This window comes from Novosphingobium sp. B1, assembly GCF_900176395.1.
In the GTDB taxonomy this organism is placed as follows: Bacteria; Pseudomonadota; Alphaproteobacteria; order Sphingomonadales; family Sphingomonadaceae; genus Novosphingobium.
Window position 1 is genome coordinate 336,334 of the sequence record NZ_FWXL01000003.1, and the last position, 54,139, is coordinate 390,472.

General features: G+C 62.7%; 62 protein-coding genes (2 of these 62 running past the window's edge). 32 read left to right on the forward strand and 30 right to left on the reverse strand.

What is annotated here, in order from left to right:
* From pal to hisB, 14 genes are all read right to left on the reverse strand, one after another.
* On the reverse strand, window positions 1-432 hold the 5' portion of the coding sequence (gene pal, locus B9A23_RS07460) for a peptidoglycan-associated lipoprotein Pal (protein ID WP_084278220.1). Its footprint begins 87 nt before the window's first position; the window shows 432 of its 519 coding nt (coding positions 1-432); its start codon is at window positions 430-432; its stop codon lies off the left edge, out of view.
* Window positions 433-514: 82 nt separating this feature from the next.
* Window positions 515-1,894, reverse strand: a complete 1,380-nt coding sequence (gene tolB, locus B9A23_RS07465; protein ID WP_084278221.1) for a Tol-Pal system beta propeller repeat protein TolB — start codon at window positions 1,892-1,894, stop codon at window positions 515-517.
* Entirely contained in the window at window positions 1,891-2,880 is a 990-nt protein-coding gene (locus B9A23_RS07470; RefSeq protein WP_084278222.1) for a hypothetical protein, read from the reverse strand. The genes tolB and B9A23_RS07470 overlap by 4 nt, the downstream gene beginning before the upstream one ends.
* 10 nt (window positions 2,881-2,890) lie before the next feature.
* On the reverse strand, window positions 2,891-3,343 hold the full coding sequence (locus B9A23_RS07475; RefSeq protein WP_176217915.1) for an ExbD/TolR family protein: 453 nt from the start codon (window positions 3,341-3,343) through the stop codon (window positions 2,891-2,893).
* Between the two features lie 3 nt (window positions 3,344-3,346).
* Window positions 3,347-4,048, reverse strand: coding sequence for a protein TolQ (gene tolQ, locus B9A23_RS07480; protein WP_084278223.1), 702 nt, complete (start codon window positions 4,046-4,048; stop codon window positions 3,347-3,349).
* Entirely contained in the window at window positions 4,045-4,521 is a 477-nt protein-coding gene (locus tag B9A23_RS07485; protein ID WP_084278224.1) for a YbgC/FadM family acyl-CoA thioesterase, read from the reverse strand. Before B9A23_RS07485 ends, tolQ begins: the two co-directional genes overlap by 4 nt.
* Window positions 4,522-4,596: 75 nt before the next feature.
* Complete coding sequence (locus B9A23_RS07490; protein ID WP_084278225.1) at window positions 4,597-4,974, reverse strand: histidine triad nucleotide-binding protein; 378 nt, start codon at window positions 4,972-4,974, stop codon at window positions 4,597-4,599.
* Between the two features lies 1 nt (window position 4,975).
* Window positions 4,976-5,299: a phosphoribosyl-ATP diphosphatase gene (locus B9A23_RS07495; protein ID WP_084278226.1), complete on the reverse strand. Its 324-nt coding sequence runs from the start codon at window positions 5,297-5,299 to the stop codon at window positions 4,976-4,978.
* Window positions 5,300-5,364: 65 nt separating this feature from the next.
* The gene (locus B9A23_RS22195) at window positions 5,365-5,529 is read right to left on the reverse strand and encodes a PEP-CTERM sorting domain-containing protein (RefSeq protein ID WP_139797375.1); all 165 of its coding nucleotides are present in this window, start codon (window positions 5,527-5,529) and stop codon (window positions 5,365-5,367) included.
* A 98-nt stretch (window positions 5,530-5,627) separates the two neighbouring features.
* Window positions 5,628-6,389 carry an imidazole glycerol phosphate synthase subunit HisF gene (gene hisF, locus B9A23_RS07500; RefSeq protein WP_084278227.1) on the reverse strand — a complete coding sequence of 254 codons (762 nt, stop codon included), beginning with the start codon at window positions 6,387-6,389 and terminating at the stop codon, window positions 5,628-5,630.
* A gap of 1 nt (window position 6,390) precedes the next feature.
* Window positions 6,391-7,116, reverse strand: a complete 726-nt coding sequence (hisA, locus tag B9A23_RS07505; RefSeq protein WP_084278228.1) for a 1-(5-phosphoribosyl)-5-[(5-phosphoribosylamino)methylideneamino]imidazole-4-carboxamide isomerase — start codon at window positions 7,114-7,116, stop codon at window positions 6,391-6,393.
* A 22-nt stretch (window positions 7,117-7,138) separates the two neighbouring features.
* A complete protein-coding gene (locus B9A23_RS07510; protein ID WP_084278229.1) occupies window positions 7,139-8,278 on the reverse strand; it encodes a glycoside hydrolase family 130 protein in 1,140 nt (379 codons plus the stop codon).
* 67 nt (window positions 8,279-8,345) lie between these two features.
* On the reverse strand, window positions 8,346-8,975 hold the full coding sequence (gene hisH, locus B9A23_RS07515; RefSeq protein ID WP_084278230.1) for an imidazole glycerol phosphate synthase subunit HisH: 630 nt from the start codon (window positions 8,973-8,975) through the stop codon (window positions 8,346-8,348).
* Window positions 8,968-9,561, reverse strand: a complete 594-nt coding sequence (gene hisB, locus B9A23_RS07520; protein WP_084278231.1) for an imidazoleglycerol-phosphate dehydratase HisB — start codon at window positions 9,559-9,561, stop codon at window positions 8,968-8,970. Before hisB ends, hisH begins: the two co-directional genes overlap by 8 nt.
* Window positions 9,562-9,647: 86 nt before the next feature.
* Here hisB and B9A23_RS07525 point away from each other — a divergent pair, with 86 nt between their 5' ends.
* The 3 genes from B9A23_RS07525 to gmk all read left to right on the forward strand — a co-directional run bounded on the left by B9A23_RS07525 (window position 9,648) and on the right by gmk (window position 11,293).
* On the forward strand, window positions 9,648-10,145 hold the full coding sequence (locus B9A23_RS07525) for an SspB family protein (protein WP_084278232.1): 498 nt from the start codon (window positions 9,648-9,650) through the stop codon (window positions 10,143-10,145).
* A 37-nt stretch (window positions 10,146-10,182) separates the two neighbouring features.
* Window positions 10,183-10,575, forward strand: coding sequence for a hypothetical protein (locus tag B9A23_RS07530; RefSeq protein ID WP_084278233.1), 393 nt, complete (start codon window positions 10,183-10,185; stop codon window positions 10,573-10,575).
* Window positions 10,576-10,642: 67 nt separating this feature from the next.
* On the forward strand, window positions 10,643-11,293 hold the full coding sequence (gene gmk / locus B9A23_RS07535) for a guanylate kinase (protein WP_084278234.1): 651 nt from the start codon (window positions 10,643-10,645) through the stop codon (window positions 11,291-11,293).
* A gap of 51 nt (window positions 11,294-11,344) precedes the next feature.
* Here the strand turns inward: gmk and B9A23_RS07540 are convergent, their stop codons facing one another.
* The 3 genes from B9A23_RS07540 to B9A23_RS07550 all read right to left on the reverse strand — a co-directional run bounded on the left by B9A23_RS07540 (window position 11,345) and on the right by B9A23_RS07550 (window position 14,523).
* The gene (locus B9A23_RS07540) at window positions 11,345-12,148 is read right to left on the reverse strand and encodes an SDR family oxidoreductase (RefSeq protein WP_084278351.1); all 804 of its coding nucleotides are present in this window, start codon (window positions 12,146-12,148) and stop codon (window positions 11,345-11,347) included.
* Between the two features lie 71 nt (window positions 12,149-12,219).
* Window positions 12,220-13,359, reverse strand: a complete 1,140-nt coding sequence (locus B9A23_RS07545) for an acyl-CoA dehydrogenase family protein (protein WP_084278235.1) — start codon at window positions 13,357-13,359, stop codon at window positions 12,220-12,222.
* A gap of 3 nt (window positions 13,360-13,362) precedes the next feature.
* Window positions 13,363-14,523 (reverse strand): acyl-CoA dehydrogenase family protein, encoded by a 1,161-nt coding sequence (locus B9A23_RS07550; RefSeq protein WP_084278236.1) that lies wholly within the window; start codon window positions 14,521-14,523, stop codon window positions 13,363-13,365.
* 193 nt (window positions 14,524-14,716) lie between these two features.
* Between B9A23_RS07550 and B9A23_RS07555 the strand changes: the two genes are divergently transcribed.
* The 6 genes from B9A23_RS07555 to B9A23_RS07580 all read left to right on the forward strand — a co-directional run bounded on the left by B9A23_RS07555 (window position 14,717) and on the right by B9A23_RS07580 (window position 20,978).
* Entirely contained in the window at window positions 14,717-15,565 is an 849-nt protein-coding gene (locus tag B9A23_RS07555) for an SDR family NAD(P)-dependent oxidoreductase (protein ID WP_084278237.1), read from the forward strand.
* Window positions 15,562-16,989 carry an MFS transporter gene (locus B9A23_RS07560; RefSeq protein ID WP_084278238.1) on the forward strand — a complete coding sequence of 476 codons (1,428 nt, stop codon included), beginning with the start codon at window positions 15,562-15,564 and terminating at the stop codon, window positions 16,987-16,989. Before B9A23_RS07555 ends, B9A23_RS07560 begins: the two co-directional genes overlap by 4 nt.
* Before the next feature lie 105 nt (window positions 16,990-17,094).
* Complete coding sequence (locus B9A23_RS07565) at window positions 17,095-18,387, forward strand: acyl-CoA dehydrogenase family protein (protein ID WP_084278239.1); 1,293 nt, start codon at window positions 17,095-17,097, stop codon at window positions 18,385-18,387.
* 11 nt (window positions 18,388-18,398) lie between these two features.
* Window positions 18,399-19,487: a Zn-dependent alcohol dehydrogenase gene (locus B9A23_RS07570; RefSeq protein WP_084278240.1), complete on the forward strand. Its 1,089-nt coding sequence runs from the start codon at window positions 18,399-18,401 to the stop codon at window positions 19,485-19,487.
* An 11-nt stretch (window positions 19,488-19,498) separates the two neighbouring features.
* Window positions 19,499-20,575: a phosphotransferase family protein gene (locus tag B9A23_RS07575; RefSeq protein ID WP_176217916.1), complete on the forward strand. Its 1,077-nt coding sequence runs from the start codon at window positions 19,499-19,501 to the stop codon at window positions 20,573-20,575.
* 13 nt (window positions 20,576-20,588) lie between these two features.
* Window positions 20,589-20,978, forward strand: coding sequence for a ribonuclease HI (locus B9A23_RS07580; RefSeq protein WP_084278241.1), 390 nt, complete (start codon window positions 20,589-20,591; stop codon window positions 20,976-20,978).
* Window positions 20,979-21,039: 61 nt separating this feature from the next.
* Here the strand turns inward: B9A23_RS07580 and B9A23_RS07585 are convergent, their stop codons facing one another.
* Window positions 21,040-22,413, reverse strand: coding sequence for a class II 3-deoxy-7-phosphoheptulonate synthase (locus tag B9A23_RS07585; RefSeq protein ID WP_084278242.1), 1,374 nt, complete (start codon window positions 22,411-22,413; stop codon window positions 21,040-21,042).
* Window positions 22,414-22,644: 231 nt separating this feature from the next.
* Here B9A23_RS07585 and B9A23_RS07590 point away from each other — a divergent pair, with 231 nt between their 5' ends.
* The 3 genes from B9A23_RS07590 to B9A23_RS07600 are packed head-to-tail and all read left to right on the forward strand — an operon-like array spanning window position 22,645 to window position 25,813.
* Complete coding sequence (locus B9A23_RS07590; protein ID WP_084278243.1) at window positions 22,645-24,588, forward strand: TadE/TadG family type IV pilus assembly protein; 1,944 nt, start codon at window positions 22,645-22,647, stop codon at window positions 24,586-24,588.
* Entirely contained in the window at window positions 24,588-25,166 is a 579-nt protein-coding gene (locus B9A23_RS07595; protein ID WP_368655930.1) for a TadE family protein, read from the forward strand. Before B9A23_RS07590 ends, B9A23_RS07595 begins: the two co-directional genes overlap by 1 nt.
* Window positions 25,163-25,813, forward strand: a complete 651-nt coding sequence (locus tag B9A23_RS07600) for a TadE/TadG family type IV pilus assembly protein (protein ID WP_084278245.1) — start codon at window positions 25,163-25,165, stop codon at window positions 25,811-25,813. Before B9A23_RS07595 ends, B9A23_RS07600 begins: the two co-directional genes overlap by 4 nt.
* Before the next feature lies 1 nt (window position 25,814).
* Here B9A23_RS07600 and B9A23_RS07605 read toward each other — a convergent pair whose 3' ends face one another.
* Both B9A23_RS07605 and B9A23_RS07610 read right to left on the reverse strand, forming a co-directional pair.
* Window positions 25,815-28,718 (reverse strand): M16 family metallopeptidase, encoded by a 2,904-nt coding sequence (locus tag B9A23_RS07605; RefSeq protein ID WP_084278246.1) that lies wholly within the window; start codon window positions 28,716-28,718, stop codon window positions 25,815-25,817.
* Between the two features lie 48 nt (window positions 28,719-28,766).
* Complete coding sequence (locus B9A23_RS07610) at window positions 28,767-29,357, reverse strand: FKBP-type peptidyl-prolyl cis-trans isomerase (protein ID WP_084278247.1); 591 nt, start codon at window positions 29,355-29,357, stop codon at window positions 28,767-28,769.
* 143 nt (window positions 29,358-29,500) lie between these two features.
* Between B9A23_RS07610 and B9A23_RS07615 the strand changes: the two genes are divergently transcribed.
* The 12 genes from B9A23_RS07615 to B9A23_RS07670 all read left to right on the forward strand — a co-directional run bounded on the left by B9A23_RS07615 (window position 29,501) and on the right by B9A23_RS07670 (window position 38,381).
* Window positions 29,501-30,079 (forward strand): NifU family protein, encoded by a 579-nt coding sequence (locus tag B9A23_RS07615; protein WP_084278353.1) that lies wholly within the window; start codon window positions 29,501-29,503, stop codon window positions 30,077-30,079.
* 23 nt (window positions 30,080-30,102) lie between these two features.
* Window positions 30,103-30,732, forward strand: coding sequence for a tRNA (adenosine(37)-N6)-threonylcarbamoyltransferase complex dimerization subunit type 1 TsaB (tsaB, locus tag B9A23_RS07620; RefSeq protein ID WP_084278248.1), 630 nt, complete (start codon window positions 30,103-30,105; stop codon window positions 30,730-30,732).
* A gap of 11 nt (window positions 30,733-30,743) precedes the next feature.
* Entirely contained in the window at window positions 30,744-31,217 is a 474-nt protein-coding gene (locus tag B9A23_RS07625) for a GNAT family N-acetyltransferase (protein WP_084278249.1), read from the forward strand.
* A 167-nt stretch (window positions 31,218-31,384) separates the two neighbouring features.
* The gene (locus B9A23_RS07630) at window positions 31,385-31,825 is read left to right on the forward strand and encodes a Ros/MucR family transcriptional regulator (RefSeq protein WP_084278250.1); all 441 of its coding nucleotides are present in this window, start codon (window positions 31,385-31,387) and stop codon (window positions 31,823-31,825) included.
* Window positions 31,826-31,929: 104 nt separating this feature from the next.
* Window positions 31,930-32,352 carry a Fur family transcriptional regulator gene (locus tag B9A23_RS07635; protein ID WP_084278251.1) on the forward strand — a complete coding sequence of 141 codons (423 nt, stop codon included), beginning with the start codon at window positions 31,930-31,932 and terminating at the stop codon, window positions 32,350-32,352.
* On the forward strand, window positions 32,336-33,124 hold the full coding sequence (locus B9A23_RS07640) for a lysophospholipid acyltransferase family protein (protein ID WP_254895040.1): 789 nt from the start codon (window positions 32,336-32,338) through the stop codon (window positions 33,122-33,124). Before B9A23_RS07635 ends, B9A23_RS07640 begins: the two co-directional genes overlap by 17 nt.
* A 32-nt stretch (window positions 33,125-33,156) precedes the next feature.
* The gene (gene miaB / locus B9A23_RS07645; RefSeq protein WP_084278252.1) at window positions 33,157-34,509 is read left to right on the forward strand and encodes a tRNA (N6-isopentenyl adenosine(37)-C2)-methylthiotransferase MiaB; all 1,353 of its coding nucleotides are present in this window, start codon (window positions 33,157-33,159) and stop codon (window positions 34,507-34,509) included.
* Window positions 34,510-34,612: 103 nt separating this feature from the next.
* The gene (locus B9A23_RS07650; RefSeq protein ID WP_084278253.1) at window positions 34,613-35,635 is read left to right on the forward strand and encodes a PhoH family protein; all 1,023 of its coding nucleotides are present in this window, start codon (window positions 34,613-34,615) and stop codon (window positions 35,633-35,635) included.
* Window positions 35,632-36,135, forward strand: a complete 504-nt coding sequence (ybeY, locus tag B9A23_RS07655) for an rRNA maturation RNase YbeY (RefSeq protein ID WP_084278254.1) — start codon at window positions 35,632-35,634, stop codon at window positions 36,133-36,135. Before B9A23_RS07650 ends, ybeY begins: the two co-directional genes overlap by 4 nt.
* Before the next feature lie 21 nt (window positions 36,136-36,156).
* The gene (locus B9A23_RS07660) at window positions 36,157-37,092 is read left to right on the forward strand and encodes a CBS domain-containing protein (RefSeq protein ID WP_084278255.1); all 936 of its coding nucleotides are present in this window, start codon (window positions 36,157-36,159) and stop codon (window positions 37,090-37,092) included.
* A 9-nt stretch (window positions 37,093-37,101) separates the two neighbouring features.
* Window positions 37,102-37,983 (forward strand): LysR substrate-binding domain-containing protein, encoded by an 882-nt coding sequence (locus B9A23_RS07665; protein ID WP_084278256.1) that lies wholly within the window; start codon window positions 37,102-37,104, stop codon window positions 37,981-37,983.
* The gene (locus B9A23_RS07670; protein ID WP_084278257.1) at window positions 37,983-38,381 is read left to right on the forward strand and encodes a hypothetical protein; all 399 of its coding nucleotides are present in this window, start codon (window positions 37,983-37,985) and stop codon (window positions 38,379-38,381) included. Before B9A23_RS07665 ends, B9A23_RS07670 begins: the two co-directional genes overlap by 1 nt.
* Here B9A23_RS07670 and B9A23_RS07675 read toward each other — a convergent pair.
* Both B9A23_RS07675 and B9A23_RS07680 read right to left on the reverse strand, forming a co-directional pair.
* A complete protein-coding gene (locus B9A23_RS07675) occupies window positions 38,374-38,814 on the reverse strand; it encodes a gamma-glutamylcyclotransferase family protein (protein ID WP_084278258.1) in 441 nt (146 codons plus the stop codon). The genes B9A23_RS07670 and B9A23_RS07675 overlap by 8 nt on opposite strands.
* Before the next feature lie 8 nt (window positions 38,815-38,822).
* Window positions 38,823-39,602 carry an inositol monophosphatase family protein gene (locus tag B9A23_RS07680; RefSeq protein WP_084278259.1) on the reverse strand — a complete coding sequence of 260 codons (780 nt, stop codon included), beginning with the start codon at window positions 39,600-39,602 and terminating at the stop codon, window positions 38,823-38,825.
* Window positions 39,603-39,768: 166 nt separating this feature from the next.
* Between B9A23_RS07680 and B9A23_RS07685 the strand changes: the two genes are divergently transcribed.
* Window positions 39,769-40,710 (forward strand): AraC family transcriptional regulator, encoded by a 942-nt coding sequence (locus tag B9A23_RS07685; protein WP_084278260.1) that lies wholly within the window; start codon window positions 39,769-39,771, stop codon window positions 40,708-40,710.
* A gap of 40 nt (window positions 40,711-40,750) precedes the next feature.
* Window positions 40,751-41,092, forward strand: a complete 342-nt coding sequence (locus B9A23_RS07690) for a hypothetical protein (protein WP_084278261.1) — start codon at window positions 40,751-40,753, stop codon at window positions 41,090-41,092.
* Here the strand turns inward: B9A23_RS07690 and B9A23_RS07695 are convergent.
* Complete coding sequence (locus B9A23_RS07695) at window positions 41,089-42,024, reverse strand: ribose-phosphate pyrophosphokinase (protein ID WP_084278262.1); 936 nt, start codon at window positions 42,022-42,024, stop codon at window positions 41,089-41,091. The two genes, B9A23_RS07690 and B9A23_RS07695, sit on opposite strands and share 4 nt — an antisense overlap.
* 103 nt (window positions 42,025-42,127) lie before the next feature.
* On the opposite strand from B9A23_RS07695, the gene B9A23_RS07700 reads away from it, so the two are divergent.
* From B9A23_RS07700 to gltX, 4 genes are all read left to right on the forward strand, one after another.
* Window positions 42,128-43,798, forward strand: a complete 1,671-nt coding sequence (locus tag B9A23_RS07700; protein WP_084278263.1) for an NAD+ synthase — start codon at window positions 42,128-42,130, stop codon at window positions 43,796-43,798.
* A gap of 54 nt (window positions 43,799-43,852) precedes the next feature.
* Window positions 43,853-44,050 (forward strand): hypothetical protein, encoded by a 198-nt coding sequence (locus B9A23_RS07705; RefSeq protein ID WP_084278264.1) that lies wholly within the window; start codon window positions 43,853-43,855, stop codon window positions 44,048-44,050.
* Window positions 44,051-44,125: 75 nt separating this feature from the next.
* A complete protein-coding gene (locus B9A23_RS07710; RefSeq protein WP_084278265.1) occupies window positions 44,126-44,554 on the forward strand; it encodes a hypothetical protein in 429 nt (142 codons plus the stop codon).
* Between the two features lie 57 nt (window positions 44,555-44,611).
* On the forward strand, window positions 44,612-45,940 hold the full coding sequence (gene gltX / locus B9A23_RS07715; protein WP_084278266.1) for a glutamate--tRNA ligase: 1,329 nt from the start codon (window positions 44,612-44,614) through the stop codon (window positions 45,938-45,940).
* On the opposite strand, the gene B9A23_RS07720 is transcribed toward gltX, so the two are convergent.
* A complete protein-coding gene (locus B9A23_RS07720) occupies window positions 45,930-46,235 on the reverse strand; it encodes a hypothetical protein (protein ID WP_084278267.1) in 306 nt (101 codons plus the stop codon). The genes gltX and B9A23_RS07720 overlap by 11 nt on opposite strands.
* Window positions 46,236-46,325: 90 nt before the next feature.
* On the reverse strand, window positions 46,326-46,781 hold the full coding sequence (locus B9A23_RS07725; protein WP_084278268.1) for a peptidylprolyl isomerase: 456 nt from the start codon (window positions 46,779-46,781) through the stop codon (window positions 46,326-46,328).
* 110 nt (window positions 46,782-46,891) lie between these two features.
* Between B9A23_RS07725 and mgtE the strand changes: the two genes are divergently transcribed.
* Window positions 46,892-48,337: a magnesium transporter gene (gene mgtE, locus B9A23_RS07730; protein ID WP_139797377.1), complete on the forward strand. Its 1,446-nt coding sequence runs from the start codon at window positions 46,892-46,894 to the stop codon at window positions 48,335-48,337.
* A gap of 14 nt (window positions 48,338-48,351) precedes the next feature.
* Window positions 48,352-48,759, forward strand: coding sequence for a DUF1489 domain-containing protein (locus tag B9A23_RS07735; RefSeq protein WP_084278269.1), 408 nt, complete (start codon window positions 48,352-48,354; stop codon window positions 48,757-48,759).
* Here the strand turns inward: B9A23_RS07735 and B9A23_RS07740 are convergent.
* From B9A23_RS07740 to B9A23_RS07760, 5 genes are all read right to left on the reverse strand, one after another.
* Window positions 48,756-49,334 (reverse strand): twin-arginine translocation pathway signal protein, encoded by a 579-nt coding sequence (locus B9A23_RS07740; RefSeq protein ID WP_084278270.1) that lies wholly within the window; start codon window positions 49,332-49,334, stop codon window positions 48,756-48,758. The two genes, B9A23_RS07735 and B9A23_RS07740, sit on opposite strands and share 4 nt — an antisense overlap.
* A 5-nt stretch (window positions 49,335-49,339) precedes the next feature.
* Window positions 49,340-49,993 (reverse strand): hypothetical protein, encoded by a 654-nt coding sequence (locus B9A23_RS07745; RefSeq protein ID WP_084278356.1) that lies wholly within the window; start codon window positions 49,991-49,993, stop codon window positions 49,340-49,342.
* A 29-nt stretch (window positions 49,994-50,022) separates the two neighbouring features.
* A complete protein-coding gene (locus B9A23_RS07750; protein ID WP_084278271.1) occupies window positions 50,023-51,033 on the reverse strand; it encodes a sterol desaturase family protein in 1,011 nt (336 codons plus the stop codon).
* A gap of 149 nt (window positions 51,034-51,182) precedes the next feature.
* Window positions 51,183-52,094 carry an MBL fold metallo-hydrolase gene (locus B9A23_RS07755; RefSeq protein WP_084278272.1) on the reverse strand — a complete coding sequence of 304 codons (912 nt, stop codon included), beginning with the start codon at window positions 52,092-52,094 and terminating at the stop codon, window positions 51,183-51,185.
* A 77-nt stretch (window positions 52,095-52,171) separates the two neighbouring features.
* Window positions 52,172-54,139, reverse strand: partial view of a TonB-dependent receptor gene (locus B9A23_RS07760; protein WP_084278273.1) — the 3' portion only. The gene runs 459 nt beyond the window's last position; only the last 1,968 of its 2,427 coding nucleotides appear in the window; the start codon falls outside the window, past its right edge; its stop codon occupies window positions 52,172-52,174.

Sequence of the window (54,139 nt, forward strand, 5' to 3'; positions counted from 1 at the left end):
GCTGACGACCGTGATGCGCGAGGGATTGACGCCAAGGCTGACCAGGTAATTCTTGGCCGAGTTGGCGCGGCGTTCGCCCAGCGCAATGTTGTAGTCACGCGTGCCACGCTCGTCGCAGTGGCCTTCGATTGTCACCGACTTGTTGGGATAGCGCGCGAGCCACGAAGCCTGGCTCTGGAGAATGCCTTGGTCGGACGCGTCGATGTTGTAGCGGTCGGTATCGAAGTTGACCGTGTCGGACATTACGGACGCGATGAAATCGGCCTGGCTGCCCGGGACCGGCCCCGCTGGCTGCGTGTTCTGCGCCGTGGTCTGCGTCGTCGTGGTCGTGCCGGGTTCGGGTGGCAGCGTTTTCGGCTTCGACGCGCAGGCGCCGAGGCTGAGCGTTGCGGCGGCAAGGCCGGCAATCAGGATCGGACGATTCATGGGCATTCTCCTGTGGGAGGGGTGGGAGATGGCGGCCTATGGTGATTGTGATGCGGCCAAATGACAAGGGCGGCTTCCGCCCTCGCCGTCAGGGCAGGACAGGCCCCCATGCAGGGTCTGAACCATCGACCGGGGTGTTGAGTTTCCGCTCGTTGCGGCCGGTCAGGTCAACCTGCCAGATACCGGTCTTGCCACTGCCGCGCTCGGTGCGGAAGAATTGCACGATGCGGCCATTGGGCGACCATGTCGGGGCTTCATCCTGCCAGGAATCGGTCAGGAAGCGCATGCCCTTGCCGTAGGGGTCGGTCACGGCGATGCGGAAGTTGCCGCCGATGTGGGTAAAGGCGATCTGATCGCCGCGCGGCGACCATTCCGGGGTGGCAGCGCGACCGCCGAAGAAGCTGATGCGCTTCTGGTTCGAGCCATCGGCGTCCATCACATAGAGCTGCTGGCTGCCCGAACGATCACTTTCGAAGACGATCTTGCTGCCATCGGGCGAATAGGACCCACCGACATCGATGCCGGGGCTGTCGGTCAGCCGCGTGGATTGGCCGCCAGTTGCCGGCACGCGATAGATGTCGGTATTGCCGGCAATCGCCATCGAATAGAGGATCCACCGGCCATCAGGTGACCAGCGCGGGGCAAAGGTGGGATTGGCGCTCTGCGTAACCAGCGTCTGCTGCCCGGTGCCGATGTTGTAAACATAGATACGCGGCGCACCGTTCAGGTAGCTGAGATAGACGATGCGGCTGTAGTCAGGAGAATAGCGCGGGGTGAGCGCGGTTGCCTGGCCATTGGTGATGAAGCGATGGTTGGCGCCGTCAGAGTCCATGATCGCCAACTGCTTGCGGCGGCGATCCTTGGGGCCGGTTTCTGCGATATAGGCGATCTTGCTGTCGAAAAACGGGCTTTCGCCGGAGAGGCGCGAATAGACCATGTCTGCGCACTTGTGCGCGGCGCGGCGCCATTCCTCCGGCTTTACGACATAGCCCTGCCGGGCAAGCTCGCTGCCGAGCGCCACGTCATAAAGGTAGCAGCCCACGGTCAGCTTGCCATCGTCGTTGGCCTTGACGAAACCCTGCACCAGCATCTCGGCCGAGCGCCCACGCCAGGTGTCGAAGGTCGGCGCGGCGACTTGCGGAAAGGCGACTGCGGGAAGCTGGTCGGGGCCGACCGGCTTGAACAGGCCATTGTTGCGCAAGTCATTGAACACCACGCGCGCCACGTTGCGGCCAAGCGCTTCGGTGTTGCCGCCTTCCGCAGCAGTCGCCACCGAGGCGTTGGTTGGAAATGCCGGGATGGCAATGCCAAGATCCTGCCACTCGTTCTCGTCCGAGACCGAGCCGGTTAGCCCCTCATCAGCCGGTGCCTGCGCCGCGGTCGACGAAGGCAGCGTGGTCTGCTGCGCAGCGACCAGCGCGGGCGCCGAGACAAGCCCTGCGGCAAGAACGAGGAAACGCATCTTCATTGGGACAACTTCCTGTCAAAGCGGAAGGCAGTGACGCGCTTCCAGCCGGAATAGTAGGTATCAGGCAGATCGAAGGGGGCGGCAAGCTGAACGGCGCGGATGGCCTGTTCGGCATGGCGCTTGGCCTGCGCTTCGTTGGCGGGCGTGATGCCCTGCTGATCAACCACGCGAGGGCGCCCGGCGAGACTTCCGTCCGGGTTGAGATCCCACGCAAGGATCGTCACAAGCTTGTCGGCATCCACGCCTTGCGGCGCGGCCCAGTGCGGTTTGATCTGCCGCGAGATCGCGCTGGCCAGCGATGACCGGACCTCGGGCCCGATCGTGGCGGCAGGCGCCGATTGCGCCGTGCCGGGCTTGGTCGAGCCGGGAATACCCTTGAGGAAGTCAGAGCCAATGCGCGACCCGCCCGTGGGGGTGTCAGGCCGGCGGCGCGGGCTAGTATCGCCCGAACCGGATTTGGGCGGGGTCGTCACGGGCTTGCTCGGCGCGGGCTTGGCTGCCGGTTGGGCTGGCGCAGGTTTGGCCGGTGCGGGCTTTGCGGGTGCGGGTTTCGGCGGGACCGGCTTTGGCGGGGTCGGCCTTGGTGGTGCGGGCCTGGGTGGAACTGGCTTGGGCTGCGGTTGCGGCCGTAGCGCAGGCTTTGGCGGTGCAGGCTTGGGTTGCGGCTGCGGTTGAGGCTGTGGCTTGGGCTGAGGCTGCGGCGGTGCCGGGACTGGCTGGGGTTGCGGCTCCGCAATTGGCTCGGGCGCCGGCTCGCCAAGTTCGGGCGCAACGTCGGGCGCGGCCTCGGCCATGGGGTCGGGCGAGGTCGATTGCTCGGCAATCTCGTCCGAGAACGTCACTTCCATCCGCTGCGGCGGCGGCTTGACCGTCTTGCCGGGTGGGGAGAGCGAGAGAGCAACGAGCAGGCCGACGTGGGCCGCAGCCGCAATGGCCAGCCCTGCCCCTTCCTGCCTCGAAAGTCCTCCTGCGGTGGGATCGCGCATCGCCACAGGCCTATTGCGGCGCCGATGAACTGTTGGTGACCAGCGAGATCGACTTGAACCCGGCGGCGTTCAGCTCACCCATCACCGCAGCCACCCGGCCCCAATCGAGTACGCGATCGGCACGCAAGGTTACGAGCGGTGGCTTGGTGCCGCGCTGCAGCCCGGCAAGGCGATCAGCAAGTTCGCCGGGGGCAAGCTGCTGATCGTCGAGGAACACGTTGCCCTGCGCATCGATGCTGACGGTGATCTGGTCCTGCTGCTGATCGAGCGGATCCGCCTTGCTGTCCGGCAGGTCGACCGGGACGCCCGCAGCCAGCATCGGCGCGGTGACCATGAAGATGATCAGCAGCACGAGCATGACGTCAACCAGCGGGGTGACGTTGATCTCGCTCATCGCCGCGCGACCGCCACGCCCCCTGCGACCGCGGCCGCCTCCGCCGCCCGAGCCCATCGACATCGCCATGGCTCAGGCCTCCAGTTCGCGGCTGAGCGTGGCGTGGAAACGATCGGCAAAGCGATAGAGGCGTGTCTCGAAGCGGTTCACGCGGTGCGAGAAGCGGTTGTAGGCGATCACCGCCGGGATGGCAGCGAACAGACCGATGGCAGTGGCGAACAGGGCCTCGGAAATGCCTGGCGCGACAACGGCAAGCGATGAATTCTGCTGTGCGCCGATGTTGAAGAAGCTGTCCATGATGCCCCACACCGTGCCGAACAGACCCACGAAGGGCGCGACCGAACCGACCGTGGCGAGGAAGTTCAGACGGCTGGCAAGCGTGTCGGCTTCGGCGACGACTGCGCCATCGAGCGCAGTATTGAGGCGCTGGCGCGTGCCTTCGCGATCAATCGCCTTGCCCGACGTGGACCTGCGCCATTCCATCAGCGCCGCGTTGACCACACGTGCCGAGGGCAGATCGCGCCCCTTGTTGTCCTTCTGGAACTGGTCGATGTCTCGCGCTTCCCAGAACTCCCTCTCGTACTTGTCGCACCCGCGCTGGATGCCGCCCATCTTCAGCGAAAAGCCGATGATGATGGTCCACGTCCATATGCTGGCAAGCACCAGGCCGATCATGACCGCCTGCACGACATAGTCGGCATCAAGGAAAAGCTGGACGGGGTTGAGCGAGGTCGGCGCGAAGGAAACGCCATTGGCAAGCATCGGGAGAATCATTCGGTTTCCTGTCCTTCGGGGCGATGATCGTGGTTGGGGGTTATTGTCTGGAAAGCGGCCATCCAGTCACGCGGCTGGCGACGGGGGCGACCGTTGGGCGCGACGAAGGCGACGCGCACCCTCGCCTCGCACAGAAGCGTCTCGTTCCTGAACGCACGCTGCACGATCCGGCATGTGGCGGGCGAAAGTTCTGCGACGTGGCTGTACACCAGCACTTCGTCATCCAGCCTGGCGGGGCGAAGGTATCGCAAGTCCATCTCGCTGACGGCATAGGCGCCCTCGCCCGCTTCATGGGCGGCGCGCTGGTCTATGCCGAGCAGGCGCAGCATGTCGGACCGGGCGCGTTCGAACCAGCGCAGGTAATTGGCGTGATAGACGACGCCCGAAAGATCCGTGTCCTCGAAATAGACGCGGACAGGATAGAGGTGGTTTGGGCCATCGAACAGGCCGGAGGGTGCAGGCGGAAAAGACATTCGGCGGCGACCCTACCCTTGCGACGAGTCGAAGGGCAAGGGGTGGTTAACGGCTTGCCCCCGTGTTGAACCCTTTCAGCGCACCAGCATCGGGCCGAGCGGCTGCCCGGCGAAGAGGTGAACGTGCAGATGCGGCACTTCCTGATGGCTGTCGGTTCCGGTGTTGGCGAGCAGGCGATAGCCCGGAGCAACCAGACCGAGATCGCGAGCGACCTTGCCGACCGCTCGAACGAAACCGGCGATCTCCGCTTCAGTTGCCTTTGCCGAAAAGTCGTCCCAGCACACATAGGCACCCTTCGGGATCACGAGCACGTGTGTGGGCGCCTGCGGATTTATGTCATGGAAGGCGAGTGCGAAGTCATCTTCATAGACGGTGCGATTGGGTATCTCGCCGCGCAGGATCTTCGCGAATATGTTCTGCTCGTCATAAGGCAGCGTTGCGTCAACGGCCATGTCAGTTGCTCCTGCTGGCTTTTTCAACAATGCCCGAGGTGCCTTCGCGCCGTTCGAGCTCATCCAGGACTTCGGCCAGCGGCACATCCTTGGCCGACAGCAGCACCATCAGGTGAAAGATAAGGTCGGCCGCTTCGCCGACCAGTTCCGTGCGGTCGCCAGCCAGTGCTGCGATGACGGTCTCGGTGCCCTCTTCCCCGACCTTCTGCGCGATCTTGGCAATGCCCTTGGCGTTGAGCCTGGCCACATAGCTGGCAGATGGATCGCCCTGACGGCGCTGGGTTATCGTGGCTTCGAGCCGGGCAAGGATTTCACCGTGTTCCATGGCATGCGCAATGGCGCGGATGGAGGGCGCTGGTCAAGCGCAACCGGAAATGTCCGGCGATGCGGCTACTTGCGGCGCTTGGCGATGTGGCGGCCAACGATCAGGCCGACGAGACCGATGCCGAAAAGGGCGCCATCGGTCGGCTCGGGGATCGAGATGCCGCTCGACTGCGCCATGGCTGGCGCTACCGTCAGCAGGGCTACGAAGAGGGAAGTTCCGATACGAAGCACAGCGCAAGCGACCTTGGACAATTAACACCAAGCCAATGCCAGACCTCGCGATTCGGTAAAATCCCTTATAACAGATGGTTAATGCCCCATCTTGGGACTCATCCTCTTGCCGGGAGCCCCGCGGCCCGAAGCGCGGCATGCGCTTCTGCAATCGAGTGCGTGCCAAAGTGGAAGATCGAGGCGGCGAGCACGGCGCTGGCGTGGCCCCGGGTCACGCCTTCGACAAGGTGATCGAGACTGCCGACGCCGCCGCTGGCGATGACCGGCACCGGCACGGCATCTGCGATGGCGCGGGTCAGTTCGAGATCGTAGCCCTTTTGCGTTCCGTCGCCATCCATCGAGGTGACCAGCAGTTCGCCTGCACCGAGCGTGGCGAGGTTGACGGCGTGTGCCAGCGCATCGATGCCGGTGGCCTTGCGTCCGCCGTGGGTGAAGATTTCCCACTTGCCCGGTTCGGTGCGGCGGGCGTCGACCGAACCGACCACGCACTGCGCACCGAACTTCTCGGCAATGTCGCGCACCAGTTCGGGCCGGGCGACGGCGGCGGAATTGACCGCAACCTTGTCGGCACCGGCGAGGAGGAGTGCGCGCGCGTCCTCGACCGCCCTCACCCCGCCGCCCACGGTCAATGGCATGAAGCAGACCTCGGCGGTGCGCGCGACGACATCCAGCAGGGTGCCGCGGCCTTCATGGCTGGCGGAAATGTCGAGGAAGCACAGTTCGTCCGCCCCGGCCTTGTCATAGGCGCGGGCCTGCTCGACCGGATCACCGGCATCGCGCAAGTCGACGAAGTTGACGCCCTTCACCACGCGGCCATCGCGAACGTCGAGGCAGGGAATGACGCGGACGCGGACGGTCATGTCAGGCCTCGGCCATCTGGATCGCGGCCTTAAGGTCAAGGCGGCCTTCGAAAAGCGCGCGCCCCGTTATGACGCCCTCGATCCCGTCCGCCTCGTGGATCTTGAGCATGCGGATGTCGTCAATGCCCTTCACACCGCCACTGGCGATCACGGGAATATCCACCCGGCGGGCGAGTTCGACTGTGGCGTCAAGGTTCACGCCCTTGAGCAGGCCATCGCGGCCGATGTCGGTGAACAGCAGGCTGGCGACGCCCGCGTCCTCGAAGCGACGGGCGAGATCCACGACAGAGACGTCGGACACATCGGCCCAGCCTTCGGTGGCAACCATGCCATCGCGCGCATCAACCGCGACCACGATGCCACCGGGAAACTCCTTCGCCATGTCCTTCACGAACTGCGGGTCCTTGAGTGCAGCGGTGCCCATGACGACGCGGCTGACGCCAAGATCGAACCAACCCGAAACCGCCTCGCGCGTGCGGATGCCGCCGCCGAGTTGCACATGGCCGGGGAAGGACTTGAGGATGCCTTCAACCGCCTCGCGATTCTCGGCGCGGCCCGCGAAGGAACCGTCGAGATCGACGACGTGGAGGTACTGCGATCCGGCTGCGGCAAACAGGCTCGCCTGATGGGCGGGGTTGTCGCCGTAGACCGTGGCGCGGTCCATGTCTCCTTCGGCGAGGCGAACGACCTGGCCAGCTTTCAGGTCAATGGCGGGAAAGACGATCATGGACCGCGCGCCTAGCAGGCGTTCACGCGGAACGGAAGGCTTCCTTGGGCACATGCGTGATGCGGCAGGCCAGATCGGCCTCGCCCGAGGCGATGATGTAGCGATCCTCCAACTCTGCGATGCCGGTGGTGAATACGACATCGCGCAAATAAAGCAGGTCCTCGAGAGGGCGCGTCAGGTCTGCATTGGGCTCGAGCAGCGGGGTGTGGCTGCCGCCGATTGTCTTCCAAGGTTGGTCCGGATCGAGCAGCGACCAGTAGGTACGATAGATGCCGACAATCTCCTTCGGCTCCACTCCGTGCCACAGGGTCAACCAGCCGCGCTGGCCATCAATCTCGGTCAGAATGGGCGGCGTGCCTCCACCCATGCGTGCGGTTGCAGCCGTGCCGGCATGGGGCCGGATGCCGGGTTCGATGTGCGGTTTCCAGTGAAGCGCGTCCGGTGAGGTTGCCAGGTTGATGGAAGGTCCGGCACGCCATTCGCTACCCGGCGGGTAGGCGAAGTACAGGTCGCCGAGGGGGCGGGTCTGTGCCCAGTATTCGCCGTGGACCAGCCCTTCGAAGATCAGCATGTCCTTGTTCTGGTGATCGAGGACGATGCCCTCGAAAGTCCAGTCGAGGCCATTGTCGGAGGAATACATTGTTGTCGAATGGCGCTCCGGGCTGACCGAGCAGGTGGTCATCAGGTAAGCGCCCTCGCCCATGCGCGAAATGCGGGCATCCTCGATGCCATAGCACTGGAACGATCCTTGCGGCGTGATCGCCTTGTCGCAATGAACGGCGACGACGTTAAGGCCATCGGGCGACATTTCCACCGGCAGCAGCCAGGAGAGCGAGGTCAGCGCCATGATCTTCCAGCCGCCCCCATGCAGCATGAACTTGCGCGGGTCCGATGTGTCGGCCAGTTCGAGCGGCCAGCCATCGAGGACGTAGCCGCCTTCATGCCAGCGGATCGCGTGGACCTTGCCGTCGCGAATGGGCTGGCGCAGCGCTTCGGCGACACGGACGATGAACAGCAGGTTGCCATTTGGCAGCACGGTCATGCCGGGGTTGAAGGCCCCCAGCACGTAAGTCTCGGCATCGAAGTGACCACGCAACGGGGACTGCGCAAGGTCCACCATGAACGGTGTGAACACCAGGCGGTCGAACGGATATGTGGTCATGCAGGGAGGCCTCCTTCAAAGGAAGGAAAGGCCTCCGGCTGCGATACAGTTCCCTCGGGCTAACCCGTCAGGGCTTCCATTCGAGGAAGCGGGCAAGCAGCGAGAGGCCGTACGACTGGCTCTTTTCCGGGTGGAACTGCACACCGAGGATGTTGTCCCGCGCGACCGCTGCGACGATCCCGCCACCATGGTCGCTCATCGCCGCAACATGCGCGCCCTCTTCGGGTACGAAGTGATACGAGTGCAGGAAATAGGCCTCACCCGGCTCCAGCAGTTCGGCCCCGCCCTTGTGCGGCATCGGCGCGACATCGTTCCAGCCCATGTGCGGGACCTTGATCGACGGGTCGGCAGGTTCGATCACCCGCACCTCGCCACCGATCCAGCCAAGACCGTCGGTCGTACCGAACTCGATGCCGCGATCTGCCAGCAATTGCATGCCGACGCAGATGCCAAGGAACGGCGCGCCACCGACAATGACACGCTCTTCCATCGCTTCGACCAGACCGGGCACGGCTTCAAGCGCCTCGACACAAGCCTTGAACGCACCGACGCCGGGCAGAACAATACGGTCAGCGGCGCGGACCACGTTTGGGTCGGCTGTAACCACAACGCCTTCTGCCCCCGCCGCCTTCAGCGCATTGGCGACCGAGCGGAGGTTGCCCGCACCGTAATCAACCAGCGCGAGGGTATCAGCCACCGAGAATGCCCTTGGTGGACGGGACCGCATCAGCCTTGCGCGGATCGATGGTGATCGCCTGACGCATGGCGCGGGCAAAGCCCTTGTAGATGCCCTCGATGATGTGGTGGTTGTTCGAGCCGTAGAGGCTTTCGATGTGGAGCGTGATGCCCGCAGCCTGACTGATCGACTGGAACCAGTGTTCAAACAGTTCGGTATCCATCTCGCCAAGGCGAGGCTGCGTGAAGGCAGCCTTCCAGATCAGCACCGGGCGGCCCGAGATGTCGAGCGCGACGCGGCTCAGCGCCTCGTCCATCGGAGAATAGGTGTGGCCGTAGCGGGTGATGCCCTTCTTGTCGCCCAGTGCCTGCGCGATCGCCTGGCCCAGCGCGATGGCGCTGTCCTCGGTGGTGTGGTGCTGGTCGACGTGGAGATCACCCTTCACCCGGCATTCGATGTCGATCAGCGAATGCCGGCTGAACTGCTCGATCATGTGATCGAGGAAGCCGATGCCCGTCTCCACCTTGTAGGTGCCGGTGCCATCGAGGTTCACCGACACGGCAATGTCGGTTTCCTCGGTCTTTCGCGTGATAGATCCGGTGCGCATGGGAAAGCGCCTATACCCCGCTGTGGTTTAGAATCAATGTCCGTGCCCACTTGACCCGAACGGCCGGGGCGGTCAGTTGTGACGCCATGAGCGATGCACCTGACAGCCTGATCCCCTACGACGAAATCGTGCAGGAGGCGCTGCGCGCCGTGGTCGGTCGCGTGCTGGGCGAAGTTGCCGCCGGTGGCGGGATGCTGCCGGGCGCGCACCATTTCTACATCACATTCAAGACTGGCGCGCCGGGCGTGGACATCCCGCAGCGGCTGCGCGAGCGCTTTCCCGACGAGATGACCATCGTTCTCCAGAACAAGTTCTGGGACCTGAAGGTCGAATCCGACCAGTTCAGCGTGGGTCTATCGTTCAACCAGATCCCGTCGACCCTGATAATTCCATTCTCGGCAATTACCGCGTTTGTCGATCCAGCCGTGGACTTCGGCCTGCAATTCCAGGCCGTTGTCGATGACGAGGCCGAACCAATCGAGCCGGCGGAAAACGATTCGCCGGAACAAGCCGAAAAGCCCGCCGTTGAACGGACCGATGATGGCTCGAATGTCGTCACGGTCGATTTCGGGAAAAAGAAGTAAGGGGCGTACTGCCCCACTGACAGAAGGCTTGGGGTTTATGGCGAAGAAGGGCAAGAAGCTGGCCATTGCGGCAAAGGACGCCGCGGGCACTGTGCCGTCGCCGAGCCCCAACCCGATGACCAACCTTATCCTTGCCGACATCGCCCTGCGCACAGGCAGCCTGCTGCTGCGCCGCGGTGTGGAAAAGGGGCTGATCGCCAGCAAGATGGGACCGAAGAAGGCAGGCCGCCTGATCGAGGGCCGTTCCATGGTGCAGACACTGGTCGGTGCCAGCATTGCGCGGCTGGCAACGCGCTCGGTTCCCGGCGCTATCGTGGTCGGTGGCGGCTTGCTGGCCAAGACGCTTTACGACCGCAAGCGCAGCCGCAAGGCTGCGGTCGCTGGCGAAATCGCTATTCAGGAACAGGTGGAGCGCGGCAAGGAAGACTGAGCCTGCTGCTTGCCATGCTGCGCTATCCCCACTTGACCATGCGGGAACCGATGCGCCACTAGCGCACATGGTTCACGAGTCCACCGACGACGACACCCTGCACCGCCGGGGCCTGATGTTCATCCTGTCCTCGCCTTCGGGCGCGGGGAAGACGACAATCGCACGCAAGCTGCTCGACGAGGATGCCGAGATCAAGGCGTCGGTTTCGGTCACCACCCGCCCGATGCGTCCGGGCGAGGTCGAGGGCGTGGACTACTACTTCGTCGACAAGGCCGAGTTCGACCGGATGGTCGAGGCGAACGAGTTCTACGAATGGGCGGTGGTCTTCGGAAACTGCTACGGCACGCCCAAGGCGCACATCCGTGACCGGCTGAAAGCGGGCGGCGATGTATTGTTCGACATCGACTGGCAGGGCACGCAGCAGCTTTACCAGAAGGCGCAGGCCGATGTGGTGCGCGTGTTCATCCTGCCGCCGAGCCTTGAGGAACTGCACCGTCGCCTCACGGGGCGCGGCACCGACAGCGCCGAAGTGATCGCCGCACGCATGGCGCGCGCGCAAGCCGAAATCAGCCACTGGGACGGTTACGATTACGTGGTGATCAACGACGAGGTCGAGGGCTGCTTCGCCAAGGTCCGCGAGATTCTGGCAGCCGAACGGATGAAGCGGACGCGTCAGACCGGACTGATCGACTTTGTGCGCGGATTGATGCGGGGCTGAACCGGAGGAAGCGCCCTCGCACAAGCGAAGGCGCCTTCAATCCCACCGGATTCAGTGTCCCGACGGGTCGACCGCGTTCTCAGGCACCCAGCCATTGACGATACCACCGTCGATCGGCAGCGGCGTGCCGACAACGTAGTCGCCGGCGCGGCTGGCGAGGTAAATTGCACCGCCGGCCATGTCCTCGATCGTGCCGATACGCTTCGAGGGAATGCCCTTTGCCGATGCTTCCGGGTTCTTCGCTGCGGCCTTGTTCATTTCGGATGGGAAAGCACCCGGGCAGATACAGCTGGCGACGATCTGATCCTTGATCAGGCGCGCGGCCATGCGGCGGGTCAAGTGGATCAGGGCCGACTTCGAGGCCTGATAGCTGTACGTTTCCCAAGGGTTGATGCGCAGGCCATCAATCGAAGCGATGTTGATCACCTTGGCCGGCTGGTCCTTGCTGGCTGCAGCCTTGAGCAGACCGTGCAGCTTCTGGGTCAGGAAGAAGGGGGTCTTCACGTTGAGGTCCATGACCTTGTCCCAGCCCACTTCGGGGAAATCCTCGAAATCCGCACCCCACGCAGCGCCAGCATTGTTGACGAGGATGTCCAGCTTGCTTTCGCGCGATGCAAGGTCGGCCGCCAATTGCTCGATGCCCGCGACGTTGGAGATGTCACCTGGCAATGCGATGCACTTTTCACCAAGGCGCGCGGCGGTTTCCTCGACCACCGCTGCCTTGCGGGCGGTGATGTAGACGCGTTCGCAACCTGCGGCGATGAAACCCTCGGCGATCATCTCGCCAATGCCGCGAGAGCCGCCGGTGACGACCGCAATGCGGCCTTCGAGGCTGAAGAGCTTGCTGAAATCCATGAGTCTGTTCCCCTGCGCGCCCATGTTTCCGGGTCGCTGTGCCCCTCCCCATGCGGGAAGGGGCGATTGCATCAGTAGCCGCTGAGCTGGGCCACGCGCTCGGCGTGGTAGTATTGGTCGCCCATGAATTCGGCGAGCGAACGATCCCGCTTCATGTAAAGGCCGATGTCATACTCGTCAGTCATCCCGACGCCGCCGTGCATCTGCACGCCTTCACGCACCGACAGGTTGCAGGCCTTGGCAGCCTTTGCCTTGGCAACCGAGACCATGAGGTCTGCCTTGTCTGAATTGCCGTCGAGCAGTTGCTGCGCCTTGATCACTGCGGCTTCGGCGATTTCCAGTTCGGAATAGAGATGCGCGGCGCGGTGCTGCAACGCCTGGAATTCGCCGATCAGCTGGCCGAACTGCTTGCGGGTCTTGAGGTAGGCTGTGGTGATGTCAAAGGCACCCTGCCCGACACCGGTCAGTTCGGCAGCGGCCCCGATGCGGCCGGCGCGAATGACCTTGTTGAGCAGTTCACGACCGCCATCGACCTCGCCGATCACGCAATCGCCATCAAGCTCGACATTGTCGAAAGTCACGTTGCTGGCCATCGCGCTGTCAACGAGACGCAGGTTCTCGTGGTTGATGCCTGCAGCGTCCTTCGGCACCGCGAACAGCGTGATGCCGTCATTATCCGTGTCGCTGCCAGAGGTGCGCGCAGCGACGATGATCGCGTCTGCCGATGCGCCCTGCACTACGAAGGCCTTGCGGCCCAGCAGACGGAAGCCGTTGCCGGCCTTCTCGGCCTTGCAGGCAATGCGTTCTGGACGATGCTTGGGGCCTTCATCGACCGCGACCGCCAGCACGCTGTCACCTGCAAGCACGCCGGGGAGCCAGCGGCCGCGAATCTCCTCGGAACCGCCAGACAGCGCGGTGACGCCCATGACCGAGGTGGTCAGGAAGGGGGACGGGGTAAGGTTGCGACCGATCTCGCGCAGGACGATACCCGCCTCGACGTGGCCCATGGCAAGGCCCCCGTCGGCCTCTGCGGCGAGCATGCCGGTCAGCCCCATCTCGGCAAACTGCTTCCACAGGGTATGGCCGAAACCGTCCTGGCAGTTCATGTCGCGATAATGGCGCAACTGCTTCTTGATGCCGCCTTCGTCGGCCATGAAGCCGGTGACGCTCTCGGCCAGCATGGCCTGATCTTCGGTGTGATAGAGAGGCATCGATCAGGCTCCCGGCAGTTCGAGAATGCGTTTGGAAATGACGTTGAGCATGACCTCGCTGGTGCCGCCCTCAATCGAGTTGGCCTTGGTGCGCAGCCACGAACGCGACGGTGTCCCGCCATTTGTGCGCTCGCTATCCCATTCGAGCGCAGTGGCGCCACCGGCCGACATGAGCAGTTCGTGCCGCCGCTTGTTAAGCTCGGTGCCCGCGTACTTCATCATGTTGGGCTGTGCCGGATGGGCGCGGCCGACCTTGGCTTCATCGAGGAATTTCTCGCCCATGCAGGCATAGGCCAAGGCATCGACATCGAACATGGCGAGGTCGGCGCGCAGGATCGGGTCTTCAAGGCCATTGCGGGCAACTACCGCGCCAATCGCGTTGAGACGATCACCACCACCTGCACCCGAGATCATCTCGCGTTCGTGGCCGAGCAGGTACTTGGCGACGTCCCAGCCACGGTTCAGTTCGCCAACGATCTGGTCCTTCGGCACGACGACGTTGTCGAAGAAGGTTTCGCAGAACGGTGAGTTGCCGCTGATGAGCTTGATCGGCTTGGTCGTCACGCCCGGGGTGGTCATGTCGAACAGCAGGAAGCTGATGCCCTGATACTTGTTGGTCTTGTCCGTGCGGACGAGGCAGAAGATCCAGTCGGCCTTGTCAGCGTAGGAAGTCCAGATCTTTTGGCCGTTGACGACCCAGTGATCGCCCTTGTCCTCGCCGAAAGTCTGCAAGCTGACGAGGTCGGAGCCGGAACCGGGTTCCGAATAGCCCTGGCACCAACGAATCTCACCGCGGGCGATCTGGTTCAGGTAGTGGACCTTCTGCTCTTCTGTGCCGAACTTGAGCAGCGCAGGGCCGAGCATCCAGATGCCGAAGCTCGAGAGCGGCGGACGTGCGCCAATGCGGGCGCATTCCTCGCGCCAGATCTTGGCCTCCGCCGGAGACATGCCGGCGCCGCCGTAGGGCTTTGGCCAGTCGGGTACGGTGTAGCCCTTGGCCACGCAGCGCTCGAGCCAGGTCTTCTGCGCTTCGTTCTTGAACTGGAAATTGCGCCCGCCCCAGCACACGTCGCCCTCGTCGCGGACGGGTTCACGCATTTCGGCAGGGCAGTTTTCTTCGAGCCATGCGCGGATTTCCGCGCGGAAAGCCTCAAGGTCTGACATGATTGTGCTCCTCTCTTAACCGGAAGGTTAAAGCGAGTCGCGATGATCTGGCAAGCGCGGATTTGCGGGCAGTTTCCTGCGCTTTGGGGCAAGTCTCGCATGCCGTAGCGTAAAGTGCATCGGCATTGACGGACCATCTTTCGCGCCTAAGCTGACGTAAACGTAAAACGATAGAAAAATGCTGGAGAGAGGGATGCGATTCAACGGCAAGACGGTCGTGGTGACCGGCGCGGCTTCGGGGATCGGACGGGCGACAACGATCGCTTTTGCTGCCGAAGGCGCCATGGTCTACGCCGCCGACATCGACGAGGCGGGCCTGCAACAGACAGCCTCTGCATCAAATGGCAAGGTCGTCAGCGCGCTTTGCGACGTCACCCGCACCGAGGACATCAAGGCCCTGATGGACCGCGCCGCTGCAGAGACCGGCGGCATCGACTGCGTATTCAACAATGCCGGCGCCGGCGGCGACCGCGCCCCGATCGACGAGATCGAACCGAATGGCTGGGACCGCACCATGGACCTGCTGCTGCGCTCTGTCGCCTTCGGGATCCGCTACGCCGTGCCGCACATGATCGGTCGCAAGGGTGCATCGTTCGTAAATACGTCGAGTGTTGCCGCCGTCGGCCCAGGCTATTCGCCGACCGCCTACGCCGTGGCGAAGGCCGGCGTCCTTCATCTGACCAAGGTTGCCGCCGCAGATCTTGCCAAGCACCAGATCAGGGTGAATGCGGTGCAGCCCGGCTTCATCAACACCAATATCTTCACCTCTTCGCTGGAAATGCCGGCCGAGCTTGAGGCACAGGCCAAGGGCGCGATCGCGGCAATGTCGCAACAGGCGCAACCGGTTGCCCGCGGCGGACAGCCGGACGACATTGCACAGGCGGTGTTGTTTCTTGCGAGTGAGGCAGCGGGTTTCGTTACCGGCACATCGCTGATTGTTGATGGCGGTATTACCATCGGGCCGCGCCATAGCTGGGATCCGACGATGCCGGGCCTGTTTGACGCGCTCCAGCAGATGGCAGAAAGCGGCAAGGCTGCATGATCCCGATCGAGGGCCGCGTACCTACCCGCCTCGCCCTCGCCAATGGGCTGGGAAGCGTTGCTTACGGGGTGAAGGACAACGGCTTCGCGACGTTCCTGCTGCTCTTCTACAACCAGGTTCTTGGCATGGATGCGCGGCTGGTCAGCCTCGCATTGCTGATCGCGCTCGTGTTTGATGGACTGATTGACCCGGTCGTCGGCCATTTCAGCGACAATACGAGGACCAGATGGGGACGCAGGCTGCCGTTTCTCTACCTTGCCCCGATACCGTTGGCGCTCGCGTGGGCTTTCCTGTGGTCCCCGATCGGAGATCCCAGTTTCGGCATGCTGCTGGTTTCGGCCATTCTCGTGCGCGCTCTGGTCGCCATGTGCGAGGTGCCCTCGGCCGCGCTCATTCCCGAGATCACGCGGGACTACGACGAGCGCACGCGTCTGACCCGGTTCCGCTTCATGTTTTCGTGGGGCGGCGGACTGCTGATGTTGCTTCTGGCTTATGGGGTATTCCTCCCAAATGCCATGCTGGCGCGTGAGGGGTATCGCAACTTCGGGTTGTTCGGCGCGGCACTGATGGCGCTATGCGTGCTGATCTCGGCGATCAGTCAGCACCGTTGGGTGAAGGGCATGCCGCCCGAGCGGACGGGACAGGGCAAGGGAGCGATCGCTTCGCTGGCGGAAATACGTGAAAGCTTTTCCCACCCGGCCTGCCTGATCGTGATGGGCGGAATCGCCGCTGCGCTCACCGCCCAAGGCATAACTTTTGCCTTGTCGAACTACCTCTATCTCTATGTCTGGAAATTCACCACGACCGCGCTTCAGGTTTTCCCGTTCCTGCTGTTTGGCAGCGTGATCGGTGCTTCGCTGCTGGTGGGCAAGGCGCAATTCCGGTGGGGCAAGGCTGGCACGGTCATGCGCATGGCGCCGCTAGGCATGGTGTTCTGGGCGGGCCCGCTGCTGCTTCGCTGGCAGGGGTTTTGGCCTGAAGACGGCACGACGGCTTCGATCGGCATCATGTTCGCCTGCACATTCCTGTCCAATACATTCACCGTGACAGGCACGATGACGCTGTGGTCCATGGTTGCCGACGTCGTCGAGGCATCGGAAGAGCAGACCGGGCGGCGGTCCGAAGGCACTCTTGCAGCAGGCGCATTCCTTGCCAGCAAGTGTGCCGGCGGGCTGGGTGTGTTCATCACCGGTCTTCTGCTGAGCTTTGCGGGTCTCGAGGCGAACACCCCGCCCGATGCAGTCCTGCCCGAGGTGACCTATCGCCTGAGCATTGCCTACTGCGCGAGCATTGCCCTGCTCGCCGTGCTGACCGCCCTCATCGTCAGGAAGTTTCCGATCGACCGCGCAACGCACGAGGCGCGGCTGGCACGGCTGGATCAGGTGGCTCGCGTCGATCCCGATGCGACCGGGCTTCATCCGTGACGACGGAATGACCGCGACCAGCGACATGACTTAACCGATCACTTAATTTTCACTTGAATTCGCACATGGCCCGATGGACACTGCCGGGCAACCAAGGAGAGGCTCATGGATTTCGAACCGACCGACCGCCAGAAGTACTGGCGTGACCGCGTCCGCCAGTTCATCGAGGAAAACGTCCGCCCGCGCTACAAGGACTACAAGGCCGAGCAGGCGACTGGCGACCGGTGGAAGGTTCTCCAGACCGTCGAACAGGAGAAGGCCAAGGCCAAGGCTGCCGGCATATGGAACCTGTTCATGCCGCCACGCAACGGCGGGCATCATCATGTCGAGGAAAGCTTCGAATTCGAAGGCCCGGGCCTCACCAACCTTGAATATGCCCTCTGCGCAGAAGAGATGGGCCGCATCGGCTGGGCGAGCGAGGTGTTCAACTGCTCCGCGCCCGACACCGGGAACATGGAAGTGTTCCATCGCTATGGCACGCTCGAGCAGAAGGAACAGTGGCTGCGGCCGCTGATGAACGGCGAGATCCGTTCGGCCTTCCTGATGACCGAGCCGGCAGTCGCGTCGTCGGATGCGACCAACATCGAAACCTCGATTCGCCGTGAGGGCGATGAGTATGTCATCAACGGTCGCAAGTGGTGGTCTTCGGGCGTGGGTGACCCGCGTTGCAAGATTGCCATCGTCATGGGCAAGACCGACTTCGAAGCCAAGCGGCACCAGCAACAGTCGATGATCCTGATGCCGCTTGACGCGCCGGGCGTGGAGATCGTCCGCCACCTGCCCGTGTTCGGTTATGACGATGCGCCGCATGGCCACATGGAAGTCGTGATGAACAACGTGCGCGTTCCTGCTTCCAGCATTCTGTTGGGCGAAGGTCGCGGCTTCGAGATCGCGCAGGGCCGCCTGGGGCCAGGCCGCATCCACCATTGCATGCGCACCATCGGCGTGGCCGAGGAAGCGATTGCCAAGATGGCCAAGCGCCTGCAGTCGCGCGTGGCCTTCGGCAAGCGCGTGGCCGACCAGTCGATCTGGGAGTGGCGCATCGCGCAGGCCCGTATCGACATCGAAATGACCCGCCTGCTCTGCCTCAAGGCGGCAGACATGATGGACAAGGTCGGCAACAAGTCGGCTGCGCTTGAGATCGCGATGATCAAGGTGCAGGCGCCGAACATGGCGCTGCGCGTTATCGACGATGCGATCCAGGCCCACGGTGGCGGCGGCGTTTCGGAAGATTTCGGCCTCGCCGAAGCCTATGCCCATCAGCGCACGCTTCGCCTGGCAGACGGGCCGGACGAAGTGCACGCCCGCGCCATTGCCCGCATCGAATTCGCGCGTCACGCCGACATGCCGTCGGCAGATCGCGGGTTCAGCTCAGGTGATCTGGGCGTGGCTCGGTAAGGAGAGAATAGATGAAAGCCGCCGTACTCGTCGAACCGGGCAAGCCGCTCGAGCTCCAGGACCTGAGCGTTTCCAAGCCGGGTCCGCATGAAGTGCTGATCCGCACCGCGGCCTGCGGGTTGTGCCATTCGGATCTGCACTTCATCGAGGGCGCCTATCCACACCCTCTACCGGCCGTGCCGGGGCACGAGGCGGCGGGCATCGTCGAGGCGGTTGGCTCGGAAGTGCGGACCGTGAGGGTAGGTGACGCGGTAGTCACCTGCCTCTCGGCCTTCTGCGGCCATTGTGAGTTCTGCGTCACCGGCCGCATGTCGCTCTGCCTTGGCGCAGATACGCGGCGTGCACCCGGCGGCGCCCCTCGCCTCACCCGCAGCGACGATGGCAGCACGGTCAACCAGATGCTGAACCTGTCGGCCTTTGCCGAACAGATGCTGGTGCATGAGCATGCCTGCGTTGCGATCAACCCGGAGATGCCGCTCGACCGGGCGGCGGTTATCGGTTGCGCGGTGACGACTGGCGCTGGCGCAGTCTTCAACGCGGCCAAGCTGACGCCGGGCGAGACGATTTGCGTCGTTGGCTGTGGTGGCGTGGGCCTGGCCACGATCAATGCCGCCAAGATCGCCGGTGCCGGCCGGATCATCGCGGTCGATCCGATGCCGGAGAAGCGTGACCTCGCGAAAAAGCTCGGCGCCACCGATGCGATCGATGCCGGACCCGATGCTGCCAAGGAAATCGTCGAGATGACCAAGGGCGGCGTTCACCATGCGATCGAGGCCGTCGGCCGTCCGGCTTCGGGCGATCTGGCGGTGGCTTCGCTGCGGCGCGGCGGTACGGCCACGATCCTCGGGATGATGCCGCTGAACCACAAGGTCGGACTGTCGGCGATGGATCTGCTTTCCGACAAGAAGCTGCAGGGCGCGATCATGGGGCAGAACCACTTCCCGGTGGATCTCCCGCGGCTTGTCGACTTCTACATGCGCGGCCTGCTCGACCTTGATACAATCATTGCCGAACGCATCCCTCTGGAAGGCATCAATGATGGCTTCGAGAAAATGAAGCAGGGCCATTCCGCCCGCTCGGTCATCGTGTTCGATCAGTGAGCGGGCCAGCAATGAGCAACGCGCCGATGGACGCACAGGCAGCCTTTACCGGGACAGTTGTTCCCGAGGGTGCCGACCGACTTGACGAGGCCAGCCTGACCCGCTGGTTCGAAGACAATGTCGCGGGCTTTCAGGGCCCGCTGACCGTTTCGAAGTTCAAGGGCGGGCAATCCAATCCGACCTACAAGATTGACAGCCCTTCAGGGCCCTACGTCCTGCGCCGCAAGCCGTTCGGCAAGTTGCTGCCCTCGGCCCACGCGGTTGACCGCGAGTACAAGGTGCAGGCCGGACTTTCGGGCACCGGTTTCCCGGTCGCTCGGCAGTACGGGCTGTGCACTGACGAGAGCGTGATCGGATCGTGGTTCTACGTGATGGGCTGCGTCGATGGCCGGACGATTTGGGACGGGGCAATGCCCGGCGCAACGCCGGAATTCCGTCGCGCCACTTATGATGCGATGGTCGATACGCTGGCCGAACTGCATTCAGTCGACATCGACAAGGCGGGACTTGGCGACTTCGGCAAGCCGGGCAATTACTTCGGCCGGCAAGTCGATCGCTGGACCAAGCAGTATCGCCTCTCGGAAACCGAAACGATGCCTGAGATGGAACGGCTGATCGAGTGGTTGCCCGCCACCCTGCCCGAGCAGACGCGAACGAGCGTGGTCCATGGCGATTACCGCATCGACAACATGATCTTCCACCCCACCGAAGCCAAGGTCGTCGCGGTGCTCGACTGGGAGCTGTCGACGCTGGGCGATCCGCTGGCGGACTTCACCTATTTCTGCACGGCGTGGGTCCAGGACAACGGTGGACGATCGGGCGTGCAGGACCTTGATCGCAAGGCGCTCGGCATTCCTGAACTGGACGAGGTCGTCGCACGCTATTGCGACAAGACGGGGCGTGATGGGCTGCCGGGGATGGACTGGTACATTGCCTACAACTTCTTCAGGCTGGCGGGCATCATCCAGGGCATCAAGAAGCGGGTAATCGATGGAACGGCTTCAAGCGCGCATGCCAAGGCCATGTCCGAAAGGGTGCGGCCACTGGCCGAACTGGCAATGAGCTTTGCAGTAAGGACTGGCGCCTGATAGCCGCTCTGAAATGGCGGATCGCAAGCGGATCAAGGTATATTTCGACGGTGGGTGCCGGCCCAACCCCGGGCCTATCGAGGTTGCGGCTGTCATGCGCGGAGTTGCCAACGTGCGAGCCGATCTGGGCAGCGGGACCAACTGCGATGCCGAATGGCTGGCGCTGATCCATGCGCTTGAGGTGGCGCAGGCCAGCGGAGCGCCGGCATTCGACCTGCTGGGGGACAGTCGTTCGGTGATCGATCAGGCGCAAGGCAAGGCACGGCCCGCCTCACCTGCCGACCAGGCGCATCTCCAGCGATTCGAGAAGCTGGCCGAAGCGCAACCGCCCGCACGGATACGATGGATCAAGCGCGAGCAAAATCTTGCAGGCATCGCGCTTAACGCCAGACACCCGCGCTAACGCCAACAAAAAAACCCCGGGAGCAGTACTCCCGGGGCCTTTGCTCACGTTAGGATGAGGGTCAGGCGGCTTCGGCCTTGGCCCCTTCCCGTTCGGCATTCAGTGCCTCAGCCAGCAGGAATGCCAGTTCGATCGACTGCGCCGCGTTGAGACGCGGATCGCAATGGGTGTGGTAGCGATCGGCAAGGCCCTCCTGCGTGATCGCGATGGCACCGCCGGTGCACTCGGTCACGTCCTGTCCGGTCATCTCGATGTGGATGCCGCCGGCGTGGGTCCCCTCCGCGCGATGCACGGCGAAGAAGCCCTTCACTTCGGTGAGGATACGATCGAATGGGCGGGTCTTGTAGCCGTTGTCGGCCTTGATGACGTTGCCGTGCATGGGATCGCACGACCAGACCACAGGATGGCCTTCGCGCTTCACGGCGCGCACCAGGGGGGCAAGACCAGCTTCGACCTTGTCATGCCCGAAGCGGCTGATCAGCGTCATGCGGCCAGGTTCGCGCGAGGGGTTCAGCGTATCAAGCATCCGCAGCAGCGCATCAGCGCTGAGCGATGGCCCGCACTTCATGCCGATGGGGTTCTGCACTCCGCGCAGATACTCGACGTGAGCCGAGCCCTCGAAGCGGGTACGGTCGCCGATCCAGAGCATATGCGCGCTGGTATCGTACCATTCGCCAGTCAGCGAATCCTGCCGGGTCATCGCCTCCTCGTAAGCCAGAAGCAACGCCTCGTGGCTGGTGTAGAAGCTGGTGCCCTGAAGCTGGGGCACAGTGCGCGGATCGACGCCACAGGCTTCCATGAAATCGAGCGCTTCGCCGATCTTGTCCGCCATCTCGCGGAACTTGGTCGCCCACGGGCTTTTGCCGATATGATCCAGCGTCCACTGGTGGACCTGTCGCAGGTTGGCATAGCCGCCGCCTGCGAAGGCGCGCAGCAGATTCAGCGTAGCTGCCGCCTGGCTGTAGGCGCGCAGCATGCGCTCAGGGTCGGGAATGCGCGATTCCGGCGTGAAGTCGATGCCGTTTATGTTGTCGCCAAGATAGCTCGGCAGTTCCACATCGCCAATCTTCTCGACCGGCGAGGAGCGCGGCTTGGCGAACTGGCCTGCCATGCGCCCGACCTTCACCACCGGCTGCTTGCTGGCAAAGGTCAGCACCACGGCCATCTGCAGCAGCACGCGGAACGTATCGCGGATGTTGTTGGGATGGAACTCGGCAAAGCTCTCGGCGCAGTCGCCGCCCTGAAGCAGGAAACCCTTGCCGGCCGCCACCTGCGCCAGGTCTGCCTTAAGGGCGCGGGCTTCGCCTGCAAAGACCAGCGGCGGAAAGCTCGTCAAAGTCTTTTCGACCTCGTTCAGCTTTTGCGCGTCGGGATAGACCGGCAAATGCCGCCCCTCAAACCCGCGCCATGAATCCGCAGTCCAGTTCTGTGCCACTTTCCATTCCTTTCAAGAGGCGGCGCCATACGCGCAGTGCGCAAGAAATGCAAAGCAAGCCTTACGTTCACCGCAATCGAATTGTTCGATGATCGCACGCAGCGGATGCCGATAAGCATTTACCCTTATGCCGATCGTGTGATTGTCTTGGTGGATGGCAGATTAACCTTTTGAGGCTGGCGGCAAAACATCCGTCGCGATTTCCAGACGCAGGTTGCCTCACAACGATCGATGTTCCGCTTGATCCGTCTTGTCTCTGCCATCTATCGGAACCGGTCGGGCAGCATCCTCCCGCTGGCGACGCTGGCCATAGTTGCGGTGGCGGCGTTGATTGGCGGTGCAGTGGACATCAGCAGAGGCTGGCGCGCCCAGACCCGCCTGCAAGCCGCGTGTGACGCGGGTGTCCTTGCCGGGCGCCGCGCCGTGACGACAAATGGGCTCGACGCAAATGCCACGTCTCAGGCCCAGAATTACTTCTACGCAAACTTCAATGCGACACGGCTGGATGCCATAGACACGACGTTTACTGTAACGTCTGCCGACAGAGGAAATACAGTGGACGGCGTGGCGAGAACTGCGCTGCCACCTATCATCATGCAGCTCTTCGGCATGGGCAACTTCAACATGATCTCGCGCTGCACCGCATCGATGGGTGTGGGCAACAGCGACATCATGATGGTGCTGGACACTACCGGATCGATGAATTCGCTCCTTTCCGGCAGCTCGCAAACCCGCATCCAGGCCCTGCGGTCTGCAATGAAAAACTTCTACGACACAGTGGCTGCGGCAACTTCTGGCACGAATGCGCGGATACGATACGGATTCGTGCCTTACAGCTCGTCCGTGAATGTTGGGCGGCTTATTCTTGACCGCAATCCTTCATACCTTGTCGACAGTTGGCCCGTGCAATCGCGCTTGCCGATCTACCGGACCGTTCAGACCCAGACCGGCTACGGTACGCCCACCACGACAACCGGCACGCCAACCACCACCACGCCAACATATGGAAGCTGGTCAAACTACAACGCGACCCTATACCTGACCTCAAGCTCATGTTCTGCGCAGAAACCCGCTGATACGGCATGGACCAACAACGGCGCCGCGACGAGTTCCAGCGTCACGACGATCAACTCCTCCGGCCAGCAAGTCGTCACGACGACGGTCACCCAGCCGCAGACGCAAACAGGCTATGGTTGCAACTGGTTTCTGATCAACTGGCGCCTCCAATCGCGCCCCGGTTATCGCAATCTGGTCACCGTGACGACTTCTACCGCAAACCCGGTCTATACCAGCTCGCAAGTGTTCGACCACTGGGAGTACCGGCCGGTCACCTATAACACGAGCCAGTTCAAGCTTTTCCAGCCTGTCAACACAAACACGGGTGACAACGGGACGGCGGTGTCTTCGACCTGGCGAGGCTGCATCGAAGAGAGATCGACCGTACGCGGCGATCCATTCACGTGGTCCTCGATTGGCGGGTTTTCTCCATCGGGCGCCAATGACCTCGATATCGACAGCGCCTCGGACGGTTCGAACGCATCGAAATGGGCGCCAATGTGGCAACAGGTCGCCTATATCCGCACCTATACCTACCTCGGCAACGTCTACATGAACAATACCATGCCTTCGCCGACCGGACAGGCCGCGCCATCCTACTGCCCGACACCTGCCCAATTGCTTTCGAGCATGAATCGGACAGCATATTTCGCCTACGCTGACTCGCTGGTTCCGGAAGGCGCGACCTATCATGACATCGGCATGGTCTGGGGGGCACGCTTGCTCTCACCCGATGGCATCTGGTCCGACAATGTCCGCGCATCGCCCAACAACGGCGGCGAAGTCTCTCGGCACATGATCTTCATGACCGACGGTGAAATGGCGCCTAGCTACTCGATCCAGTCGGCGTGGGGCGTGGAATACCATGATCGGCGCGTGACCGATAACGGCTATACGCGCGACACCGAGCGCCACAACTCACGCTTTCTCGCGCTGTGTGAGGCGGTGAAGGCAAAAGGCATCCGCGTCTGGGTAATTGCCTTTGCGCAAGGCATGACGCCCGAACTCAACACCTGCGCTTCGAGCGATAGTGCTTTTACCGCCGCCAACGCCAGCCAGCTGGACGCGGCCTTCCAATCGATCGCCAAGCAGGTTGGCGAATTGCGAGTGGTGCAATGATGCGGCCCGTTCTGGAAGACATCGAGGGCGCGACGATTGTCGAGTTTGCCCTGGTGGTGCCGATGTTCCTGCTGCTCCTGCTGGGCATCATGGACGTTGGACAGATGGTCTATGGGAAATCGGTGCTGACTGGGGCCGTGCACCGCGCCGCCCGTCTTTCATCGCTGGAAACGCGTGATATCGGGGAAGCGGACGCCAGTGTTCTTGATGCGGTGCGGCCCGTATTACCTGGCGTCAAGATAACCTCTTCTCGCACCAGTTATTATGACTTCAACGATGTTGGCCGCCCGGAAAAGTGGAATGACAAGAACGGTAACAGCCGGTGCGATAATAACGAGACTTACACCGATGAGAACCGCAACGGGCAGTGGGATACCGACGTGGGGAGAAATGGCAACGAAGGTTCGGCCAACGATGTAGTCGTCTATCGCGTCGAAGCGGAATTCCAGCCCGTGTTCAAGGTGCCGTTCATGCCGGCCCTCTGGTCCAAGCGGAAGCTCACGGCAACCGCTGTGACCAAGAACCAGCCTTTCGGCGTCCAGACCGACCTCGGCTCCACCGCAGGAAGTTGTCCATGAGCTTTGCGACAGACCGGTGGTGCGAACTTAAGCGCAACAGCAGTGGCGTTTCGGCCCTCGAGTTTGCGTTGATCCTGCCGCTTTTCATAACCCTTGGCATGTATGGCGCCGAGATTGCGTGGATGAATGCGGCGGCGATGGAGGTCAGTCAGGTTGCCTTGTCGCTTGCCGACAATGCCTCGCGTCTAGGGCAGACGGACAACAGCGGCGTGACACCGACGATAACGGCCGCAGACGTTGATTCCGTGCTGACCGGTGCGCTTGAAGAAGGCGAGTCTATAAGCCTCAGCACCAACGGCAGGGTCATCCTGTCGAGCCTTGAAGTCCATCCAATTACCGGCAAACAATACATACACTGGCAGCAGTGCAAAGGCGCAGGGACCCAGCAATCGCAGCACGGCAAGCCCGATCTCACCGGCAGTACGATCTCTACGATCGCGTCTGGCATTTCGGTGGGCGGCAAGAAGCTGATCGCACCAAACGGTAGCGCCGTGATGGTTGCCGAGGTCTGGTATCGTTACAACGGCTTGTTTGGGACGATGTTCGTCCAGCCGATCACCATCCATGAGGAGGCTGCGATCATCGTTCGCGACGACCGCAGCACCGGGCCCGGGCTGAGTGGATCAAAGCCACAGAATAGCTGCTGATCTAGGGTTTCCTCTCGGGCACAACCTCAAGGTGCCAGCTCTTGTCCTTCCGCAGATATTTCTGCGCAAGGGCCTGCATCCGTTCCGGCGTCGTCTGGCTGTAGTCGTTCAGGATGGTGCGGATCGCCGCGATCTTGCGCGGATCGTTGGCTGCACCTTCAAGCTGGAACATGTAGAAGCCGTTGCCCGTGCTGGCTCGGGTGATCAACTGCTTCAACGGCTCGGTAACCCGACCGATCTCGTCGGCTGATGGCGGCGTTGTCGAAAGGTCTTCGGCAATCTTGTCGGCAACTGCGAAGAACGTTTCGAAGTCACCCGGACGCAACTGGACGGTCGCTGCGATATATCCGCCCGATGGCAGATCGAGAGGCCAGCTTGATCCAACCTGCGGCGCGTAGCTTGCCCCCACCTTCTCGCGCATCGCATCGAAAATGCGATTGTTGAAGATCTGGGCGAGGATTTCGAGCTGTCGGCTTTCGCGCACACCGGCCTGCCCCCCTCCGGTCGGCCACGCCACGACCGCGGCCGCCTGGCCAGGATCACCGCGATGCGTCAGCACGAGCGGTTCGGCATTGTGCGCCGGGATGCTTGGCGCCAGCGTCGAAGCGGGCGCCGGCGCGCGTGCCGGCAACGCGCCGAACGTCTTTTCGAGCGCAGCCAGCGCCTGTTCGCGGGTGAAGTCGCCGAACATGTCGATCTCGATCGGGCCTTGCGCCAGCAGCGGCTCCCACACCTTGCGGAAGCCTTCCGGCGTCACCTTTTCCAGCTCTGCCGGGTTCGGCGTCGCATAGCGGGGGTCGCCGTCACGCAGCAGCCATGTGAGATCGCGATTGAGCACGGCGGTGGGCGAAGAATTGAAGCTCTCGTACTGCAGCTTGGCCGCCGCCTTGGCGCGCAGCACAGGATTGGCGTCCCAGCGCGGCATCGCAAGCTTGGCCGCCATCAGATAAAGCTGGTCGGCAAGATCGGCAGGGCGCGTATCTGCCTGAAGCACGAATGCGGTGTCGTCGATGTCGAAATCCAGGCTGAGCTTGCGGCCCGTAGCCAGACGATCGAGATCGTCCCGCCCAAGGTTGCCGATGCCGCTGTCCATCAGCGCTACCTCGCCCATCGGACCGTAGACGGCATCCTGCGGCTGGATGGCAGAATACCCGCCACCGAAGCGCGCCTTGACGATGATGCGCCCAGGTTCGGCATCGTTCGGCCAGAGCAGAACCTTGACGCCGTTGGACAGTTCGACCTGTTCGATACCGAGCAACCCGATCGGCCTTGCGCTGGCGACGGTTCCGGGCGTGCCGACAGGCGGCAGGTCGGCAAACTTGAGCGTATTGGCAGCCACCCGGCTTTCGGACGCCGCCTTGACCGGCGCCATTACCGCCGCTCGCAGCGAGGTTTCGTCTGCTTCGCCCGACTTGGGCGTGATCATCATCGGACGGATGACCGTGCCCTGGAACAAGGCGCGGGTGTGATCGAGCACGGCCTGCGGCTTGAACAGCGGAATCGAGCTCTTGAAGATATCGTAGATGGTGTCGGGATTGGCCACCGTCTCGCGGATGTCGACGGCGTTGACCAGATCGTCGGCGGCCTTCGAACCGGCAATGGTAGCCTGCGTTTCGACCGAGACCTTGAAGGCCACCTCGAACTCGGCAACCTCGCGGTCGATCTCTTCCTGCGAAGGTGGCGTCGCGAGCGCATCGGCAATGACCGAGCGCACGTCGGTCACGGCGCTCTTCCAGTCTTCACCCAACGGCGTGACGGTGACGATCGTGGCGTCAGCGGACCGGGACAGTTCCTGCTTCATCTCGTCGACCGAGGCGACAAGATAGCTGCCACCGGCCCGAGCACGGCCTTCAAGGCGGCGGTTGATGAGAGCCAGTGCGAGACGGTCGATCATCAGTCCCTGGTTATAGACGATCGTGTCGTTCACCTTCTTCCATGGCCGCAGGTACGCCCAATTGACCAGTCGCGGAAGGTCAGGCTCGACCAGAACCTTGGCCTCGCCCACGGGATTCTTCGGATCGACGCCGGCAGGCGCGATGGGCTTGCCGAAGTCAGGTTGAAGCGGCTTCTTGCCGGTGGCCTTCCAGCCGCCGAAGGACTGCTCGATCCGCTTGATCAGCGCAGCAGGATCGGCATCGCCTGCCACGACGATCACGGTGTTGTCGGGCCGATACCACTTATCATGGAAAGCCTTGACCTTGGCCGCGTCGGCACCTTCGAGCGTTGCCACGGTCCCGATCGGATTGCGCGAGGCCAGCAGCTGTCCCTTGAAGAACAGATCGCGCGTCTGATCGAGCACCCGCGACTGCGGGCTTGTGCGTTCGCGCATTTCGGCGAGCACGATCGGCACTTCTGTCTTCACGCCATGATCGGTGAAGATCGGTTCGGTAATCATGCCTGACAGCAGCTTGAACGTTTCATCCAGCTTGGCATCGTTGGCCTGCGGGATGTCGAGCTTGTAGACCGTCTGGGTCGGGCTGGTTTCGGCATTCGTGTCGCTGCCAAAGGTTGCGCCCAGGCGCTGCCACGTGGGGATGGTCTCCCCTTCCTTGAGATACTTCGATTCCCGGAAGGTGAGATGCTCGATCAGGTGGGCATAGCCGCGCTGCGGCTCGGTCTCGTACATCGAGCCGGCATCGACCAGCACGCGGATGGAAACCTGCTCAGGCGGAACGCCATTGTGGCGCACGGCGTAGCGGATGCCGTTGGGCAGCGTGCCGAAGATCCACGCCTTGTCCTGCGGCACGTCCGAGCCCTTGTAGAGCCATGGCACCGGCGCCTTGGCGCTGGCCGCAGCGGGCCTGGCCGGTTGCGCCGTGGTCTGGGCGACGACTGGCGCCGCCGAGACGAGCAGGAGGGAAAGGAACAGGCCAATGCGCCGGGCGCGCGGGTTTTTGGATTGCATTACCCGGTTATAGGAAGCCTTCCGATGAAGGACCAGTGAATAGACCCGTTATTGTTGCGGGGCCGGCGCGGCTGATGGCGGCGCAGATGCCGCGGACTGCGCCGCGCGCAGGGCCTCGAGTTCAGCGGCAGTCTTGAAGTCGACGAGTTCGACCTGGAAAACGAGATCGGAATTTGCAGGGATCGGGCCTGAAGCCTGCGCACCATAGCCAAGCGCCGCAGGCACACAGAACCGCCACGTGCTGCCCTTTGCCATCATCTGCAAGCCTTCCGAAAAGCCGGGGATCACGCCCTCGACCGGAAACGCAGCCTGCATTCCCTGATCAAACACTTCGCCATTGGCCGACAGATAGCCGATGTAGTTGACCAGAACGTAGTCTGCCTTCGCCGGCTTTGCCCCTTCGGCAGCCTTGAGGGTCATGGAGCCGAGCCCGCTGGCAGCCTTTGTCGAACACAGACGCTGCGCGGCCGGGATGACCGGATTGAGCGGAAGGGGAATGACTGAAGCGGATGGCGTGGCAGCCTGCGCTGCGGTCTTGGCGGGCGCTGCGGCGGACGCGGTTTGCGAAAGCGCCGGGACAGCGGCCATGATTGCGAAGGCAAGGGCGAAGCGGGGCGTACCGCTGACAGTTGTGCTCATGCCTCCCCTTAGCGGCCTTCAGGATAGCGCGCCACTGGCCCAAGGTCTCTCAGCGCATGAAAAAGCGGCCAGGTCACCGCCGCACCCGTATCTCGCGCCCTTCGTACCCTTGACCACACCGGTTACCGGCCTACATGCGAATCATGTTCATCGAGACAGAAACCACCCCCAACCCGGCCACGCTCAAGTTTCTCCCCGGCGAGCAGGTGATGGCCAGCGGCACGCGCGAGTTCACTTCGCCCGAAGCGGCAGAGCAGTCGCCGCTGGCGCAGGCCCTGTTCGACCTCGGCGATGTAACGGGCGTCTTCTTTGGGCGCGATTTCGTTTCCGTCACGGCAGCGCCAGGCGTCGAATGGGCATCGCTGAAGCCACAAGTCCTATCGCTCCTCCTCGACCATTTCGTCAGCCAAGCTCCGCTTTTCATTGCCGGGACAGCTAGCGGGATTGCCGTCCCGCCAGAGGACGATGCGAACTTCTCCGATGATCCGGCAGATGCCGACGTGATCGATCAGATCAAGGACCTTATCGAAACGCGCGTACGCCCTGCCGTGGCCAACGATGGGGGCGACATCATCTACAGGGGCTTCCGCGAGGGTGTGGTCTATCTGCAGATGCAAGGCGCATGCTCGGGCTGCCCTTCTTCGACGGCAACGCTGAAGCACGGCATCGAAAGCCTGCTCAAGCACTACGTCCCGGAAGTGACCGAAGTCCGCGCGGCCTGATCCAGCGGCATAGACCCCGTATCATGCGCACCCTTGTCATCGACAGCGCGACCGAAGCCTGTTCGGTAGCGTTGCTGGAAAACGCGGTTGTGCTGGCCAGCGATAACCAGATGCTTGGCCGTGGCCATGCCGAGCGCCTTGTACCGATGATCGCAGCTTTGCCTGACAAGGGCCGCGCCGAGCGTATCCTCGTGGACGTCGGCCCTGGCAGCTTCACCGGAATCCGGGTTGGGCTTGCCACCGCGCGAGCGCTGGCCCTGGCCTGGGGTGCGCAAGTAATGGGTTTCGAGAGCCTGTCCCTTGTTGCAGCCATGGCCCTTTCAGAGACAGCAGCCGACACTATCGATGTCTGCATGACCGGCGGGCACGGCGAGTGGTTTCTGCGCAGCTTTGCCAGCGATGCCACGCCGATATCGCCCCTTGCCTCGCTTTCACCTGCTGCAGCCGTCGCCGCAAGCAATGCGTCACTTGTTGCCGGCAGCCAGGCCGCGGCGCTCGGTGCAGGTCGCATGGAAGAAAGCCCCGGCATCACCATATGCAACCTTTGGCCAGACGCGCGGTTTGCGGTGTTGCTTGGCGCGTCGGCGTTGATTGCCCAACCGCGACCAATCTACGGGCGCGCACCTGACGCGCGATTGCCAGCGACGAGGTAAGACGGCCACCGATGATCGCTCCCAAAGACGACATCGACCGGATCATGTCCGTGATGGAGCGCGCATTTCCTGCGGAGTTTGGCGAAGCATGGAACCGCCGGCAAGTCAGCGATGCGCTGCTTGTCAGCAATTGTCGCTACGGACTTATTGCGCCTGACGGGTCTCCAAATTTCTACGAGGATACTGATACTGCGGGCTTTTTCATGGGCCGTAGCGTTCTCGATGAAGAAGAATTGCTGCTATTTGCAATTGCGCCAGAATATCGGCGCAAAGGGCTTGGACATCTTTTGCTGGCGCGCTTCGTGTCAGAAGCTCGAGGTCACGGGATGGGCCGTGTATTTCTCGAAATGCGGCGCGGAAACCCTGCAGGGGTGCTCTATGCAGCGCACGGTTTCGTCGAAGTCGGAGTGCGCCCATCTTATTACCGATGCGGGGATGGCACACGGTTAGACGCCATCAGCCAGGAACTCGTCCTTGATAACTAACATTATACTTTGGTTGATCGGTTATTTTTCACGACTGAAGTATGATCGCCACCAGTTTGGTGGTTGTTTCTTGGCCAAAGGCGACTATGGAAGGTGACCTGAGTCACATTCCATAGTCCTAGCGTGAAAATGCTCCGCGGAGGGACAAGCAAAAGGGCCTGTTCGCCATGACTGAAATCCAGAACGACATGCGGGAAACGCTGATCACGCTGACTTCGGATATCGTTGCCGCACACGTGAGCAACAACAGCGTCGCTGTCGGCGATCTTCCCACGCTCATTACCAATGTCTACTCTGCACTTGCCGGGCTCGATCAGCCGGCAGTCGTCGAGGAAGAGGCACCGGAACCTGCGGTTTCGATCCGCGCTTCGGTCAAGAACGATCACATCGTCTGCCTCGAAGATGGCAAGAAGCTCAAGATGCTCAAGCGTCACCTTGCAACCCGCTACAACATGACCCCGGAACAGTACCGGGCCCGCTGGAATCTTCCGGCCGATTATCCGATGGTCGCCCCGGCCTATGCTGAAAAGCGCCGTGAACTGGCCAAGAAGATCGGCCTTGGACGCAAGCCTGCGCCCAAGCGCGGTCGCAAGCCATCTGCCGGCTAAGCGGCATCGGAATTACAGGCTGTGCGCAATACAGGCGCGCGCGGTTGAAGATTTGGCCCGCCGGTTTATAGATCGGCGGGCCAACCCTTTTAGACGAGTTCCCAGTGCATCAGGCGATCGACATCGAAGCTCTCTGTGCGGAACGTGGCCTGCGTATCACCGACCAGCGCCGCACGATCGCCCGCGTTCTTTCCGAGAGCGACGATCACCCGGATGTCGAGAAACTGCATGAGCGGGCCTCGGCCATTGACTCGCGGATTTCGATTGCGACTGTCTATCGCACGGTGCGGCTGTTCGAAGAGGCCGGCATTCTCGATCGCCATGACTTCGGCGATGGCCGCGCCCGCTACGAGGCCACTCCCGAAGCTCACCACGATCATCTGATCGACGTGGAGACCGGAAAGGTCATCGAGTTCGTCGATCCTGAACTTGAACAGCTCCAGCGCCAGATTGCCGAGAAACTAGGCTATCGCCTCGTCGATCATCGCATGGAGCTTTATGGCGTGAAGCTTGAACGCGACGGCTGACCTCCCCGCCCAAGCGACAATCGGCCTTGCCGGGCGCGCACGCATCGCCATGCGCCTGACGGGCATGCTACTTCTGCTGCTGGCCTGCGTTCCCCTGTACTACCTGTGGCGCGTTGTCCGCCTGCCAAATCCATGGCCACGCGTTTTCTTGGGCGGCATCGCCACGGTCGCAGGGGCCAGAGTGAGCATCTCGGGCACGAGGGCGTCAGGCGGAGCATTCCTGCTTTCGAACCACGTCAGCTGGCTGGATATCCCGATCATAGCAGGCGCCAGCGGAAGTGCTTTCGTGGCCCACTCCGGACTTGCCGACGTAGGGCTGCTGAAGTGGCTGTGCGAGATGAACGATACGGTCTTCGTGGCAAGGCACGATCGCCGTTCCGTTCACGCGCAGGTGGAGCAGGTTCGCGCCGCTCTGACCGATACGGGTTCATTGACGGTCTTTCCCGAAGGCACGACCAGCGACGGGACCGGGCTGCTGCCGTTCAAGTCATCGCTTCTCTCGGCGCTCGATCCGCCTCCCGAGGGCATAGCCATCCAACCCATCTGGGTAGACTACGGCACAGATGCGCCGAACATTGCCTGGGTTGGCGAAGAACATGGACTGGACAATTTCCTGAAGATTCTGGCACGCCGCAAGCCAGTGCCCGTCACCCTGCACTTCCTCCCGCCTCTGGCCGAAGCCGAGACTGCCAATCGCAAGATCATGGCCATTGCGGCGCGCGAACGCATCCTCGCCGCAGTGGCGGCACAGCAGGGCAATCCGGGGCGTTAGACAAAGCAGGCCGAATCCACTATCGGCGCGGCATGTCGTCCGTCTCTGCTACCACTGTACCGGTCCCCGCCCCCAAGACGTTCCGCGTCAAGAGCTTCGGCTGCCAGATGAACGTCTATGATGGCGAGCGCATGGCCGAACTGCTTGCTGCCGATGGCATGGCGCCCGCAGCCGACGGCGATGACGCCGACCTCGTCGTTCTGAACACTTGCCACATTCGCGAGAAGGCGACCGAAAAGGTCTATTCCGACATAGGCCGCATCGTGAAGGACGCCAAGCGCGAAGACGGCGCGGCACCGTTGATCGCGGTCGCCGGTTGCGTTGCCCAGGCCGAGGGCGACGAGATCATGGCCCGTGCCCCGGCGGTGAAGGTCGTCGTCGGACCGCAGTCCTATCACCGGTTACCGGAGATGGTGGCACAGGCCGCATCCGGCCAGCGCGCAACCGAAACCGACATGCCCGCCGAGGCCAAGTTCGCTGCCCTGCCCAAGCGCCGCAAGTCGGCCCCCACGGCATTCCTCACCGTCCAGGAGGGTTGCGACAAATTCTGCACCTATTGCGTCGTGCCTTATACGCGAGGCGCCGAAATCAGCCGTCCGTTCGCCGATCTGGTCGAGGAAGCGAAGCTGCTCGTTGCAGGCGGCGCGCGCGAGATCACGCTGCTCGGCCAGAACGTCAACGCCTGGACGGGCGAGGATGAGAAAGGCCGCAAGGTCGGTCTCGACGGGCTCGCCCGTGCGCTTGCTGACGATCCCGACCTGCAGCGCATCCGCTATACCACCAGCCACCCCAACGACATGACCGATGGCTTGATCGCCGCGCATGGCGAGATCGAAAAGCTGATGCCGTTCCTGCACCTGCCCGTGCAGGCCGGAAACGATCGCGTGCTCAAGGCCATGAACCGCAGCCACACTGCAGAAAGTTACATGCGCCTGCTCGAGCGCATTCGCGCGGCCCGGCCCGACATTGCCCTGTCGGGCGACTTCATCGTCGGCTTCCCCGGCGAGACCGACGCCGAGTTCGAAGACACGCTGCGCCTGGTGGATGCCGTCGGCTATGCTCAGGCCTTCAGTTTCAAGTATTCCCCCCGTCCCGGAACGCCCGCAGCGACGATGGAGGATCACATCCCTGCCAGCGTCATGGACGAACGCCTCCAGCGCCTGCAGGCTGCTCTCAACCGCGATCAGATGGCGTTCAATGCTGCCAGCGTCGGCAGGACCTGCGAGGTTCTGGTCGAACGCCGCGGCAAGCTTGACGGCCAGTGGCTCGGCAAATCTCCGTGGCTGCAGTCGGTCCACTTCATCGGCGAGGCCGAGATCGGCAGCATGGTCCGCGTAGAACTGGTCGAAGCCGGGCCAAACTCGATCGCTGGCCGGCTCCTTTAAGGGCACGTCTCGTCTAATTGCCCTGTGGAAACGTGGCCTTGCGTCTTGTGCGCGCAATATCCGTTCCTATGCTCTGAATCAGGCACATACCTGAAAGGAGCGCATGGCCCGTAAACCCCACCGCGCCGACGAAGCGCATCATCGCCCGGAACCGCAGCATCGCCGCGCCCGGGTCGAAGTTGAGTTTGACGAGCAGACCGTGCTGGGCACCCTGTTCGGCCAGTTCGACACCAATCTCGTTCACATCGAGAACCGGTTGGGTGTTTACATCTCTGCGCGCGGCAACCGCGTCCTGATCGAAGGGCCCGACGATGCCGTCGCCCGCGCCCGCGAGGTGCTGAAGGGCATGCACCAGCGACTGCTGTCCGGCCAGGAACTCGATTCGGGCGCCGTTGAATCGCTGATCGCGATGAGCGTGGAGCCGACACTGGAAGGCATCATCACCGGGGCGCCCGGCGGTGCTCCGCCGATCATGATCCGCACCCGCAAGAAGACGATCATCCCGCGCAGCCCGACGCAGATCGACTACATGAAGGCGCTGATCAGCCATGACGTAATCTTCGCGCTTGGTCCGGCAGGCACCGGCAAGACCTATCTCGCCGTGGCACAGGCAGTCGCCCAACTCATTTCCGGCTCGGTGCAGCGCCTGATCCTGTCGCGCCCTGCAGTCGAAGCGGGCGAGCGCCTTGGCTTCCTGCCGGGCGACATGAAGGAGAAGGTCGATCCCTACCTCCGTCCGCTTTACGACGCGCTGTACGACTGCATGCCGCCCGAACAGGTTGAACGGCGCATCGCCAGCGGCGAGATCGAGATCGCGCCAATTGCCTTCATGCGCGGTCGTACATTGGCGGATGCCTTCGTGATCCTCGACGAAGCCCAGAACACCACGCCGGCACAGATGAAGATGTTCCTGACCCGCTTCGGTCAAAACAGCCGCATGGTCATCTGTGGCGACCCCAAGCAGGTCGATCTTCCCGGTGGCGTCGGGGCCAGTGGTCTGAACGATGCCGTCCAGCGGCTTGAAGGTGTCGAAGGCATCGCGACGGTACGCTTCAAGACGGCTGACGTGGTCCGTCACCCGATCGTGGGCCGCATCGTCGAAGCCTATGAAGGGAAGGACGCTTGAGCGCGCCGATCCTCGAAATCGACATCGATCCGGTCTGGGGAGATACAGTCGATTGGGAAGCACTTGCCAATCGTGCGGCCGAGGCAACGGCAGCCACTGCTACCGAACTGGCCCACGAGAACCTGCTGGTCAGCCTCGTCATGGCCGATGACGACGAGGTGCACGCGCTCAACAAGCAGTGGCGCGCCAAGGACAGACCGACCAACGTCCTGTCCTTCCCGATGCTCAGCCGCGAGGAAGTGCTGCACGCTGCACGGGATAGCGATGCGCCGGGCATGCTGGGCGACCTGATCCTGGCACACGGCGTCTGCACCCGTGAAGCCGCTGAAAAGGGCGTCTCGGTCGAGGTCCATGCAACTCACCTCATCGTGCACGGCCTGCTCCATCTTGCAGGGCACGATCACGAACTGGGTGAGGCGCAGGCCGAGGAAATGGAGGATCTGGAGCGGAAGGCGCTTGCGCTGATGGGCATCGCCGACCCATATGCGGTCGAAGACTGACCACGTAAGGGGATTTGACCAGTGCCCGAGGGCAATGATTCCGCCGGCGACAGCCGATCGGGAGACGGAGACAGTAGCAGTCGCACGCTCTGGCGCGCGATCCGAGCCTTTTTCAAAGGCCCTGACCACGACCAGTCGCTTCGTGCCCAGATCGAGGAAGCGATCGACGAGCACGAGGGCGAACCGCATCATCATGGCAATGACAACGGCGATCTTGTGCCGCTGGAACGCCAGATGCTGCGCAACCTCCTCCATTTCAGCGAGCATGACGCTGACGACGTAGCCATTCCGCGCGGCGAGATCATCGCCGTGCGCGCCTCCGCCACGTTCGAGGAAATGGTCGCGGCCTTTGCCGAGCATGGCCACAGCCGCATGCCGGTCTATGGCGAATCGCTCGACGAGATTGTCGGCATGATCCACGTGAAGGACGTCTTCGCGATCATCGCGGGCATGATGCTGTCCAACAAGCAGCCGCCCAGGGACTGGACTTCGCTGATGCGCCAGCCGCTGTTCGTGCCACAGGCAAGGGGCGCGCTTGACGTATTGGCCGACATGCGCACCCGCCGTACCCACCTGGCTGTGGTTATCGACGAATATTCCGGCACTGATGGCATCATCACCATCGAAGATCTGGTCGAGGAGATCATTGGCGAGATCGAGGACGAACACGACGATGCACCGCAGGAACTGCTTCGTCGCATTGATCCCGAAACCTGGGACGCGGACGCACGGGCAGAACTTGATGACGTTGCCGAAACGGTCGATCCCAGACTTGCAGAAGTGGAGGAAGACGTGGATACGCTCGGCGGCCTTGCCGTGGTATTGGCAGGCGAAGTACCGCCGGTCGGCCGCGTGCTCGAGCATGCCAGCGGCTGGCGGCTTGAGGTCACAGCTGGTGACGAGCGCCGCCTGACACGCCTGCGGCTCCACGCGCCGCGGGCAAACGAAGACGAATAGGACAAGACGATGATCCGCCGCCTGCCTCCCCTGCGTTCGCTTGAGGCGTTCATACGCGTCGTGCGAGCAGGCTCGGCCAAGACAGCCGCGGCAGAACTCGCACTAAGCCCCTCGGCACTGTCGCGGCGACTGGGGGCGCTTGAGGATTTCGTCGGCAAGCCGATGTTCGAGCGCAAGCATCAGGCGCTCAAGCTTACCGAGGAAGGCCAGCAGCTCTACGATGCGGTTGCACCGTTGATCGACGAGATGGCTGACCGCGTGGATCGCCTGATCGACACCGGCAAGGTCATGCGGCTTCGCCTCGGCGTGCTGCCGCTGTTCGGCAGCCAGCGCTTGTTCCCGCGCCTTGGCGAGTTGCGCAAGCTGCATCCGCAGTTGCACATCGACATCGATTCGGGCCACGCCGCCGAAACCAAGCTGGGCGACACCATCGATGCGGCCATCGTCCTGTCTGAAGGGCCCGATGCCTCGCTGCATTCGGTCCGCCTCGATCACAACCGCGTCCATGCGATCACCTCGCGCGAGCTTGCCGCCGATCTTGGCGAGCGGCCCGACGTGGCCAAGCTTTCAAAGCAGACATTCCTCGTCCACAACGATCTTCCAGCCAGTTTCGAGGCATGGAAGCGAGCGTTGCATCTTGAGAAGCTTGAACCTGCCGCCATCGACCATTTCGATTCCGGCCAGTTGATACTCGAAGCCGCGGCACAGGGCCTTGGCATCGCGATCATGCACGATGACCACTACCACCGCAGCCACGATTCGCGGCTGGCCCGGCTATACGATATCGACGTCGACAGCCCCTATTCCTACTGGTTCGTCTGTCGCCCACGCGCGCTGCAATCGCGCCCGGTGCGCCTGTTCCACGACTGGATGTTGAAGGCTGGGCTTTGATGGCGCGCCGCCGCCGCGCCGTTGCGGTGAAAATCCATTGCCCGGTTACCGCGGAAACGTTGGCCGCGATGATCGCGGGCGATAGCGGCGCGCTCGAACGCGATATTACCGCTGCGGCCATCCTCGCCGTCATCCGTGCCGACAATCCGCTTGGTGACTTTTCCCTCTACAAGGGCGTCTGCGAAGTGGCGCTCGGCTGGGAAAGCTTCCAGCCGGGCGCCGAGGCAAGGCCGACGCTCGGAAGTGCCGACATGCGCACCCTTTCGCCCACGATCATCCTTACCACTTATGCGCAGGCAGATGCAGAGATCGAGCCTGCACTGGCGGCCCTGATGGCGGCACACCCGTGGGAAGTGCCGGTGATCGAGATAACGGAAGTCGACCTGCTGATCAGGTAAATGCCTTCAGCCCGCGCTGCTGCAGAAAGATCGTGAAAGATCCGCTGGCGATGACCTGCATCCCCGAGCGGCGCATTCCCCTGCCAAGATAAGCCTCGGTACGAACGGTGCGGCACCCGGGCCTTCGCACCCTGATCGCTGTTCGCACATACTCCGAACGATGCCGAGCGCGCGGGTCGTACCGCTCGTAGGCATCCATCAAACGGAGTTCACGCTGCGAGAAGCGTGGCCCAGCGCGGTGCAGAGTGCCGAAGACCTGCCCTCGCCCGCGCAAGAGCAACGGATACCATCCCCGAGGATCGCGCACCGCCAGCAACTTACCCGCCGCCACGCCTCGCTCGCCCCGCGACAGCAGTGGCAGGATGCGCCGCGTCAACGCGTTGTCGTGGTCTTCCATCAGCGTGCCGTAGAAGAAGAACCACCGGGGCTTCATGGATGCCGTCAGTGGCCGCAGGCAAGCGCTTCGACAACGTCCTCAAGCCGGGCGGGATCGCCGAGCGCGATCACATGCCCATCGGACCCTGCGTGCAGCGGATCGCCATTCCAGTCCGCCATGGTGCCGCCCGCCCCTTCAACGATCGGCACCAGGGCAGCCCAGTCGTGCAGCTTCAGCCCCGCTTCGCACACGACATCGAGTTGCCCGGTCGCAAGCATCGCATAGTTGTAGCAATCGCCGCCCATGACCATGCGCTTGTGATCGGTCTTGGCCGCAAGGCCCATGAAATGACCGCCATCGTGGTCGTCGAAGTAATGCGGGCCAGTGGTCGCCAGTGTCGCTTCGGACAGTTCCCGGCAGATCCGGGTACGCACCGGCTTGCCGTTCAGTGTTGTCGGCTTGCCCATCGCGCCGACCCAACGCTCACCGGTGATCGGCTGATCCAGGATACCCAGGACCGGAAACCCCTCGACCACAAGGGCGATCAATGTCCCAAAGATCGGGCGGCCGGCCAGAAACCCTGCGGTTCCGTCAATCGGATCAAGCACCCAACTTCGTCCTGAGGAGCCGACGGTCGACCCGAACTCCTCGCCGATCACGGTATCGCGCGGCACTTCTGCGGTGAGGATGCGACGCATCGCCTCTTCCGCTGCCCGGTCGGCAAGTGTCACCGGCGTTGCATCGCGCTTGCGCTCGGCCGTGACCGTGCGGAAATGCGGGCGTATCTCTGCTGCAGCGGCGTCAGCCAGGCGCATGGCGAGTGCGATATCGTTTTCGAGCTTCATGGCAGGGGCTCTGCCTGCCGGATAAGGCAAAGGTCAAGCGCTCCCTGACAATTCGGGGTTGGACAAAAAGCCCTTGGCAATCTTAAGGCAGATGGTGACGGACAGCACGCAACGTTTGGTTCAGGGGCACTAACCTTGCGCGCATGAAATGTCCGAGGGGCACCCAATGAGTCGCAACACCAAGCCAGGGGTCGACAAGGCAATCGTTTCGCCCAACGCAACGCGCGATGGGCAACCGATCTCCTACAGTCGCGCACCTGCTGCCGACCTGGAACGGTGGGTGGGCCGTTTCTATGTGACAATTGTCGGCGCGCCGCCCGAACACCGCCTCGATTGCGGGCTTCTCAGCGATTTTGCCTGCATTCGCGTGCAGTTGCGAGGCAAGTGGGAAGCCGCGACCGCCGATGGCGTGGAGGTATCGGAGCGTGCCGCCATGATGTTCGGCCCGCACTCGCGCCGCATGCCGATCAGCGTCACCGGCAGTTTCGTCAGCGTAGGCGTGTTCCTTCGCCCCGGCGTATGCCACGCCCTGCGCGGACCTGACATCGGCGACCTTGTCGATCGTCTCGCTACATTCGGCAGCCTCGGGCTGCCCGAGCAGCGCTGGATCGACCTGTTTCATGCCGACGATTCGCCCGAAGACTGGGTGAAGGCGATGGAGCATGAAATGCGCTCGCTGATCGCGGAACGTGCGGTGCGCGAACCCGATCCGATCTCGGCACGCTTCGAAGCTGCCGCCTTCAATGACCCGACGGCAAGCATAGCCCGGCTTGCCGAAGAATTCGGTGTCGAGCAGCGCAGGCTTGAGCGCATCGTACGCCGCGATTTCGGGATGCCGCCCAAGCAGGTTCTGCGCCGTGCTCGCGCGCTGGACATGGCGAGCCACCTGCGCGGTGTCGCCGACCATGCCGAAGCCGAAGCGATTGCCTTGCGCTATTATGATCAAAGCCATCTGATCCGCGAATTCACCGCCCTGTTCGGCATGAGCCCACGCCAGTTCGTCGATCGGCCGCAACCACTGATGACGCTGGGGCTCGAAACCCGGCAGACGCGGCGGCTGGAAACGATCCGCCGCCTCGAACCCGGCGAAGTGAAGCCGTGGGAGTGAGCACGGTTGCGCGAAACTGCTGTCCAGCCTAGGCCAAGCCATGGCCAGGGCTGATCGTCTCGAACGTCTCGACAAGCGCCGCTCCGAAATGGAAGCGGATTATCTCGCTGCGCTGATCGAAGCGCTGGAAGTTACGGCTTCGGGCAAGTGGGGCCTTTTTGACCATAATGCCGACAAGATCATGCGCGCGGCAAATGCCCCGATCATCGAAAGCCTGAGCGAACTGGCCGACGAGATAGCCGAGGCCCGCGAAGCGCTGTTCATGGAGCCATTCACGCTCCATGACGAATTCATGGCTGCGCGCGGGAAGCCGCCAGCCAACGCCGTGGGCGAGCCCAAGCAGGCGAGGGCATGGCTGGAACGGCTAAGACGTCAAACCTAGTCGAACAGGCTGCTGACCGAGCTTTCGTCAGCGATACGGCGCACGGCCTCACCGATCAGCGGGGCAATCGTCAGCACGCGGATGCGGTCCGAAGCCGCAGTTGCCTCGGTCGGCATGATCGTATCGGTGATCACCAGTTCCTTGAGCGCCGAATTGCTGACGCGCGCCACGGCTCCGCCTGAAAGCACGCCGTGCGTGATGTAGGCCGAGACGCCCGCAGCGCCCGCGTCCATCAGTGCCTGCGCCGCGTTGCACAAGGTGCCACCCGAATCGATGATGTCATCGATCAGGATGCACATGCGGCCCTTCACGTCGCCGATGATGTTCATCACCTCGGACTGACCCGGGCGATCACGGCGTTTGTCGACGATGGCAAGCGGCGCGTTGTTCAGGCGCTTGGCCAGCGAGCGGGCGCGAACCACGCCGCCCACGTCGGGCGAGACAACCATCAGCTCCTGCGTGCCATAGCGGGTCTGGATATCGGCGGCCATGACCGGCGCGGCAAAGAGGTTGTCGGTCGGGATGTCGAAGAAGCCCTGGATCTGCCCGGCGTGAAGATCGACGGCCAGCACGCGGTCGGCGCCGGCTTCGGTGATCAGGTTGGCCACCAGCTTGGCTGAAATCGGTGTGCGCGGGCCGGGCTTGCGGTCCTGGCGGGCATAGCCGAAATACGGAACAACAGCCGTTATGCGCTTTGCCGAGGCGCGGCGCAGGGCATCGATGCAGATCAGCAGTTCCATCAGGTTGTCGTTCGCCGGGTAGGCGGTCGACTGGACCACGAAGACATCTTCGCCGCGAACGTTCTCGTGGATTTCCACGAAAACTTCCTCATCGGCAAAGCGTCGCACGCTGGCGTCGGTCAGCGGCACTTCCAGATAGGCCGAAACGGCGCGGGCGAGCGGCAGATTTGAGTTGCCGGCCATGATCTTCATGCGTGCGATTCCCTCGGATTCGATCCCCGCCAGCGCCCTTACCCCAAGATGACAGCTTTGCAACTCTTGCAGGGTGCGCGCATTGCCGCCTAGTGGTTACATCATGGCAGACCAACTCCGCATCGTCCTCGCCCAATTGAACCAGTCGGTCGGCGATCTCGCCGCCAATGTCGCGGCAATGCTCGCAGTGCGGGACCGGTCCGGCGACGCGGATCTCATCGTCTACCCAGAACTCATGCTGATCGGTTATCCGCCGGAAGACCTGATCATGAAGCCGGCGCTGATCGAGCGCGCCGCAACCGAACTGGAAAACCTGGCCAAGGTGACTGCCGATGGCGGCCCCGCCATGCTGGTCGGCTCGGTATTCGTGCGCGATGGCGATCTGCACAACGGCGTTGCCCTGCTCGAGGGTGGCCGCATCGCTGCCACGCGCTTCAAGTACGAATTGCCCAACTACGGCACGTTCGACGAAAAGCGCTATTTCATGCCCGGCCCCCTGCCCGAGCCGGTGCTGTTCCGTGGCGCAATGCTCGGCCTGCCGATCTGCGAGGATATCTGGCATCCCGACGTATGCCGCCACCTTGCCGAGCTAGGCGCGGAAATCTTCATCTGCATCAACGGCAGCCCCTACGAGATCGACAAGGACGTGCTGCGGATCGATGGCGTGGCCAAGCGCCGCGCGATCGACACGGGCATTCCGCTGGCATACCTCAACCGCGTTGGCGGGCAGGACGAGATCGTGTTCGATGGGGCCAGCTTCGTCGTCGGACCGGAGGGCGCTCTGTGGGTGCAGATGCCGGACTGGGAAGAATCGGTCGTCACCACGGTTTGGACGCAGACCGCCGTCGGCTCCGGCTCGCGGTGGCGCTGTGAACCGGGCACGGACAACGAACTCGCAGAGCATCCCGAGGACATCTACTGCGCAATGGTCATGGCCCTGCGTGACTACGTGAACAAGAACCGCTTTCCCGGCGTCGTCCTGGGCCTGTCAGGCGGCATAGATTCCGCGATCTGCGCAGCCATCGCCGTGGACGCTCTTGGTGCCGATCGCGTGTGGTGCGTCATGATGCCAAGCCGCTATACCTCGCAGGAAAGCCTCGAGGATGCAGAGGGCTGCGCCAACATGTTGGGGGTGCGCCTCGATACCGTCCCGATCTCACCGGCGGTTGATGCGTTCGACAGCATGCTTGCGCCGGTGTTTGCCGGGAAGCAGCCCGACCTGACCGAAGAGAACATCCAGTCGCGCATCCGTGGCGTCACGCTGATGGCCCTGTCGAACAAGTTCGGACCGATGCTGGTGACAACCGGCAACAAGAGCGAAATGAGCGTAGGTTACGCTACGATCTACGGCGACATGAACGGCGGTTACAATCCGCTCAAGGACGCTTACAAGACCACCGTCTTTGCCGTTTCGGAATGGCGCAACGCCCATCGTCCCAAGATTGGTCTTGGTCCTGATGGCCCGGTGATGCCGCAGCGGATCATCACCAAGCCGCCGAGTGCGGAATTGCGCCCAGACCAGAAGGACTCGGATTCGCTCCCGCCCTACGAAGTGCTCGATGCCATCCTGCAGGGCCTTGTCGAGAACGAGAAGAGCGTCGACCAGCTTGTGGCCGAAGGTCATGATCGCGCCACGGCAAGCCGGATCGAACGCCTGCTGAACATCGCCGAATACAAGCGGCGGCAAGCGCCTCCCGGGGTCAAGCTGGGCGCGCGCAATTATGGCCGTGATCGGCGTTATCCGATTACCCACGGTTTCAGAACCGGAACCTGAAAATCCTCCTCCCGTAGTTGCCTGCATCAGGCAACTGTCTGGGAAAGGTCATGAATGCGCACGAGCTCCCGCCTCAAGGGTAGCGGCTATCTGCTGTCGAGCGTCAGCGTAGCCCTGCTCGGCATCCCTGCGCTGAAATCAGCGCGACACGAACCGATCATGCTCATTGTCCTGATCGCGGGGATGGCGCTGTCCATCGTCGGCATGGCATTGCGCTGGCGATCTCATCGCGTCGAGGCCACTGAGGAATAGTTATTGCGAGCGATTCGCATTGACCCGCAGAGCGAGTATGCTAAATTGCGAATCATTCGCAAGAAAGGATGTCCAGTGCCAGCAGGCGACAGCTCCACCCGCTTCTCACACCTGATCGAGAGCATGGCCCGACCAAACGATGTGCGCGGCCTTTCGCTCAAAGGCCTTCACATCACCATGGCCATGCGGATCTGTGCGGTGTTCGAAGCTGCCGGACGCGATCCGGTGCCGGATCTTGCACAGCGCTATCGCAGCATCGAAGCAGCCTGCGCCGTTCACGGCCTGGTCCGGACCATCAAGCAGGTCTGGCCGGAACCGTTCATGGTCAATCGCCCGTGCTGCCTTGCCATGACGCCAGATGAAAGCACGCTGGCAGCCCTTTCGCGTGCCGCCTTCAACGGCAAGCGCGAAGACTTCTCGGCTGAGGTTGCCGGCTTTGTCCGGGCCGATCGCCACGAAGCGCTTTACAACGCCACGATCCACGCCGTGGCGCTGCTCCCCTGACCATCGCCCCAAAGCGCTCCCTTCCCCTTGCAACGATGCCGCGCTAGGGCGGCGGGCATGACCACGGTTACCCGCTTCGCACCTTCGCCCACCGGCAAGCTTCACGTCGGCAACGTTCGCACGGCGCTGCACAACTGGCTTTTGGCCAGGAAGACAGGTGGCCAGTTCCTGCTGCGGATCGACGATACCGATGCCGAGCGCAGCCGCGAGGATTTTGTTGAAGCAATCCGTGACGACCTTGCCTGGCTGGGTCTGGCTTACGATGGCGAGGAACGCCAATCGCAGCGCACCGAACTGTACGAGCGAGAATTCCAGAAGCTGGTCGCCGCCGGCCGCATCTACCGCGCCTACGAAACCGCGCAGGAGCTTGACCTCAAGCGCAAGATCCTGCTCGGGCGCGGATTGCCACCGATCTATGATCGCGCCGCTCTGAAGCTGACCGAGGCGGATCACGAGGCAAAGACGGCGGCCGGCGATGCACCGCATTGGCGCTTTCTGCTCGACCACGACCAACCGATCACCTGGGACGACGGCATTCGCGGTCCCCAGAACTTTGATCCACGCCAGATGTCGGACCCGGTCATCCGCCGCGCCGATGGTTCGTGGCTCTACATGCTGCCATCGGCGATCGACGACATTGCCATGGGCGTGACCGACGTCCTGCGCGGCGAGGACCATGTCTCGAACACGGCGACGCAGATCCAGATGTTCACCGCGCTCGGTGCGCAGCCTCCGCGCTTTGCTCACGAGGCGCTGCTCACCGGCGCTGAAGGAAAGCTGTCGAAGCGGCTCGGCGCGCTTGGCATGGCGGACTTCCGCGAGCAGGGCATCGAACCCGAAGCCATCGTCGCGCTGCTCGCAAGGCTTGGCACGTCCGACCCGGTCGATCCCTCGCTTGATGTGCCAGCGCTTGCCGCAAGCTTCGATCTTTCGCGTTTTGGCCGCGCCCCTGCGCGCTTTGACGAAGCGGACCTGCATCGCGTCAATGCCCAGATCGTGCACCGCCTGCCTTTCGCACGCGTCGCCCACCTCTTGCCCGAAGGCATGGGTGAGGCAGCATGGGAAGCGATCCGTCCGAACCTTGCCCATATCGACGAAGCGAGGGACTGGTGGCAGGTCATCACCGGCCCGGTCGCAGCGTCAGCCTTCGACGATGAAACCCGCGCCTATCTTTCGCAGGCTGCCGAGGTTACCGCCTCGCTCGACTGGTCAGCCGATCCGTGGCGTGCGCTCACTTCAGCTCTCAAGGACAGCACTGGCCGCAAGGGCAAGACGCTGTTCCTGCCGTTGCGCCAGGCTTTGACCGGCCAAGATCACGGCCCGGAAATGGCCGTCTTGCTTCCGCTTATCGCCCAGGACGAAGCGATACGCCGGCTCAAGGCCTGATCTGCCGCCGCCGTTGCGCTACCCAGGCGACGGGCACCGTGACGACAATCGGGCCGATCCAGTCAGCCCACTGGTCAACCTTGGGCCACACGCGTCCATCGAAGATGCCCCACCAAGGCAGGTTTGCCCGAAGCCCCGAACCGAACTGCTCGATCCAGCGGTATTCGGCCTGCGCCACCTCGCGACCGATGAAATAGCCGCACGCCAGCGCCGCACCCGCCCACCAGTTGCGCGTCGTCAGGCCAATCAGCGCCTGAATGACCAGCGCCACGATCGCATGTTCGATCAGGTTCATCACAGCTCCAATGCAGAGACGGGGGCCCAATGCAAAAGGGGCGGAGGCCTCTCGGCCCCGCCCCTCTTGTTCAGTCAGTCACCTGCCGGTTCAGGCAGCGACGACGCTAGCCTTGCGGATCACGCCGGGGTTTGCCGGCGGTTCGCCCTTGGGCAGCGCGTCGATCAGGTCCATGCCGCTCTCGACCTGGCCCCAGACGGTGTACTGCTTGTCGAGGAAGCGCGCATCGTCGAAGCAGATGAAGAACTGGCTGTTGGCCGAGTGCGGGTAGCTGGTGCGCGCCATCGAGCACACGCCGCGCACGTGCGGTTCGTCATTGAATTCGGCCTTGAGGTCCGGCTTGTCCGAACCGCCCATGCCGGTGCCCTGCGGACAGCCGCCCTGTGCCATGAAGCCCGGGATGACGCGGTGGAACTTCACGCCATCATAGAAACCTTCGTTGGCCAGTTCCTTGATGCGCTCAACATGGCCGGGAGCCAGATCGGGGCGCAGCTTGATGACCACGTCGCCGGAATCGAGCGTGAGGACCAGTTTTTCGTCAGCCATTAGTCGCAATCCTTGCTTGTTTGCGCGCCGATATAAGGCTTCCGAAAATAAAGTCACGCATAGGTCTGCCGACCGGTTGCAATTGGCGCATCAGCCGGTAACCCGCCCCTATGGAGCGCGACGAAGACATCATCGACAGCCTGCTCCCCGACGTGGACGATGCGCCCACGCCGGCTGAACCTGCACGTAATGCAGAAAGCCTCGACGAGGAGGACAACACCCTCCGCCCCGGTTTCGTTCGCCGCGTCGCCGAAGCTCTCGAAGCGGGCGACGACGAGACCGTCTATAACCTTGTCGAACCGCTCCACCCGGCCGACATCGCCGACCTTTTCGAGCTGATCGACCAGGATGACCGCGTAAAGCTTGCCCGCGCGATCAACGATCTGCTCGGTGGCGAGGTCATCGCCGAGCTTAACGACTACGTCCGCGAATATCTTGTCGAGGAACTGGAACCCGAAGAGGTTGCCGAACTCGCCGAGCAGATGGAGACGGACGACGCCGTCGCCCTGATCGAGGACCTTGACGAGGAAGACCAGCAGGCCGTCCTTGCCGAGATGGAGCCGGAAGATCGCGCCGCGATCGAATCCGCGCTGTCCTACCCCGAGGAGACCGCCGGTCGCCTGATGAGCCGCGATCTGATCGCGGTGCCCGAGGCGATGACGGTAGGCGACCTGATCGATTACCTGCGCCGCGACGACGAATTGCCCACCGAATTCTGGGAAGTGTTCATCGTCGACCACAAGCACCATCCGGTCGGCACCTGCAGCCTCTCATGGATCCTGCGCGCGCCGCGCAGCGTGCCGCTGGCCGACGTGATGAAGCGCGACCAGACGCTGATCCCGGTCTCGATGGACCAGGAAGAAGTAGCTTTGCGCTTCCAGAAATACGCACTGATCTCGGCTGCGGTGGTTGACGAATCCGGCCGCCTCGTCGGCCAGATCACCGTCGACGATATCGTCCACATCATTCAGGAAGAGGCGAGCGAGGACATCCTGCGCCTGTCCGGTGCCGGCGATGGCGACATCAACGAGCCGATCCTGCTCACCGTTCGCACGCGCCTCACCTGGCTGGTCGTCAATCTCGGCACGGCGCTGGTCGCGGCCTCGGTCGTCGGCATGTTCCAGGGCGCGATCACCCGCTTTGCACTGCTTGCCGTGCTTATGCCCATCGTTTCCGGCATGGGCGGAAACGCCGGCACGCAGACCCTGGCCGTGGTCGTCCGCGCCATTGCCACCAATCAGCTGACCAGTTCGAACACGATCCGCATGATCCTGCGCGAACTGCGCATCGCCGCTGCCAACGGCACCACGCTCGGCATCCTGATCGGGCTTGGCACCGGGCTGCTCTTCGGCAATCCCCTGCTCGGCGCGGTGATTGGCTCGGCCATGGTGATCAACAACCTCGTCGCAGGCCTTGCCGGGATCATGGTTCCGGTCACGCTCGATCGGCTAAAGGTGGATCCGGCTGTCTCTTCGGCCGTATTCGTGACGATGGCGACCGATGTCATGGGCTTCTTCTCGTTCCTTGGCCTCGCCGTCCTCAGTGGCCTCGCCTAGTCGAAAGAAGATCAATGCCCCTGCACATGACGAAAGTGGCCTATGGGGCACAATCGCTGGCCGAGATCCACGAATGGTTTTCGGACACTGGCCGTCGCGGCGGCGCGAAGCTCGCCTACCTCACAACCCGCAACCGCCCCAAGCGCGCCGAGGAAATGATCGGCGGGTCGCTCTACTGGATCCACAAGCACCAGCTTGTCGCCCGCTCGGAAATCGTCGGCTTCGAAGAGGCCGAGGGCGGACGCACCAACATCGTCGTCAGCACGAAACTGATCGACGTCCATCCCAAGCCCCGCCGTGCCCACCAGGGCTGGCGCTATCTTGAAGAGGCGGATGCTCCGGCAGACCTTGGCGATGGGGAAGCAGGCGAAGTCCTTCCGGCACAGATCGCATCGGAACTTGCCAAGCTCGGGCTGGTCTAGCGGGCCTTCGCGGCCACCATGGCATCCCACTGCGGCCAGGCGATGTCATATCCCGGATAGGCGACGCTTCGGAACGGCCAATCGCGCGCGATCCAGTCTTTCGTCCAGGCCAGCAGGTCGCTTTCAAAGCCTGCATCGTGCTCTGCCTTGGTGACCCACATCCTGACCACGGCGTCATACCCCTTGACCGTACTCGGATAGACATAGACGCAACCACGCTCGCGCGTACCGTCCGGGGTGAGCACTGCATAGGCAAACGACGCCCGTCTGGCGAAACGCGCTTGCTCGGACTCCATGTCCTTCATCGCATCGGCAGCCGTGATGCCGGGATGGGGCCAATCCTTGCTGCGCGTGAAGGACGCCTGCAGGTGCTCGATCGACGACATGTAGGCATCATAATCGATCTTGACCAAAGCCGGACCGAGCGGAACCAGCTTGAAACCCTTGGCCTCCACCAGTGTGGGAACATCGAAACTCGCCGGCACGAGAGCTGAAGGCGCGGATGATTCCCCGGCCGAAGCCTGCACAGCCGCCGTGGCAAGCAATGCCGCTGCAAGGGTACGAAGCAGGATCATGCCGATCAGGACGCCAGCGCGTCGTGGTTCAGACGCTTGCGGAACAGGCGATGCACCAGCCGGTCTTCGAGCACGCGCCCGACCAGATAGAGAAAGGCGAAGATCCCCGCAAAGACATAGGCCGGCGTCGGCGATAGACCCTTGCCCTTCTTCTTCTCGTCCTTTTCGCCGTCTTTCTTCTTTTCGTCCTTCTTTGGCGCTTCCGGGGCGGGCGCGCCAAGGAACTTGTCGATGGGGTGCTGCGGCAGGACCTTGTCCTTCTTCGCAGCCTCCTTCTTCTCGATCCTGGCCTTCTCCGCCGGAGTCATGTGCGCCTCTTCCCAGTTCGCAACCGCCACGCTGAGCTGGCCGAATGCCAGGAACAGCAGTGGCGCAAGGAAGCAGAACAGCAGGATGCGGCTGGTCAGCCGGTAGGTCAGCACCGGGCCCTGCGCACCATCTTCTATCGTCAGCACACCTCGATCGAAGACCGACATCTTGTCCTGCGCGGGCTGGTCCTTCTTCTCGAACACCAGAGTATCGTCCGAGCGCGTGTAGGTCGTGCCATACTCGTGGAAGAGCGGGTCAAGCCGGTCGAAAGCCTGACGGGCGGATTGCCCCGGCGCCAGCGACACGCTGCCTCGCACGTTCCAGATCCAGTCGATGAACCGGGCGTTCATATCGATTCCGCCTTGGCGCAGGGCCGCGATCATTCGGCTGGCACCGCGCCGCCGGGAAGATCATCGATCGACCCGCCGCCCGACTTGCCAAGCTTCTGCTTCATGGTCTTCCAGCCTTCGGTGAAAGTGTAGGTCATCTGCTCACGGATCGACATGCGGCGGCCACCCTCCATGCCCAGCAGTTCCGCCTCGCCATCGACGCAGGTGCCGAACATGCGATCGATGAAGATGAAGGTGCCGGCATAGTTGCTCCGGCTGCCTTCGAAGTCGCGCGAGTGGTGCACGCTGTGGTGTTCGGTGGTGTTGAACACGAAGCGCCACCAGCGCGGCACGTTGAAGCGGACGTTGATGTGCTGGTAGATGCCCGTTGTCATCCCGATGGCACCGGCCAGAAGGGCTGCGCGCGGCAGGAAGTCGAAAAACCCGCCAATGCCGAGGCCGATCAGGAACAGTTCGACCGGATTGCCCACGGCGCCCTTGTTGATGTTAAGCTGCGTGATGTAGTGATGTACCGAATGGGTCAGCCACAGCGGATACCAGTTATGCATGCCGCGGTGCATCCAGTACTGGCCGAAATCAAAGATGAGCAGGATCAGGAATGCCTGCAGCAGCAGCGGGAGTCCGGTGAACCAGGCCAGCTTGTCCAATTCGAAGTTGTTCTGAATGGCGGTGACCGCAACGTCCGAGCCGATGAAGTGATCGACGAGGTCGAGAATGGTGTAGCCCAGGCCGACATAGAACAGGTCGACCACGAACTCCTTCCAGGTCAGCTTCCAGCTTTCATAACGTGGGTTGACCCACTCTAGCGCCAGCAGCAGCGCCTTGAAGCCGATCCCGATCCAGATCGCAGTCGATGCCTTGGCGATCGAATTGGGTGCGTAATACCAGAACGCCAGCAGGCTGAAGAGCGCCACCGGCTGGAACCAGCTGAAGAAGAAGCGCTTGAACGGCCCGCCCTCGACTTTGGGGATGTTTTCCCACCCCACCGTCACCGGCGAATCCGCGCCAATCACCCGCTTGCCTACAACGACTCCAGTCATTCGAGTGCCCTCGCCATGCGTGTCATGAAGATGGGCCTCGCCCGGACGGAACGGGCCACATCGCATCAATGAAATCAGCGTCTTGAAACCGGGTCATTTCCGCCAGATGGCAATGCGGAATGTTAGGCATAGATCATGTCTATGACCTGTCACTCCGGCCGTGCCGGCACCGTCACGATGATGAAGTGATCGTGCACCTGCCGCGTGTCGGCAGCGTCCAGCCGCGCCTTCAATCCTGCGCGCAATTCGCCGATCAGGCTGGCCGGAAGCTCGAGGCGGTGCTCGCCGGGATGCGTCGGCGCTTCGTGGCCGTAGTCCTGCCCGGCGGTGCTGGTCATCTCGATATGCGCGCCCAGCGCTGCGCGGATCGAATGCTTCGATGCGAACGCAGCCAGCCGGTCAACGCTTGCCCGATTATCGGCCATGAAGTTGATCGGGATGTAAAGCCGCCCCGGATATAGTGTATCGCCTGAAAGCAGGACCATTGTCTGCGGATCATAGACCATGATCGCAGCCGCCTGATGCCCGGGCGTCGGCAGGATCGTCAGCTTGCGACCGCCAAGATCGAACGTCGTATTCTGCCCTGGCCAGCCTGTAATGCCAAAAAAGCTGGCAACGTCGGCAGGCTTGTGCCCGATCACCGTCGTATCCGGCCTCCCGCGGAAAGCTGCGTCACCGGCAACATGGTCGCCATGGCTGTGGCTGTGCGCGACCACCAGCGGGATCATCTTGCGCCCATGCGCCGTCAGCCACTGCGCGACAATGCGATCGACGGTCGGTCGGATGACTCCTCCGTCCGCGCCGGTGTCGATCAGCAGCGCCTTGTCCTGCCCGAACAGCAGGTAAAGGAATGGCGCTTCGAAGTTGGTCTTCACCGATTGCCGGATCACGAAGGTGTCGGCGTCCAGCGCCTGAACCTGCACCAACGGCTCAGCGCCGTTGGTGCCGTCAATCCAGCGCTCCTTGAAAAGTTGGGGCGCATTCGTGGCGGCAAGCGCAGGCCGTGCCAGCGCAGCTCCCGCTGCAAGGCACGCGATGGCCCATTTGCTCCATCCTGCCATATCGAGCTTCCTGTTGAAGAAGCAGGTCGGGCGATGCGCCGGTCCTAGCCGATGGCGCACCGCCCTCCCCCACCCGATCAGTATTTGATGCGCGCTTCGAGACCGAAGGTACGCGGGTTGATCACGTTCAGCTTGTAGTAGCGAAGCACCACGCCATCGTTCAGACCGACGCGCGACCGGTCGTTCGAAACCGAGGCGACCGCGTACTTGTCGAAGATGTTGTTGGCGAACAGACCGATGCTGTACTTGTCGGTCTCGTAAAACAGCGAGGCACGGTGGAGGACATAGCCGGGCAGCTTGTCACCGAACGCCCGATCCCAGCCGAGGCGCGTCACCACGTTGCCGCGGTAGGTAGCGGTCCAGTCGCCCACCAGACTGCCATCCATGAACGGCATTGTGTAGGTCGCGCCCAGGCTCCCGCTGTTCTTGGCCGAACCGGGCAGCCGATCGCCAGAGAGCGCATCGAGCTTGACCGGAACGCTGGGATAGACGCCCGCTGGCGAATTGACTGGAATGTTCCCCGGCACATCCTCGGTCAGGCGTGCGTTGACGTAGGAATAGGTGCCCTGGATTGACAGCCCGTCCACCGGCTTCAGCTGGAACGAGGTTTCGAAGCCTTCCGACTTGGCCTTGCCGCCGTTGACGGTGATGCCGACGATGCCGTTGAGCGTTGCCGACGAGACCTGAATGCCGTCCCACTTGATCTGGAAGACGTTGAAATTGAACGTCAGCTTGCGGTCAAACAATTGCGTGCGAATGCCGATTTCCGCGTTCTTGGTCGTATCCGGCCCGTACTGGATCTCGTTGGGCAAACCGCATGGCAGCTGCGTGTTGTTGATCATGTCGCCATCGGGGTCGTTCGGCAGCGGATTGGGGCATGGCGCCACGCTGTTGGGGCCGCCGATGCGATAGCCCTTGCTGTAGGTGCCGTAGATCATGACGTCCGGCGTGATGTTGTAGGAAGAGTTGAACTTCCACACCCAGCCCGTCTTCTTGGCGGTGCCACCAGCCGCTGGCAGGTCATAGGGGCTGACCGGATCGCCGATCAGCGGCACCACGAGTGCACCCGCAATCCGCGAATTGTAACCGAAGTAGCGGGCGCCTGCAGTCACCTGCCATTGCGGCGAGACGCGGAAGGTCCCCTCGCCGAAGATCGCCTTTTCGGTAACCTTGGAGTTCACGTACGAGGCATATTCGACCTCGTCCGGATTGGGCTGCGTGCCGAACGGAACCCACGGATGGTTGGGCACGTGCTCGATATAGTCGCGCTGCAGCTTCTGCTGGTTGTAGAACCCGCCAAGCACCCAGCTGAACGGCCCGCCATGACGCGAGACCAGCCGCACTTCCTGGTTGAACTGCTTGCGCTCGTCCTGGCTCTCGTTCCAACTCGAGAATGCCGGGAAGGTTTCGTAGCCGTAGTCGAGATCGAGCAGCAGATCCGTATTGTCGGAAATGCGCTCGTTGTGGACCTTCGTGTAGGCCGTGGTCGAAACGAGATCGGCAATCCCGCCAAGGTTGGCGTTGATTTCCATGCTGCCAAGATGCGCGTGACGGTCGACCGGCTCGGCGTAGCGCCCTGCACTCTCGTACTTGCCGGTGCCGAGCACACCATTGCTGTTGTACTGCCCGCCGTCGGTCTTGGTGCGCTGGTAGGCGTAGGTGAAGTTGACCTTGAGGTCTTCGTTGAGCTGGAACAGCAGCTGGTTGCGCGTGGTGAAGGTGCGCTCGAAGTTCAGGTCTTCGCGCTTGAACAGATTGGCATCGTAAGCTGCTGGGGTCACCGAGACCGGCCCGCTCGGCTGCGGCAAGGAAACGCCGGGCTTCTGAAGCAGCAGCGGATAATCGATGAAGCCGGGGTCGAAGTAATAACCGGTGGCCGAACGGAACGCGACATGATCCTTCACGATCGGAATGTTGATCATGCCGTCGATCTGGTAGCCGGTATCGCCGCTGTGGTCCTTGGCATAGACGCGGCCATGGGCCTCGGCCTGATAGTCGCTCAGTTGCGGGCGATTGGGAATGTTGCGGATGGCGCCAGCCAGCGT

What these genes read in the sequence shown, in the direction of transcription:
- B9A23_RS07615 (WP_084278353.1), top strand. Translation starts at nt 29,501, where the DNA reads ATGTTCATCGAGACAGAAACCACCCCCAACCCGGCCACGCTCAAGTTT.
- gmk (WP_084278234.1), top strand. Translation starts at nt 10,643, where the DNA reads ATGGTTCACGAGTCCACCGACGACGACACCCTGCACCGCCGGGGCCTG.
- B9A23_RS07605 (WP_084278246.1), bottom strand. Translation starts at nt 28,718, where the DNA reads ATGCAATCCAAAAACCCGCGCGCCCGGCGCATTGGCCTGTTCCTTTCC.
- B9A23_RS07695 (WP_084278262.1), bottom strand. Translation starts at nt 42,024, where the DNA reads ATGAAGATCATGGCCGGCAACTCAAATCTGCCGCTCGCCCGCGCCGTT.
- B9A23_RS07495 (WP_084278226.1), bottom strand. Translation starts at nt 5,299, where the DNA reads ATGGAACACGGTGAAATCCTTGCCCGGCTCGAAGCCACGATAACCCAG.
- B9A23_RS07590 (WP_084278243.1), top strand. Translation starts at nt 22,645, where the DNA reads ATGTTCCGCTTGATCCGTCTTGTCTCTGCCATCTATCGGAACCGGTCG.
- B9A23_RS07595 (WP_368655930.1), top strand. Translation starts at nt 24,588, where the DNA reads ATGCGGCCCGTTCTGGAAGACATCGAGGGCGCGACGATTGTCGAGTTT.
- B9A23_RS07720 (WP_084278267.1), bottom strand. Translation starts at nt 46,235, where the DNA reads ATGAACCTGATCGAACATGCGATCGTGGCGCTGGTCATTCAGGCGCTG.
- tsaB (WP_084278248.1), top strand. Translation starts at nt 30,103, where the DNA reads ATGCGCACCCTTGTCATCGACAGCGCGACCGAAGCCTGTTCGGTAGCG.
- B9A23_RS07550 (WP_084278236.1), bottom strand. Translation starts at nt 14,523, where the DNA reads ATGTCAGACCTTGAGGCTTTCCGCGCGGAAATCCGCGCATGGCTCGAA.
- B9A23_RS07555 (WP_084278237.1), top strand. Translation starts at nt 14,717, where the DNA reads ATGCGATTCAACGGCAAGACGGTCGTGGTGACCGGCGCGGCTTCGGGG.
- B9A23_RS07755 (WP_084278272.1), bottom strand. Translation starts at nt 52,094, where the DNA reads ATGGCAGGATGGAGCAAATGGGCCATCGCGTGCCTTGCAGCGGGAGCT.
- B9A23_RS07560 (WP_084278238.1), top strand. Translation starts at nt 15,562, where the DNA reads ATGATCCCGATCGAGGGCCGCGTACCTACCCGCCTCGCCCTCGCCAAT.
- B9A23_RS07740 (WP_084278270.1), bottom strand. Translation starts at nt 49,334, where the DNA reads ATGATCCTGCTTCGTACCCTTGCAGCGGCATTGCTTGCCACGGCGGCT.
- B9A23_RS07665 (WP_084278256.1), top strand. Translation starts at nt 37,102, where the DNA reads ATGATCCGCCGCCTGCCTCCCCTGCGTTCGCTTGAGGCGTTCATACGC.
- B9A23_RS07540 (WP_084278351.1), bottom strand. Translation starts at nt 12,148, where the DNA reads ATGGATTTCAGCAAGCTCTTCAGCCTCGAAGGCCGCATTGCGGTCGTC.
- B9A23_RS07600 (WP_084278245.1), top strand. Translation starts at nt 25,163, where the DNA reads ATGAGCTTTGCGACAGACCGGTGGTGCGAACTTAAGCGCAACAGCAGT.
- B9A23_RS07675 (WP_084278258.1), bottom strand. Translation starts at nt 38,814, where the DNA reads ATGAAGCCCCGGTGGTTCTTCTTCTACGGCACGCTGATGGAAGACCAC.
- B9A23_RS07610 (WP_084278247.1), bottom strand. Translation starts at nt 29,357, where the DNA reads ATGAGCACAACTGTCAGCGGTACGCCCCGCTTCGCCCTTGCCTTCGCA.
- B9A23_RS07700 (WP_084278263.1), top strand. Translation starts at nt 42,128, where the DNA reads ATGGCAGACCAACTCCGCATCGTCCTCGCCCAATTGAACCAGTCGGTC.
- B9A23_RS07565 (WP_084278239.1), top strand. Translation starts at nt 17,095, where the DNA reads ATGGATTTCGAACCGACCGACCGCCAGAAGTACTGGCGTGACCGCGTC.
- mgtE (WP_139797377.1), top strand. Translation starts at nt 46,892, where the DNA reads ATGGAGCGCGACGAAGACATCATCGACAGCCTGCTCCCCGACGTGGAC.
- B9A23_RS07630 (WP_084278250.1), top strand. Translation starts at nt 31,385, where the DNA reads ATGACTGAAATCCAGAACGACATGCGGGAAACGCTGATCACGCTGACT.
- B9A23_RS07750 (WP_084278271.1), bottom strand. Translation starts at nt 51,033, where the DNA reads ATGACTGGAGTCGTTGTAGGCAAGCGGGTGATTGGCGCGGATTCGCCG.
- B9A23_RS07475 (WP_176217915.1), bottom strand. Translation starts at nt 3,343, where the DNA reads ATGGCGATGTCGATGGGCTCGGGCGGCGGAGGCGGCCGCGGTCGCAGG.
- B9A23_RS07705 (WP_084278264.1), top strand. Translation starts at nt 43,853, where the DNA reads ATGCGCACGAGCTCCCGCCTCAAGGGTAGCGGCTATCTGCTGTCGAGC.
- hisB (WP_084278231.1), bottom strand. Translation starts at nt 9,561, where the DNA reads ATGCGCACCGGATCTATCACGCGAAAGACCGAGGAAACCGACATTGCC.
- B9A23_RS07485 (WP_084278224.1), bottom strand. Translation starts at nt 4,521, where the DNA reads ATGTCTTTTCCGCCTGCACCCTCCGGCCTGTTCGATGGCCCAAACCAC.
- B9A23_RS07650 (WP_084278253.1), top strand. Translation starts at nt 34,613, where the DNA reads ATGGCCCGTAAACCCCACCGCGCCGACGAAGCGCATCATCGCCCGGAA.
- B9A23_RS07690 (WP_084278261.1), top strand. Translation starts at nt 40,751, where the DNA reads ATGGCCAGGGCTGATCGTCTCGAACGTCTCGACAAGCGCCGCTCCGAA.
- B9A23_RS07580 (WP_084278241.1), top strand. Translation starts at nt 20,589, where the DNA reads ATGGCGGATCGCAAGCGGATCAAGGTATATTTCGACGGTGGGTGCCGG.
- tolB (WP_084278221.1), bottom strand. Translation starts at nt 1,894, where the DNA reads ATGAAGATGCGTTTCCTCGTTCTTGCCGCAGGGCTTGTCTCGGCGCCC.
- B9A23_RS07510 (WP_084278229.1), bottom strand. Translation starts at nt 8,278, where the DNA reads ATGACCACATATCCGTTCGACCGCCTGGTGTTCACACCGTTCATGGTG.
- B9A23_RS07525 (WP_084278232.1), top strand. Translation starts at nt 9,648, where the DNA reads ATGAGCGATGCACCTGACAGCCTGATCCCCTACGACGAAATCGTGCAG.
- B9A23_RS07725 (WP_084278268.1), bottom strand. Translation starts at nt 46,781, where the DNA reads ATGGCTGACGAAAAACTGGTCCTCACGCTCGATTCCGGCGACGTGGTC.
- B9A23_RS07685 (WP_084278260.1), top strand. Translation starts at nt 39,769, where the DNA reads ATGAGTCGCAACACCAAGCCAGGGGTCGACAAGGCAATCGTTTCGCCC.
- B9A23_RS07570 (WP_084278240.1), top strand. Translation starts at nt 18,399, where the DNA reads ATGAAAGCCGCCGTACTCGTCGAACCGGGCAAGCCGCTCGAGCTCCAG.
- B9A23_RS07545 (WP_084278235.1), bottom strand. Translation starts at nt 13,359, where the DNA reads ATGCCTCTCTATCACACCGAAGATCAGGCCATGCTGGCCGAGAGCGTC.
- B9A23_RS07670 (WP_084278257.1), top strand. Translation starts at nt 37,983, where the DNA reads ATGGCGCGCCGCCGCCGCGCCGTTGCGGTGAAAATCCATTGCCCGGTT.
- B9A23_RS07680 (WP_084278259.1), bottom strand. Translation starts at nt 39,602, where the DNA reads ATGAAGCTCGAAAACGATATCGCACTCGCCATGCGCCTGGCTGACGCC.
- B9A23_RS07530 (WP_084278233.1), top strand. Translation starts at nt 10,183, where the DNA reads ATGGCGAAGAAGGGCAAGAAGCTGGCCATTGCGGCAAAGGACGCCGCG.
- tolQ (WP_084278223.1), bottom strand. Translation starts at nt 4,048, where the DNA reads ATGATTCTCCCGATGCTTGCCAATGGCGTTTCCTTCGCGCCGACCTCG.
- B9A23_RS07735 (WP_084278269.1), top strand. Translation starts at nt 48,352, where the DNA reads ATGCCCCTGCACATGACGAAAGTGGCCTATGGGGCACAATCGCTGGCC.
- B9A23_RS07745 (WP_084278356.1), bottom strand. Translation starts at nt 49,993, where the DNA reads ATGAACGCCCGGTTCATCGACTGGATCTGGAACGTGCGAGGCAGCGTG.
- gltX (WP_084278266.1), top strand. Translation starts at nt 44,612, where the DNA reads ATGACCACGGTTACCCGCTTCGCACCTTCGCCCACCGGCAAGCTTCAC.
- B9A23_RS07575 (WP_176217916.1), top strand. Translation starts at nt 19,499, where the DNA reads ATGAGCAACGCGCCGATGGACGCACAGGCAGCCTTTACCGGGACAGTT.
- hisA (WP_084278228.1), bottom strand. Translation starts at nt 7,116, where the DNA reads ATGATCGTCTTTCCCGCCATTGACCTGAAAGCTGGCCAGGTCGTTCGC.
- B9A23_RS07625 (WP_084278249.1), top strand. Translation starts at nt 30,744, where the DNA reads ATGATCGCTCCCAAAGACGACATCGACCGGATCATGTCCGTGATGGAG.
- hisF (WP_084278227.1), bottom strand. Translation starts at nt 6,389, where the DNA reads ATGACCGTCCGCGTCCGCGTCATTCCCTGCCTCGACGTTCGCGATGGC.
- B9A23_RS07470 (WP_084278222.1), bottom strand. Translation starts at nt 2,880, where the DNA reads ATGCGCGATCCCACCGCAGGAGGACTTTCGAGGCAGGAAGGGGCAGGG.
- miaB (WP_084278252.1), top strand. Translation starts at nt 33,157, where the DNA reads ATGTCGTCCGTCTCTGCTACCACTGTACCGGTCCCCGCCCCCAAGACG.
- B9A23_RS07490 (WP_084278225.1), bottom strand. Translation starts at nt 4,974, where the DNA reads ATGGCCGTTGACGCAACGCTGCCTTATGACGAGCAGAACATATTCGCG.